Source organism: Aliivibrio sp. A6, assembly GCF_028765505.1.
GTDB classification, from domain to species: domain Bacteria; phylum Pseudomonadota; class Gammaproteobacteria; order Enterobacterales; family Vibrionaceae; genus Aliivibrio; species Aliivibrio finisterrensis_A.
Window position 1 is genome coordinate 1 of sequence record NZ_JARACR010000029.1, and the last position, 47,905, is coordinate 47,905.

Annotated in this window: 52 protein-coding genes; 40 read left to right on the forward strand and 12 right to left on the reverse strand. The window is 39.0% G+C overall.

Annotated features, from left to right (window positions below):
• Positions 1-20: 20 nt before the first annotated feature.
• Both PVK70_RS15125 and PVK70_RS15130 read left to right on the forward strand, forming a co-directional pair.
• Positions 21-485 (forward strand): GGDEF domain-containing protein, encoded by a 465-nt coding sequence (locus PVK70_RS15125; RefSeq protein WP_165367220.1) that lies wholly within the window; start codon positions 21-23, stop codon positions 483-485.
• Positions 486-666: 181 nt separating this feature from the next.
• Positions 667-2,262 (forward strand): ABC-F family ATPase, encoded by a 1,596-nt coding sequence (locus PVK70_RS15130; RefSeq protein ID WP_130048839.1) that lies wholly within the window; start codon positions 667-669, stop codon positions 2,260-2,262.
• A gap of 104 nt (positions 2,263-2,366) precedes the next feature.
• Here the strand turns inward: PVK70_RS15130 and PVK70_RS15135 are convergent, their stop codons facing one another.
• Complete coding sequence (locus PVK70_RS15135; protein WP_130066628.1) at positions 2,367-3,116, reverse strand: phosphatase; 750 nt, start codon at positions 3,114-3,116, stop codon at positions 2,367-2,369.
• 142 nt (positions 3,117-3,258) lie between these two features.
• Between PVK70_RS15135 and PVK70_RS15140 the strand changes: the two genes are divergently transcribed.
• Positions 3,259-3,438, forward strand: a complete 180-nt coding sequence (locus tag PVK70_RS15140; protein ID WP_130048841.1) for a hypothetical protein — start codon at positions 3,259-3,261, stop codon at positions 3,436-3,438.
• On the opposite strand, the gene PVK70_RS15145 is transcribed toward PVK70_RS15140, so the two are convergent.
• Both PVK70_RS15145 and PVK70_RS15150 read right to left on the reverse strand, forming a co-directional pair.
• The gene (locus PVK70_RS15145) at positions 3,435-4,055 is read right to left on the reverse strand and encodes a LysE family translocator (RefSeq protein WP_130048842.1); all 621 of its coding nucleotides are present in this window, start codon (positions 4,053-4,055) and stop codon (positions 3,435-3,437) included. The genes PVK70_RS15140 and PVK70_RS15145 overlap by 4 nt on opposite strands.
• 108 nt (positions 4,056-4,163) lie before the next feature.
• Complete coding sequence (locus PVK70_RS15150) at positions 4,164-5,036, reverse strand: LysR family transcriptional regulator (protein WP_130048843.1); 873 nt, start codon at positions 5,034-5,036, stop codon at positions 4,164-4,166.
• Between the two features lie 78 nt (positions 5,037-5,114).
• On the opposite strand from PVK70_RS15150, the gene PVK70_RS15155 reads away from it, so the two are divergent.
• The 3 genes from PVK70_RS15155 (at position 5,115) to PVK70_RS15165 (ending at position 8,416) form a co-directional block, all read left to right on the forward strand.
• The gene (locus PVK70_RS15155; RefSeq protein ID WP_130048844.1) at positions 5,115-6,326 is read left to right on the forward strand and encodes a multidrug effflux MFS transporter; all 1,212 of its coding nucleotides are present in this window, start codon (positions 5,115-5,117) and stop codon (positions 6,324-6,326) included.
• A 217-nt stretch (positions 6,327-6,543) separates the two neighbouring features.
• Positions 6,544-7,200: a 2OG-Fe dioxygenase family protein gene (locus PVK70_RS15160; protein ID WP_130048845.1), complete on the forward strand. Its 657-nt coding sequence runs from the start codon at positions 6,544-6,546 to the stop codon at positions 7,198-7,200.
• Entirely contained in the window at positions 7,184-8,416 is a 1,233-nt protein-coding gene (locus tag PVK70_RS15165; RefSeq protein WP_130048846.1) for a cysteine desulfurase-like protein, read from the forward strand. Before PVK70_RS15160 ends, PVK70_RS15165 begins: the two co-directional genes overlap by 17 nt.
• Here PVK70_RS15165 and PVK70_RS15170 read toward each other — a convergent pair.
• Positions 8,383-8,709 carry a c-type cytochrome gene (locus PVK70_RS15170; protein WP_130043676.1) on the reverse strand — a complete coding sequence of 109 codons (327 nt, stop codon included), beginning with the start codon at positions 8,707-8,709 and terminating at the stop codon, positions 8,383-8,385. The two genes, PVK70_RS15165 and PVK70_RS15170, sit on opposite strands and share 34 nt — an antisense overlap.
• A 292-nt stretch (positions 8,710-9,001) precedes the next feature.
• Here PVK70_RS15170 and PVK70_RS15175 point away from each other — a divergent pair, with 292 nt between their 5' ends.
• The 10 genes from PVK70_RS15175 (at position 9,002) to PVK70_RS15220 (ending at position 16,448) form a co-directional block, all read left to right on the forward strand.
• Complete coding sequence (locus tag PVK70_RS15175) at positions 9,002-9,613, forward strand: sigma-70 family RNA polymerase sigma factor (RefSeq protein ID WP_130048847.1); 612 nt, start codon at positions 9,002-9,004, stop codon at positions 9,611-9,613.
• On the forward strand, positions 9,606-10,280 hold the full coding sequence (locus tag PVK70_RS15180; protein ID WP_130048848.1) for a ChrR family anti-sigma-E factor: 675 nt from the start codon (positions 9,606-9,608) through the stop codon (positions 10,278-10,280). Before PVK70_RS15175 ends, PVK70_RS15180 begins: the two co-directional genes overlap by 8 nt.
• Positions 10,281-10,403: 123 nt before the next feature.
• Positions 10,404-10,847 (forward strand): nuclear transport factor 2 family protein, encoded by a 444-nt coding sequence (locus tag PVK70_RS15185; protein ID WP_242504808.1) that lies wholly within the window; start codon positions 10,404-10,406, stop codon positions 10,845-10,847.
• Complete coding sequence (locus PVK70_RS15190) at positions 10,844-11,581, forward strand: SDR family NAD(P)-dependent oxidoreductase (RefSeq protein ID WP_130048849.1); 738 nt, start codon at positions 10,844-10,846, stop codon at positions 11,579-11,581. The genes PVK70_RS15185 and PVK70_RS15190 overlap by 4 nt, the downstream gene beginning before the upstream one ends.
• Complete coding sequence (locus PVK70_RS15195; protein ID WP_130048850.1) at positions 11,581-12,840, forward strand: NAD(P)/FAD-dependent oxidoreductase; 1,260 nt, start codon at positions 11,581-11,583, stop codon at positions 12,838-12,840. The genes PVK70_RS15190 and PVK70_RS15195 overlap by 1 nt, the downstream gene beginning before the upstream one ends.
• Positions 12,837-13,565 (forward strand): DUF1365 domain-containing protein, encoded by a 729-nt coding sequence (locus PVK70_RS15200; RefSeq protein WP_130048851.1) that lies wholly within the window; start codon positions 12,837-12,839, stop codon positions 13,563-13,565. Before PVK70_RS15195 ends, PVK70_RS15200 begins: the two co-directional genes overlap by 4 nt.
• An 11-nt stretch (positions 13,566-13,576) precedes the next feature.
• On the forward strand, positions 13,577-14,830 hold the full coding sequence (locus PVK70_RS15205) for an SAM-dependent methyltransferase (RefSeq protein WP_130048852.1): 1,254 nt from the start codon (positions 13,577-13,579) through the stop codon (positions 14,828-14,830).
• Positions 14,831-14,909: 79 nt separating this feature from the next.
• Entirely contained in the window at positions 14,910-15,479 is a 570-nt protein-coding gene (locus PVK70_RS15210) for a DUF2878 domain-containing protein (protein ID WP_130048853.1), read from the forward strand.
• On the forward strand, positions 15,427-15,930 hold the full coding sequence (locus PVK70_RS15215; protein WP_130048854.1) for a chalcone isomerase family protein: 504 nt from the start codon (positions 15,427-15,429) through the stop codon (positions 15,928-15,930). The genes PVK70_RS15210 and PVK70_RS15215 overlap by 53 nt, the downstream gene beginning before the upstream one ends.
• Positions 15,930-16,448 (forward strand): DUF3833 domain-containing protein, encoded by a 519-nt coding sequence (locus tag PVK70_RS15220; protein ID WP_130048855.1) that lies wholly within the window; start codon positions 15,930-15,932, stop codon positions 16,446-16,448. Before PVK70_RS15215 ends, PVK70_RS15220 begins: the two co-directional genes overlap by 1 nt.
• Positions 16,449-16,549: 101 nt before the next feature.
• Here the strand turns inward: PVK70_RS15220 and PVK70_RS15225 are convergent, their stop codons facing one another.
• A complete protein-coding gene (locus PVK70_RS15225; RefSeq protein WP_130048856.1) occupies positions 16,550-17,497 on the reverse strand; it encodes a ChaN family lipoprotein in 948 nt (315 codons plus the stop codon).
• A 285-nt stretch (positions 17,498-17,782) separates the two neighbouring features.
• On the opposite strand from PVK70_RS15225, the gene PVK70_RS15230 reads away from it, so the two are divergent.
• Entirely contained in the window at positions 17,783-17,920 is a 138-nt protein-coding gene (locus tag PVK70_RS15230; RefSeq protein ID WP_130043687.1) for a hypothetical protein, read from the forward strand.
• A 38-nt stretch (positions 17,921-17,958) separates the two neighbouring features.
• On the opposite strand, the gene PVK70_RS15235 is transcribed toward PVK70_RS15230, so the two are convergent.
• The 3 genes from PVK70_RS15235 to PVK70_RS15245 are packed head-to-tail and all read right to left on the reverse strand — an operon-like array spanning position 17,959 to position 22,244.
• On the reverse strand, positions 17,959-19,818 hold the full coding sequence (locus PVK70_RS15235; protein ID WP_130048857.1) for an alkaline phosphatase D family protein: 1,860 nt from the start codon (positions 19,816-19,818) through the stop codon (positions 17,959-17,961).
• A gap of 52 nt (positions 19,819-19,870) precedes the next feature.
• Positions 19,871-21,310 (reverse strand): deoxyribodipyrimidine photo-lyase, encoded by a 1,440-nt coding sequence (gene phrB / locus PVK70_RS15240; RefSeq protein ID WP_130048858.1) that lies wholly within the window; start codon positions 21,308-21,310, stop codon positions 19,871-19,873.
• Positions 21,300-22,244, reverse strand: a complete 945-nt coding sequence (locus tag PVK70_RS15245) for a YbgA family protein (RefSeq protein WP_130048859.1) — start codon at positions 22,242-22,244, stop codon at positions 21,300-21,302. The genes phrB and PVK70_RS15245 overlap by 11 nt, the downstream gene beginning before the upstream one ends.
• A 151-nt stretch (positions 22,245-22,395) precedes the next feature.
• Here PVK70_RS15245 and tyrR point away from each other — a divergent pair, with 151 nt between their 5' ends.
• The 3 genes from tyrR (at position 22,396) to PVK70_RS15260 (ending at position 24,846) form a co-directional block, all read left to right on the forward strand.
• The gene (tyrR, locus tag PVK70_RS15250; RefSeq protein WP_130048860.1) at positions 22,396-23,943 is read left to right on the forward strand and encodes a transcriptional regulator TyrR; all 1,548 of its coding nucleotides are present in this window, start codon (positions 22,396-22,398) and stop codon (positions 23,941-23,943) included.
• Between the two features lie 9 nt (positions 23,944-23,952).
• Positions 23,953-24,510: a ribosomal protein S5-alanine N-acetyltransferase gene (rimJ, locus tag PVK70_RS15255; RefSeq protein ID WP_130048861.1), complete on the forward strand. Its 558-nt coding sequence runs from the start codon at positions 23,953-23,955 to the stop codon at positions 24,508-24,510.
• 126 nt (positions 24,511-24,636) lie between these two features.
• Positions 24,637-24,846 carry a hypothetical protein gene (locus PVK70_RS15260; protein WP_130043693.1) on the forward strand — a complete coding sequence of 70 codons (210 nt, stop codon included), beginning with the start codon at positions 24,637-24,639 and terminating at the stop codon, positions 24,844-24,846.
• A gap of 92 nt (positions 24,847-24,938) precedes the next feature.
• Here PVK70_RS15260 and bioA read toward each other — a convergent pair whose 3' ends face one another.
• Positions 24,939-26,219, reverse strand: coding sequence for an adenosylmethionine--8-amino-7-oxononanoate transaminase (gene bioA / locus PVK70_RS15265; protein WP_130048862.1), 1,281 nt, complete (start codon positions 26,217-26,219; stop codon positions 24,939-24,941).
• Between the two features lie 160 nt (positions 26,220-26,379).
• Between bioA and bioB the strand changes: the two genes are divergently transcribed.
• The 4 genes from bioB to bioD are packed head-to-tail and all read left to right on the forward strand — an operon-like array spanning position 26,380 to position 30,069.
• Positions 26,380-27,432: a biotin synthase BioB gene (gene bioB / locus PVK70_RS15270; protein ID WP_274441630.1), complete on the forward strand. Its 1,053-nt coding sequence runs from the start codon at positions 26,380-26,382 to the stop codon at positions 27,430-27,432.
• Positions 27,416-28,567, forward strand: a complete 1,152-nt coding sequence (gene bioF / locus PVK70_RS15275) for an 8-amino-7-oxononanoate synthase (protein ID WP_130048864.1) — start codon at positions 27,416-27,418, stop codon at positions 28,565-28,567. The genes bioB and bioF overlap by 17 nt, the downstream gene beginning before the upstream one ends.
• Positions 28,568-28,574: 7 nt before the next feature.
• Positions 28,575-29,396 carry a malonyl-ACP O-methyltransferase BioC gene (gene bioC / locus PVK70_RS15280; RefSeq protein WP_130048865.1) on the forward strand — a complete coding sequence of 274 codons (822 nt, stop codon included), beginning with the start codon at positions 28,575-28,577 and terminating at the stop codon, positions 29,394-29,396.
• Positions 29,389-30,069, forward strand: a complete 681-nt coding sequence (gene bioD / locus PVK70_RS15285; protein WP_130048866.1) for a dethiobiotin synthase — start codon at positions 29,389-29,391, stop codon at positions 30,067-30,069. The genes bioC and bioD overlap by 8 nt, the downstream gene beginning before the upstream one ends.
• Positions 30,070-30,152: 83 nt before the next feature.
• Here the strand turns inward: bioD and PVK70_RS15290 are convergent, their stop codons facing one another.
• The gene (locus tag PVK70_RS15290) at positions 30,153-31,037 is read right to left on the reverse strand and encodes a LysR family transcriptional regulator (protein WP_130048867.1); all 885 of its coding nucleotides are present in this window, start codon (positions 31,035-31,037) and stop codon (positions 30,153-30,155) included.
• Positions 31,038-31,332: 295 nt separating this feature from the next.
• On the opposite strand from PVK70_RS15290, the gene PVK70_RS15295 reads away from it, so the two are divergent.
• From PVK70_RS15295 to PVK70_RS15310, 4 genes are all read left to right on the forward strand, one after another.
• Positions 31,333-32,400 (forward strand): HlyD family secretion protein, encoded by a 1,068-nt coding sequence (locus tag PVK70_RS15295; protein ID WP_130048868.1) that lies wholly within the window; start codon positions 31,333-31,335, stop codon positions 32,398-32,400.
• A gap of 12 nt (positions 32,401-32,412) precedes the next feature.
• Entirely contained in the window at positions 32,413-33,438 is a 1,026-nt protein-coding gene (locus PVK70_RS15300) for a DUF2955 domain-containing protein (protein ID WP_130048869.1), read from the forward strand.
• A gap of 122 nt (positions 33,439-33,560) precedes the next feature.
• Positions 33,561-34,565 carry a glycosyl transferase family protein gene (locus PVK70_RS15305; protein WP_130048870.1) on the forward strand — a complete coding sequence of 335 codons (1,005 nt, stop codon included), beginning with the start codon at positions 33,561-33,563 and terminating at the stop codon, positions 34,563-34,565.
• A 181-nt stretch (positions 34,566-34,746) separates the two neighbouring features.
• A complete protein-coding gene (locus PVK70_RS15310; RefSeq protein ID WP_130048871.1) occupies positions 34,747-35,016 on the forward strand; it encodes a DksA/TraR family C4-type zinc finger protein in 270 nt (89 codons plus the stop codon).
• A gap of 75 nt (positions 35,017-35,091) precedes the next feature.
• Here the strand turns inward: PVK70_RS15310 and PVK70_RS15315 are convergent, their stop codons facing one another.
• Complete coding sequence (locus PVK70_RS15315) at positions 35,092-35,586, reverse strand: GNAT family N-acetyltransferase (protein ID WP_065622584.1); 495 nt, start codon at positions 35,584-35,586, stop codon at positions 35,092-35,094.
• 185 nt (positions 35,587-35,771) lie between these two features.
• On the opposite strand from PVK70_RS15315, the gene PVK70_RS15320 reads away from it, so the two are divergent.
• From PVK70_RS15320 to PVK70_RS15350, 7 genes are read left to right on the forward strand one after another with little or no spacing between them, the layout of a single operon-like run.
• Positions 35,772-36,413: a hypothetical protein gene (locus PVK70_RS15320; RefSeq protein ID WP_130048872.1), complete on the forward strand. Its 642-nt coding sequence runs from the start codon at positions 35,772-35,774 to the stop codon at positions 36,411-36,413.
• Positions 36,414-36,422: 9 nt separating this feature from the next.
• Complete coding sequence (locus PVK70_RS15325) at positions 36,423-37,106, forward strand: ABC transporter ATP-binding protein (RefSeq protein ID WP_130048883.1); 684 nt, start codon at positions 36,423-36,425, stop codon at positions 37,104-37,106.
• Positions 37,094-38,362 (forward strand): ABC transporter permease, encoded by a 1,269-nt coding sequence (locus PVK70_RS15330; protein WP_065603692.1) that lies wholly within the window; start codon positions 37,094-37,096, stop codon positions 38,360-38,362. The genes PVK70_RS15325 and PVK70_RS15330 overlap by 13 nt, the downstream gene beginning before the upstream one ends.
• Positions 38,355-39,170, forward strand: a complete 816-nt coding sequence (locus tag PVK70_RS15335) for an outer membrane lipoprotein-sorting protein (protein WP_130048873.1) — start codon at positions 38,355-38,357, stop codon at positions 39,168-39,170. Before PVK70_RS15330 ends, PVK70_RS15335 begins: the two co-directional genes overlap by 8 nt.
• Positions 39,171-39,172: 2 nt before the next feature.
• On the forward strand, positions 39,173-40,429 hold the full coding sequence (locus PVK70_RS15340; RefSeq protein ID WP_130048874.1) for a hypothetical protein: 1,257 nt from the start codon (positions 39,173-39,175) through the stop codon (positions 40,427-40,429).
• On the forward strand, positions 40,429-41,481 hold the full coding sequence (locus tag PVK70_RS15345; protein ID WP_130048875.1) for a sensor histidine kinase: 1,053 nt from the start codon (positions 40,429-40,431) through the stop codon (positions 41,479-41,481). Before PVK70_RS15340 ends, PVK70_RS15345 begins: the two co-directional genes overlap by 1 nt.
• Positions 41,478-42,281, forward strand: coding sequence for a LytR/AlgR family response regulator transcription factor (locus PVK70_RS15350; protein WP_130048876.1), 804 nt, complete (start codon positions 41,478-41,480; stop codon positions 42,279-42,281). The genes PVK70_RS15345 and PVK70_RS15350 overlap by 4 nt, the downstream gene beginning before the upstream one ends.
• Positions 42,282-42,349: 68 nt before the next feature.
• Here the strand turns inward: PVK70_RS15350 and PVK70_RS15355 are convergent, their stop codons facing one another.
• Entirely contained in the window at positions 42,350-43,981 is a 1,632-nt protein-coding gene (locus tag PVK70_RS15355; RefSeq protein ID WP_130048877.1) for a glycoside hydrolase family 13 protein, read from the reverse strand.
• Positions 43,982-44,124: 143 nt separating this feature from the next.
• Between PVK70_RS15355 and PVK70_RS15360 the strand changes: the two genes are divergently transcribed.
• The 5 genes from PVK70_RS15360 to PVK70_RS15380 all read left to right on the forward strand — a co-directional run.
• A complete protein-coding gene (locus PVK70_RS15360; RefSeq protein WP_130048878.1) occupies positions 44,125-45,012 on the forward strand; it encodes a LysR family transcriptional regulator in 888 nt (295 codons plus the stop codon).
• Positions 45,013-45,096: 84 nt separating this feature from the next.
• Positions 45,097-46,275 (forward strand): MFS transporter, encoded by a 1,179-nt coding sequence (locus tag PVK70_RS15365; RefSeq protein ID WP_130048879.1) that lies wholly within the window; start codon positions 45,097-45,099, stop codon positions 46,273-46,275.
• A 40-nt stretch (positions 46,276-46,315) separates the two neighbouring features.
• Positions 46,316-46,594, forward strand: a complete 279-nt coding sequence (locus PVK70_RS15370; RefSeq protein WP_130048880.1) for a GNAT family N-acetyltransferase — start codon at positions 46,316-46,318, stop codon at positions 46,592-46,594.
• 76 nt (positions 46,595-46,670) lie between these two features.
• Positions 46,671-47,018, forward strand: a complete 348-nt coding sequence (locus PVK70_RS15375) for a HopJ type III effector protein (RefSeq protein WP_130048881.1) — start codon at positions 46,671-46,673, stop codon at positions 47,016-47,018.
• A 30-nt stretch (positions 47,019-47,048) separates the two neighbouring features.
• Positions 47,049-47,905: Gfo/Idh/MocA family protein (locus PVK70_RS15380; RefSeq protein ID WP_274441638.1), on the forward strand; the 857-nt coding region annotated here is incomplete at its 3' end.

The window sequence follows — 47,905 nt, forward strand, 5'->3', positions numbered from 1 at the left end:
CCTGATGTATGATGTTGCTATTGATCAAGTTTTTTATTAAATTCAAAAATAATGAAAAAGAAAAACACAAGTTAAAGAATGAAGCACATACGGATTTTTTAACTGGCTTAGTAAATCGACGTGGATTAGAGCAACAGATAAAACAAATGCAAGCTAATTTAGCGCCGATGTATGGCTCAGTTGCTATTTTTGATATTGATTACTTTAAGAATATCAATGATAAGCATGGGCATGATATTGGTGATGAATTTATATTATTAATGCCGGAAACTGATTTAATAAAAGCAAAACGATTGTGTGAAGAGTTAAGAAAATCCGCATCAAAAGGAAAGCATCAAAGTAAAGGTATCAGCATTGGCATCACGATGAGCATAGGGCTTGTTGCGTATACTGAAATTCAGAATATAAAGAAAGCGATAAGTTGTGCTGATGAAGCGTTATATAAAGCCAAAGAGCAAGGGCGAAATTGCGTGTGCATCTTGTGATGTTTTTTTGTCAATTCTCTATTGATATCTCATTTGAATGATGCGCTATTTTACTTGAACATCAAAGTAGAATAAAAAGTGATGGAAATCACAAATGCTGCTATACTCCCCCTAAATTTGAAAAGCTGGACATATGGGCCAGTTTTTTTATGTCTATTTGAATAACTAATTGGAATGTACTGTGCTATCAACTGCTAACATCACAATGCAATTTGGCGATAAGCCACTATTTGAAAATATTTCTGTTAAGTTTGGTAACGGTAACCGTTACGGTTTAATCGGTGCTAATGGCTGTGGTAAATCTACCTTTATGAAGATTTTAGGTGGGGAATTAGAGCAGTCTGCCGGTACAGTTTCAACTGATCCTAATGAGCGTATGGCTAAATTAGGCCAAGATCAGTTCGCATTTGAAGAATTCACAGTAATTGACACTGTTATCATGGGTCATAAAGAACTGTGGAAAATCAAAGAAGAGCGTGACCGTATTTATTCTTTACCAGAAATGTCTGATGAAGATGGCATGCGCGTTGGCGATTTAGAAACTGAATTCGCAGAGATGGACGGCTACTCAGCTGAAGCTCGTGCGGGTGAACTTCTATTAGGTCTAGGTCTTCCAGAATCACAACACTTTGGCCTAATGAGCGAAGTTGCTCCAGGTCTTAAAGTTCGTGTTCTTTTAGCACAAGTTCTGTTCGCAGAACCAGATATCATGCTTCTTGATGAACCAACGAACAACTTGGACATGCACACCATTGCGTGGTTAGAAGACGTTCTTCTGGCTCGTAATTGCACAATGATCATCATCTCGCATGACCGTCATTTCTTAAACGCAGTATGTACACACATGGCTGATGTAGATTACGGTGACATTTGTCTGTTCCCTGGTAACTACGACGAATACATGACTGCAGCAACGCAAGCTCGTGAACAACTTCAAGCAGATAACGCTAAGAAGAAAGCGCAAATTGCTGACTTACAAACGTTCGTAAGCCGCTTCTCTGCAAACGCATCAAAAGCAAAACAAGCAACGTCTCGTCAGAAACGTTTGGATAAAATTGAACTAACAGAGATTAAAGCATCAAGCCGTCAATCTCCTTTCATTCGTTTTGACCAAGAAAAACCACTTTTCCGTAACGCATTAGAAGTTGAAGGTCTAAAACAAGGTTACGGCGAAAACATTTTAATCAATGGTGTAAACCTAATGGTTGAAGTGGGTGAGCGCATTGCAATCATCGGTGAAAATGGTATCGGTAAATCAACGTTCCTAAATACATTAGCGGGCGAGATGGAACCAATGTCAGGCATGGTTAAGTGGTCTGAAAATAACAACATTGGTTTTTACGCACAAGACCACGGCCATGATTTCGCTGAAGATCTAAATCTATTAGATTGGATGGGGCAGTGGAAACAAGAAGGCGATGACGAGCAAGTGGTTCGCGGTATTCTTGGTCGCATGCTTTTCTCTCAAAGTGATATTAAGAAATCAGTAAAAGTGATTTCTGGTGGTGAGCAAGGTCGTATGTTATTTGGCAAGCTAATTATGCAAAAGCCAAACATCCTATTAATGGATGAACCAACAAACCACATGGACATGGAATCAATCGAAGCATTGAACTTGGCGCTAGAGAACTACAAAGGTACATTAATGTTTGTATCTCATGACCGTCAGTTTGTATCTTCAATTGCAACACGCATCATCGAAATCACAAAAGATGGCGTGAACGATTTCCACGGTACTTACGAAGAGTACCTAGCAAAACAAGGTCTAAAAGGCTAATTCAGAAACCTAATATTCTGGATAACAAATAAAATGGAAGACTAGAGATAGTCTTCCATTTTTTATGTCTGTGGTAAGTGAATTTCAGTTACTTCAACGTAAGATTATTTAGTAAATACGTTAAACTCTGGAATAGTTGCACGTCCACGTAGTGCTAAGAACTGAAGAAACTGTTTAGGTGTATGCGTAATTATTTTCTCAACGGGAAAGTCTACAGTATCAATAAGTAATTCTACCTTTTCAAACTTACCAATATCCGCACAAAAATGCGCATCACTTCCCGTAGTGATATAAGCGCCTAGATCTTTCGCGACTTGGGCAATGTTATAACAACGGTCAATACTACCAATACGACTCCCCCCTTTAAGCGAGGTATTGTTGATCTCTATAGCGACGTTGTTATCAACCGCACATTGTATGACTTCTTCAAAATTAAAATCAAAATTTGGATTACCCAAGTGGCCTAAGGCATCAATTCGACCTGATTCTATAATCTTGATTAATGCCTGAGTGTGTACTAACTTATTTATAGGAGGAAAAACAGGTTCATGGAAACTAGCAATAACCCAATCAAGGTTTTGATCTACAGAGAGGGGGATGTCTATATCACCTTGAATATTACAAATATTAACTTCACAGCCTCTTATGATGGCAACACCGTGGAGAAAACGAGGTAACACTCTCTGATTACTAAAAAACCAGTAATGAGGAGCACCTGGCATAGAAGAGGCGTGATCAGTCGTGCAAAACATTGGTAAACCAAGCTGAGAAGCTGAAAATGCATTTTCACTGATGGTGCTATAAGCATGACCACTAGCGTAGGTATGGGTATGAGTATCTACTTGAATGCGCATTAGTTTTCTCCTTTAAACTATAATGCGATCAGTATACTAATTTTTGCAACTTTTAGCTTTGACATTTGTCTGACAAAGCGTAGGAAAAAGATAAGTAACATTCATGGTGTTGATGAAAGTGTTAAAAAGAATGAGGTTTGTAATGATGAATGCAGAAACTTTAAAAGTTGAATTAAATCAGCTAACAGTCTATCAATTACGAAACCTTCAGCATGCGGTAAATAAAAAGCTGAAGGAAAAAACATCAGTAAAAATTGAGTCAAGTAATGAACTATTAACTGATGAAGAACTAGATATGTTAGCTGAAGTTATGAAAAACTAACCCACAAATAACCAAACAGCGACACCAATCATCAAACTGCCTGAAATTCGGTTCATTATTTTCACGTTATTGGAATGACCAAGTACGCGTTTAAGACCTTTACCGCCAACGGCATAAAGTGTCATACATAAGAACTCACAGATTAAAATAATAGATACAAGTGCAATTAATTGCGGTGCAATGGCATTACTTCCGTCAATAAAGGGTGGCAGTAGAGAAACCATAAATGCCCAACCTTTCGGGTTAGCAATTGCCGTAACAAAACCTTGAACCACTAAATCCCAATCTTTTCCTTTTGGCGCTTCCGTAGCCTCTCCAGTCATAGCAAGCTTTCCTTTTGAACGCCACATTTGAACGCCGATATAAGCAAGATAACTAGCACCTACCGCTTTAAACGCAGTAAATAACCATGGATAATTAAGCATTACTGCTGCCACACCTAATACTGCTGAAACAGCAACAATAGCTACGCCAACGAGCTCTCCCATCATCATCCAAAGTGTGCGTTTATAACCGATGCTCATTCCTAGACTAAGTGCTAATGTCATGCACATGCCTGGAGTAACAGAGACGAAAAAAAAGGTAGGGACAAAAGCCCATAAAATAGTCGTATTCATTCTGATTAATAGATAAAAAGTACAGAAAAACAGAGTACGGAAATTAAAGTGAAATGCAATGTAAATGTTTACACTATAATGTTAATTTTATTAATAGTGTTATATGAATCAACGTAGTTTATTTTTTAAATAGCGAATAAAAAGCTGTGTTCGAGTGTGTTCATAATCTAAAGTTGGGTAGTAAGCATTGACCGATATGTGATCGGTTGTCATCTCAGGCAAGACCGAAACTAGATTACCCGAGTCAATGTCATCTATTAGCATTTGCTTACTGGCTAATAAGATCCCCATTCCTCGCTTTGCGGCATGAAATAAAGCTTCTGGATTTGTTGTGGCAAAATTTCCTCGTAAAGTAACCCGTTTACCATTCGCCAGTTTTATCTCTCGTACCGGTCGTTCGCCCCAAATCAACATATTATGACGTTTTAGTTCATCGACATTATTTGGTAAACCATGCTTAGCGATATATTCTTTTGAAGCAAAAAAACCAGAGTGATGTTCAAAAAGAGGCGTAGATTTATAACTAAAGGTATTGAGTTGTTCTAGCTCACGACTGATAAAAACATCGACATTATTTTCAGGCACTTGCCCTGGCAGGGTTGTGATCAACTGAACTTTAATCTTTGGGTAAGTTGCTAGAAATTCATCCAAATATTTGATGATAAATTTAGACCCGACAGCAAGCGTTGCTCCTATTTTTAATAACCCTGTTGGTGTCTGGTTGATAGCGCGAGTTTCATCAACTAAATGCTGCCATTGGTCCAATTGTAGCCGGGCACGTTGATAAAATAGAATGCCCGCTTCAGTTTGATGAACAGATCGAGTCGTTCGAGTTAATAACTGCACTCCAACCCGATCTTCAAGCCAATTGATGCGTTTACTAATAGCAGAACCTGAGGTGTTCATTTGAAAAGCAGCGGCATTAAAGCTGCCTTCCTCTACTACTTTTATGTAACTTCTAACGCACTCTATCCAATCCATGATTAATTCCTATTAGGACGCAATGTGATTCCTCTAGTTGCTATTATCAATAATATTGATTGAATGTAAACTGGCTAAATGAATAAAAATAAGACACAAACGCTGCCATCAGGTCGCTTAAATAAAACGCCATTACTTCTTGCTATGATGATCATTGCGACGGGGCAAGTCGGCGTGAGTATTTATTTGCCATCCCTTCCACTAATAAGCCAAGATCTTGGGGTTTCGTCTTCTGATGCTCAACTTCTCGTCACGCTTTTTTTAGTTGGCTTTGGTGGTTCACAGCTGTTTTATGGCCCTTTGTCTGATGCACTTGGACGACGGCCAATATTTATTTTAGGGCAGGGGATTTATTTGTTAGGGACATTTGTCTGTTTTGCTATGACAGATAATTTTACCGCGTTAGTGTTTGGTAGATTACTTCAAGGCCTTGGAGCGGGCAGTGCATCGGTACTTGGTCGAAGTGTGTTAAGGGACAGTTACAGTGGACATCACTTAACCAAGGCAATGTCTTATATTTCGATAACTGCGTCTATATTGCCGATACTTGCGCCGGTAATTGGAGGTTGGATCGCTTGGCACTTTAGTTGGCAATGGGTATTTGGTTTTGTGCTTATTTATTTAATGAGCATTTTAACTATTGGTTATTTTATCTTGCCAGAAACCTTGCCGTATAAGCCCGAGAAGTTCAGTATCCTTCAAACATTACGAGACTATGGTTCTTTATTTGGTAATGCTCAAGTGATCTCAAGTGCGAGCTTAAACTGGGTGAGCTATTTAAGTAGTTTGGTTTCGGTCTCTTTATTGCCCTTTTTGCTTCAAGATGGGTTAGGGCTTACTGCGGCTGAATATGGAGAAGTGATGATTATCCCATCTGCAGGGCTCATGATCGGTAGCTTTATTCTCAATAGCTTAAATAAACGTTGTAGTGTTATTCAATTGATGGGAATAGCGCTCGGGATAATGACAATATCAGGCTTATCATTGGTGTTTTTTGAAACCTCACTGTTTTCACTGGTTTTTGGATTCACATTACTCGCAGTAGCTCAGGGCATTTCATTCCCACTCTCTATTAATTTATTACTGGCTCCACATACTAAAAAAGTAGGGACAATCTCGGCCTTATCAGGCTCTGTTCAAATGTGCTTAGCGGGATTACTTGGCGGTTATTTGGTGAAGGACTGGGTGACTGATCAAAACAGTTTAGGTTTCTTTTATTTACTGATCACAGTGATCATGCTCGTTGTTTTATTATGGAATAAGCAAGTTCAATCTGATAATAATCAATAAAATCAATTTACTACAGGTTCTTTAGTGAAGAGTTCTGGTTTTCTTAATCTAGATAAAAGTAATCTGATGTTTAATTTTGCAAAAGTAAAAATAACCAAAGCTATATATTGAATTTTTAATTTAATGTGAAGTAAAGCACTGTATAGTTTGATTTATCAGCATTTCTGCATAAATAATAAAGATGTAAATCATTTGTTAACTTACTGCAGGGGGCATCATGTTACATTCACACGGTACAACATTGCAGCTGACACAATTAAGTCATGCTGCGGTTCATCAACTCGCACCTTCATTTTCTGGTTTGCCTAAAACGTTACACGCTGATGGTAACTTTCGCTTAAGACGTTATTCCGTTATTCGAATGGTAAACGAGAAAGTGGTAGAAACAAATAAACATAACTTTGTGCAAAGTGAAGAGATTAACCATTACCAAGGTGATGTCATTCGTGAGTTTGAAGGCATTGAAAGTGATATTTTGCACAGTGAAGGCATGGCTGAAATGTGTCAGGTCTTTATGGAGCTTAATCATTTACCAAATGGGCAAGAGATTGAAATACATCAAATGCGCATTGCCGCGATTTATGAAGAAACTCAAATTGCTCCAGAAGGCGTTCATCAAGATGGTTTCGATCATATCGCGTTGATCGGTATTGATCGTTCAAATATCGAAGGAGGAGAATTACTTGTATACAAAGACTCAAACGAAGATCCGTTTTTTAGAAAAATTTTAGAAGATGGTGAAGTCGCTATGGTTGATGATAGAAAACTATGGCACAACGGCAAGCCAATTCGATTGATAGAACAAGGTCATGAAGGGCATATGGATGTATTTGTATTAACCGCAAAGGATAACCTTGATGACTTTCACGCCTGAGCAAGCCCGTTCACAATTTCCATCTTTAGCGCAAACAACTAATGAGCTTCCGGTTGTATTTCTAGATGGCCCGGGAGGCTCTCAAGTGCCTAATTCTGTATTAGCAGCAATGACAGAATACCTTGGTTATTCTAACTCCAATCTAGGCGGGCATTTTTTTTCAAGCCAAATAACGAATAATGTAATGGATACTGCTCGCTCTTCTTGTGCTGCGTTAGTAAATGCACCAAGCAGTAGCAATATTGTTTTTGGGGCGAATATGACTTCGTTGACGTTTCAGCTAAGTCGAGCGATAAGCCGAGAATGGAAAGCGGGAGATGAGATTATCGTTACGGCATTGGATCACTATTCGAACGTATCTAGTTGGCAGCAAGCCGCAGAAGATAAAGGGGTCATTGTTCACCAAGTTCGAGTTAATACCACTGATTGCACGTTAGATATGGATCATTTTTATTCGCTGCTGTCTGATAAAACCAAGTTGGTTGCCACGACATTCGCTTCTAATACCACAGGCTCTTTAGTTGATGTGAAGTCGATGACTAACGCTGCACATGGTGTTGATGCGATGGTGTATGTTGATGCGGTTCACTACGCCCCTCATCATTTAATTGATGTGCAAGATCTTGATTGTGATTTTTTAGCCTGCTCAGCGTATAAATTTTTTGGCCCCCATGTCGGTATTGCTTATGTGTCTACCAAATGGTTACAAACGCTTTCGCCATATAAAGTTGAACCCGCCACAAATATAGGACCAGGCCGATTTGAGACGGGCACACAAAGCTTTGAAGGGCTGGCTGGCGTTACAGCAGCTATTGAGTATTTGGCTCAATGGGGAGCAAAAGAGGCGAGTTTACGAGAAAGGCTTATCTCTAGTTTTATTCAGTACGAGCAACATGAATTAGCATTGACGCACTATTTTTTAAATAAATTAGAGAGTAGGCCTTGGATTTTATTGTTTGGTATTAGTGATCCTGAAAATTGCATTAATCGGACACCAACGTTTGCTATTCGATTTCAAGACCATACACCAGAAGTAGTAGCTAAAGAATTAGGTTTGCATAATGTGTGTGTATGGAATGGGCATTTTTATGCGCTTGGCTTAGTTAAGCAGTTAAATCTAGAAGCGTATGGGGGTGTTGTTCGGATTGGATTTATGCATTACAACACCGTCGATGAAATAGACTACTTATTTTCGTTATTAGATGCACTGGCATAAAACGCAGCAATGTCTTTTAAATCTTGATCATTGAGTCGTTGCAACTGGGCCTTCATCATTTGTGCTAGGGGGCCCTTTCTTTCGTCATTTTGATACGATTTCATTGAGCTATATAAATACATTTCATTTTGCATATCTAAATTAGGGTAGCTTGAGTTCATCGCCTTTCCTGTTTCACCATGACAAAAAATACAGCTTGGCGCTTTTAATTTACCTTTAACAGGATCACCTAATGTATTTGCGTAAGTGGTGTTTGAAGCGCAAAGCAGGGCAATCAAAATCCATTTAATCATTATCGTTAGCTTTTACTCATATTAATGTTAATTTTCATATTAAGTTATTGTTGATGCATGAACAATGAAAAGTGTCAGTTTTTTAGCTATATTTACTACTAAATCACATAAGCTAACATCTTGTTTCTTTGATAGAAATGAATTTAATTGTCACCATTGTTTTTATTTGAGAGTGAGCTTTGAATTCTGTGTATTAATTCAAGATATAACAAATAAAAACGGTCTATAGTTTACAGAGTGATCCAAATAGTAATCTCTTCCGTAGTAGTCTTAAATTATTATGGAGGTAGATATGCAAACTCAGCACATAGAAGTGAGCAGTCGATTGAACTCTAGTTATAAGCCGATACAAAATGAAGAGGATGTCGCCAAGCTAGATTCTTGGTTAAATCTGGTGGGTGAAACTCAAGATAAAGTGGCATTTTCACAGTTATTTTCTTGGTTTGCGCCCAAGATCCGCGCCTACGGAATTAAAAAATTTAATGATCCAACCTTAGCTATGGATTTGGTTCAAGAAACCATGACGTTAGTGTGGCGAAAAGCGGCTTTGTTTAATCAGACCAAAGGAAATGCATCAGGGTGGATTTTTACCGTAATGCGAAATCACAGTTTTGATATGTTACGTAAAATGCAATCAAATAAGGAAGATACAATCAGTAGTGATTTATGGCCACTATTTGATAAGCAAGTAGAAACAAAAGAAACCGATTGGTTAGAGTCAAAACAGTTACATCGTTTAGTAGGTTTGCTACCACAGGCACAAAGAGTGGTTGTTGAAGGTCTGTATATTCAAGGATTAACTCAACATGAACTCTCAGAGCACCTAGGTCAGCCCATAGGGACGATAAAATCCAGACTACGCCTAGCATTGAGTAAATTAAGACAGGAGTATGAGAATGACTAATATTACTTACCATCCAAGCGATGAGCTGTTGCGTTCTCATGCCAATGGCGAATTACCGGAGTCTCTTTCTGTTGCGGTGTCTCTACATTGTGAGTTGTGCTCAGAATGTAAAAACAAGGTTGAGGCTATCAGCCAAGAGTTAGCAAAAATGACATGGCAAAGTAACAGCCAGACTATGTGCACAGAAAGTAATGAACCAACGGTTGATTATACAACAATGTTGGAAAGCATTATGCAATTAGACACAGACGATTCTTATCTTATGTCTACACCGACATATCATGTCTCTATTGCTGATAAAACATTTGAAGTACCGTATTTATTGCATCGATATGATGACTTGAAATGGAATCAATTAGGCGCAGTGAGTCGTGCTCGTCTTATTGAAGAGCAAGACACACGATCAAATCTATTGCATATCGCTGCAGGAGGAGAGATCCCAAATCATACCCATAAAGGGTTTGAGTTGACCTTACTACTTGATGGCAGTTTTCAAGACGAATCTGGTCATTATCAAAAAGGTGATTTCATCTGGTTAGACGCCTCACATGAACATAGCCCCAAAACGACTGAAGGTTGCTTGTGTTATACGGTTCAAAATGCTCCGCTTCATTTTACAAAAGGATTAAGTAAATTATTTAATCCCATTGGTGGCTTATTGTATTAATGGTCACAGGAAGTGAACCATTTTATCAGTGGTTACGTATCTATAAGTAACTAATTACTGATAAAGGTATTGGCAGTGAGCATGAATTAAATAATGGCTCACTGCACTAACACAAGGACGCACATGATGATCTATTCTCCTTTTGTTGAAAGGTTCATAAAACTATATGGAGATCTAAATAAACAGACTCTTCATTATTTAGCTGAGCTTTATTCACAAGACATCCAATTTATTGATGCAGTCCATGAAATCAATGGATTAAACGATCTCGAAAGTTACTTTGAACATTTATACAGTAATTTGAAAGAGTGCCATTTCCATGTTCACCATGTTGTTGAAAAAGAAACCCCAACAGGAGGGGAAGCCTCTCTTTTTTGGACGATGCGCTATATTCATCCTAAGATAAATAAAGGAGAGCAAATCACGGTTGAGGGAACAACGCTCATAAAATTCACCGACAAGGTGCACTACCATCGTGATTATATTGATATGGGACAGATGCTTTATGAGCACCTTCCAATTATTGGCCCAATGGTGAAATTCATCAAAAAGAGGGTGCAATCATGAAAACAGTTTTAATTACAGGGGCAACGTCAGGCATAGGTTTATCCCTTGTTCATGCTTATCTAAAACAAGGAGATAAAGTGTATGCCTGCGGTCGAAACTTCAGTGTTTATGAAGAATCAGAAACTTTATTGGAAGCAAGGCAGAAGTTGCAATTGATGGAAGTGTCTTTTGACTTAACCGATAGTCAATCAATTTTAACTTCACTCAATGATATTGAATCGCTAGATATTGCCATTTTGAATGCAGGCACTTGCGAATACATCGATAATGCAGAGCATTTTGATGGCGCTTTGTTCGAGCGAGTGATTCAAACCAATGTCATTTCAATAGGTTATTGTTTGCAGGTATTGATACCAAAGATGAAGTATGGGGCTCATCTTGCGTTAATGGGATCAAGTGCTTCTTATGTCCCATTTCAACGAGCTGAAGCCTATGGAGCAAGTAAAGCGGCGATCCATTACCTTGCAAAGTCTTTGCAATTAGACATTCCAGCAGAGCGCTTAACCATAAGTGTGATTGCTCCAGGATTTGTGAAAACCCCATTAACTAATAAAAATGATTTTCCAATGCCAATGTTGATTGAAGTAAGCCAAGCGGCATCGCACATCATTAGTGGCATCACCAAAAATAAAAAACATATTCATTTTCCATTTCCATTTACGAGTTTTCTAATTGTTATGGGCAGTTTGCCTGATCGTATTTGGCAGTGGGTCGCATTAAGGATGAAACGATAATGAAGAAAATTGCAATAGTAGGAAGTGGCATCTCAGGGCTAGTATGCGCCTACGTACTCAGTCGTAAGTATCATGTTACCTTATTTGAAGCCAATGATTATATTGGGGGTCACACCGCGACAAAGCGAGTAATTGCAGAAGGAAAAGAGTGGGACATTGATACCGGGTTTATTGTTTTTAATGACCGAACCTACCCTAATTTTATTGAATTGCTCTCACAACTTGGAATTAAAGGCCAAGAGAGTGAAATGAGTTTCAGTGTTAAAAACGTGATATCAGGCCTCGAGTATAATGGCCATAACTTAAATACATTATTTGCACAGCGCTCTAATATTTTTAATACTAAATTTTTGTCATTAATCAGTGAAATATTACGTTTTAACAAGCAGTGTAAAGAGTTGTGGGAAAGAGAGCATATTGATACTGATAGTACATTAGGCGATATGCTTTATGATGATGGTTACAGTACCTATTTTGCTGAGCATTATATTTTACCTATGGGGGCAGCAATTTGGTCATCTAGTTTGCAAGATATGAAGGCATTTCCATTGCACTTCTTTATTCGATTTTTCCATAATCATGGACTACTAGATATTGCCAATCGGCCACAATGGTACGTTATTCCTAATGGTTCATCTTCGTATATATCCCCTTTAATCGAGCGTTTTAAAGATAACATTCATCTCAATAGCCCAGTAACAGGGATTTCTCGTCATAGCGAGAGCGTATCATTAACCATAAAAAATACAGAGGTCCATGAGTTTGATGAAGTGATCTTAGCTTGTCACAGCAATCAATCCTTAGCGATGTTAACGGATGTCACCAACCGAGAAAAAGAGGTGCTATCTAAGCTTACTTATCAAGAGAATGAAGTGGTGTTACATACGGATGAAACCTTGTTACCTATGCAAAAGCGTGCGTGGGCAGCGTGGAATTACCACCTTGATGTTACAGATAAAAATAGGCCATCAAGCGTTACTTATAATATGAATATATTACAAGGGCTTAACACCGAAGATACGACATTTTGTGTTACCTTAAATAATTCCCCGCTAATCAATGAAAGTAAGATTTTAGGATCTTATAAATACGATCACCCAGTATTTAATGCAGATACTATCTCATCACAACAGCGTCGAAATGAAATTTGTGGACATAATCATACGCACTTTGCCGGTGCGTATTGGTATAACGGATTTCATGAAGATGGAGTTAGAAGTGCATTAGATGTTTGTCAGCGATTTGGATTAAGTTTATGACGCATTCTTGTCTTTATCATGGAGAGGTGAGGCACAGACGCTTTCAAACCAGAGCGCATAGCTTTAGTTATGAGATGTTTTTTCTCGCCCTCGATTTGGATGAGTTAGAGGAGTTTGAATCCATCGGTTGGCTTAAAAAAAACAAGTTTTCACCTCTCTCTTTTAATCGACGCGATTACTTAGGCGAAGAAGGGGAGCCACTAAAGAATTCGGTATGGAACAAAGTCGCTGAGCTAGGTGGAGATGCATTAAATACCCGGGTATTATTTGTCGGCCAAGTACGTTGTTTTGGTGTCTATTTCAGCCCTATCAATTTGTATTATTGTTACGATAGAAATGACCAGTTAACGTATTTGTTAGCGGAGGTGAGTAATACTCCATGGAATCAAACCCACTATTATTTGATCAAGATGAAATCAGATAAAGTGATAGATAAAACGTTTCATGTTTCTCCTTTTTTGAATCTTGATATGAAATATCATTGGATGATTAAAGAGCCTAATAAGCACCTTTCACTTCATTTAGAAAACAGAGGGTTAGAGCAACAAGAGAAGATCTTTGATGCAACAATAGCAATGACACGAAAATCACTTTCAGCAAAAAATATTCAACAGCAAGTGATCTCAATCCCGATGATGACCGTAAAGATAGTATATGGAATTTACTGGCAGGCACTGAAATTATTTTTAAAACGGATCCCATTCGTGCCTTATCCAAAAAATTAAGGAGAACAGCGATGTTGAATAATCAAGACGTATCAGCGATTCAAAAAAATGAAACCAAGCCAGTGAGCTGGATAGATAAAATGACGCGTAAAGTGTTACTCGACTATTTAGCCAAAATGACACAAGCATCACTAACGATTAATGATGAATTAGGACAAGTTATTTTAGGTAATAAAGAAGCAAGCTTAGCTGCCGTTGTTGAAATTCATAATATGGAAGCATACAGAAAAATATTGTTTGGTGGTGGGATTGGTGCAAGTGAAGCGTATGTTTCAGGCTGGTGGACTAGCCCTAATTTAACAAAAGTAATTCAAGTATTAGGCCGTGAACAAGGTGTATTGGATAGAGTAGAGAACCGATTTAGTAAGATTATTCAGTTCTTTGATTTACTTAATCACAAGCGAAATAAAAATACAGAGCAAGGCTCAAAGAAAAATATACTTGCCCATTATGATTTGGGTAATGAAATGTACAAAACGTTTCTTGATAAAGAGATGCTCTATTCAAGCGCTATTTACCCAAATGCGAATGCTAACCTTGAAGAGGCGCAATTATTTAAACTGAAGACAATCTGTGAGCGTTTAGAGCTTAAACAAGGGGAAACATTACTTGAAATTGGTACTGGTTGGGGCGCATTAGCTATTTATGCCGCACAGCATTATGGTGTAAAAGTCACGACGACCACTATATCTGATGCCCAATACGAATACGCAGAGCAAAAAGTAAAGTCTTTAGGGTTAGAAGATTCAATTACATTACTAAAGCAAGATTATCGAACCTTAGAGGGTCAATACGATAAATTAGTGTCAATTGAAATGATCGAAGCGGTTGGACATGAATATTTAAGTACCTTCTTTGATGTGTGTAGTCGTCATTTAAAACCAGAAGGTAAAATGTTGATTCAAGCGATTACTATTTCAGATCAACGTTATGATAGTTATCGTAAAAGTGTCGATTTCATTCAACGCTATATTTTCCCCGGAGGTTGCCTGCCTTCAGTTAGTGTCATGGCGAATAAAGTCGCAGAGAATACCGACATGGTGATCACCTCGTTAAATGATATCGGTCTAGATTACGCTAAAACCTTGAATCACTGGTATCAACGATTTGATAAGTCGGCAGCAGAGCTAAAACAAATGGGTTATGGCGACGACTTTATCCGATTGTGGAAATTTTATCTTTGTTACTGCGAAGGGGGATTTCTAGAACGTAAAATCAGTACGGTTCATCTTGTCGCTGCTAAACCACAACATGGAGTGTGTTAGTTAACCGCTATTTATATTATACCAATCTGGATAAACTTTGAATGATAGTGCATCTAGGTTGGTATTATAGGAGGCTTCAATGTTACGTTATTTCCCCCTCATTAATGCAGTTTGGTTTCAATTGGTTTGGTTTTCTGTGATCCTTTATCAACAGCAAGCGATCCCTTTTTTATTAGTTTCAATATTACTTCATCTTTTAGTATCACCAACACGAAAAATAGACTTTTATTTACTCATTTTAATTTCGCTGTTAGGTATTTTTGGTGATGTGTTATTGTCATTTACTGGCGTGTATCAATTTCCAAATAATGCACTTATTCCTGTTTGGCTTATTTTATTATGGTGTCATTTTGGTTTTGCTATTAATCACAGTTTAGGTTGGTTATCACGCTTTCATCTTGGTTTAATTGCTTTACTTGGTGCGATTGCTGGGCCATTAAACTATTTAGCAGGTCATCGATTAGGGGCTGTAGATTTCTCATATTCATATCAAATCACTTTATTTTCAATTGGAGTGATCTGGGCAGTCAACTTACCCGTATTTATTATTATTCAAAGACGCTTAAGAGCAAGAATAAATAATGAGGGAAAGAGTTATGAAACAATTGATAAATATACTCACAATAGTAAGCCTGTTAACAATAAATAGTGTCGTAGCCGCGCCGTTACAAGGTTTGCAAAGTAGTGGTAAATCAGAACTGTCATGGTTTTTAATCTCAGTGTATGAGGCACAACTTTTTACCAGTTCGGGAAAATTTCAGTATGGTCAATATCCACAGGCGCTCGAGATTGAATATTATCGTAACATCACTAAAGAAAACTTAATTAAAGCGACTAAAGAGCAGTGGGAAGAGCAATCAATTAAACACCCTGATTTAGATTCGTGGCTGCTTGAATTAGAGCAAGTATTTCCAGATGTAAAACCTGAAGATAAATTGGTTTTTAGCATTGATGAGATAGGGAATAATCAGTTTTTTCTAAATGATAAACCGATTGGAAAAATCGCAAGTAAAGATTTTTCTCAACTGTTCCTTGATATTTGGGTGTCTGAAAAAACCACTTACCCTGAATTGCGACTTGAATTAATAGGAGAAAAATAATGAAAATAATTCTCGTATTTATCGTTAGCGTTATTTTATTAGGCTGTTCTTCGCAGGACATCAATGATTATGCGGATAATAAGCCAGTGTTTTCGATGACTTCTTTTTTTCAAGGTGATTTAAAAGCAGAGGGGATAGTAAAAGGTTTTAATGGAAGAGTAATAAGAACATTTACTGCTGATCTTCAAGCCAGTTGGAATGACAAAACACTGACCTTAGATGAACAATTCTTATTCAGTGATGGTGAAAAGCAAAATCGAACTTGGGTTATACAAGAAATAGGAGAGAACCGCTACACAGGAACGGCTAATGATATCCCAGAAGAAGCCAGTGGTATAAGCGCAGGAAATGCACTTAATTGGCAATATGCGATGGTATTGAATGTTGATGATTCAGAATATAACGTTGAATTTGATGATTGGATTTATCAAATATCAGATAATGTGGTGATAAACCAAACTGTTATTTATAAATGGGGTGTACAAGTCGGTGAAGTCGTACTTGTTATCCGAAAATAAAAGTAATTAGTAACTACCTTGAAATCAAAAATGACACTAAGCCAAAACCACTCACTTTAATTCCCTCGTCGAAGTGAGTGGTTTTATTTCTTATTCGCTAATCATTTACAAACAAGGTCATTGTTACGATTTTTAATCGTTTTATATGCTTTCATCATATTTTCTTGTTTTACAAAACGTTTTGGTGGCGCTAATACTTTTAATTGATAGTCAGAGCCTTCATTAGTCACTTTTTCAATTGGAGTAATAACAACAACATTAAGGTTTGGGTTTAATTTGGTGATTTGTGCCGCAGTACCTAGACCATTTTCAATATGAAATTTTCCTGCAATATGCATTACTTGAGCTTTAGGGTGTAAAGCTAAGTAATTAACGATACTTTCAGCCATGGTTGCATCCCACGTCATTTGGGCTGCAAATTGCTTCTGAGTTTGTTCTTCATTACCATGATGCATCGAAGATAAGAACTTTGATTTATAAGCAGAATCAGAAAGGTCGATGTTTGTAGCTAACCATGACTTTTCATCAATATCGAGTTTATCTAAATAGCGAATACCCTGTTGTCCAATGCATTTTACGATTGGTTTTGGGGCATTTGCAGCGATTACATCACGGCCTTCAGTTTTTGCAATTTCAATCAATGGACGATAATCACTTTCATAATTAGGCCATGCATTAGCATCAGAGATTAGCGTTTGTTCGCCAATTCCCCCTGTTAAGTACTCATCTACAACCGTCTGTTTATCACGACTGAACTGCTCCATAGATAGCGCTAATGTTGAGTTTGTTGTAGATAGTTCTTTGAATAAATCAGTTTGAAAGCGATGGATGCCAGCATGAGTGTGCCATTCACCAATAAGAATCACATCAGCCTCAACGATTTCTTGAGGTAAAGCGGTAAGAGATAGCGAAGAGCCTGTTGGTGATAGCAATTGATAATCATAAAAACTAGCGATCGCTTGAGAGGGTGCCGATGCTGGTTGAATTTGTTGACTGCAGCCTGACAATAAAAAAACAGCAGTAAGAGAAAATAAAATGGTGGATTTCATAATAAAAATTCATTAAGTAACAGACCTATAGATTAGGTTAAATAGTCAAGATTATCAATCTAAATAATAATCATTCCCAGTTATGTGATGAGTGTGCGATTGTTAGAATAACGACATACAGTCAATACGGCTTAAGAAATTGTGCACTATTGTCACAGTATTGTAATTCGATATCTGTATAATCAAAGCCTTATATCAATGTAATTCCTGGAATTGGTTTTATTTAGATTGATGTAAGATTTATCTAACGGAGAGTTAGAAGTAAACTCAAATAAGGAAATAACGATGAGTAATAACAATCTGGAAAAAACAAAATATCGTGAAGAAGTGGAATTAGAATGGCTAGATGCATTTGAAGCGGGCCTGTATTTCCATATTTCAATGGATGTTGAGAGTAACCTAGACAATACCCTCAACGATTAATCACTAACCTCCTGCGTAATCTACGCATTTTAATGAGGTTACTTAGGCAAGAACGAGATAGATTTTCCTTCTGCAGTCAGAATAGATATCTGTGTTGGCTTGCCTTTTTCATCTAACCTTAACTCCCCAATTGAACTTTGATTTATTAATTTATCTTGGTTGTTTACTGATGGATCTCGTTTAGTGACTAATAAATTCTTACGCTTTGTAAACCAGTTTAATGGTGAATGCGGGCTATAAAGCACTCTGTCCATAAAATCACATACGCGTAATAGCTTATTGGGAAACTCATTTTTAAAGCCACTGCAGGTGATCTGGTAAATATCTGGGCTAGACTTGCTGTGACGTAGCTTAATATCATAAGCAAATGAGTAATGAACATCACCTGATAAGATCACAAAATTTTGTGGCGTTTTGGGGTGAGTTAAAATACTCAGCAGGGTATTGGCAGAGCCTGGATGAGTCATCCAATTTTCGGCATCAACCATTAATGGTTTTCCAAGTATCGTCATGGTTTTTTGTAGGGCCTCAATAAACTTAACCCCAAATATTGGTGTTGCCGAGACAATAATGATCGATTCTTGATTAATTAGCTCATGTTGTAGATCGAGCAAAGCCTCCCAGTCCATCAAACCAGAGGGCTTATTGGTGTTGGATTCTGAGCGCCAGCGGCGAGTTCGAGTGTCTAACACCACCATTTTTGGCGTGGTATGAATGGAATAATGCCACTGTTCAAAGCGCGTAAGTTGCCAAATTAATTTATGATGTTGTGCGTTGTCGTAATTGGCAAATAACGCTCTGAATGATGTTAGGAACGCTTCATCAAACTGCTCTGGGTTATTTCCCCAGCCTTGGCACAGAAAATAGCTGATTAAGCCATTGCCAATGACTTGAGAGGCAAGAGGATCACCATTCACGGCGTTTTCCCAGCCAATCGTTAAATTCCAATCATCGGTAATATCGTGATCATCAAAAACCATGTAAGTCGGCATATGCGCAAACAGTTGCTGTGCATCGTTTAAGCCTGCAACAAAAAGATCGATCTGTTGTTTTTCTTCTTGCCACATTTTTTGCCATTTTGGTTCTAGGTTAGGCAATGAGTTTGGCAGAGTAATACGCTTCCACAAAGTCGGAGACCATACGAGCAAGTACATGACAAAAAATTCAGCAATACTCATTAAATGGTTTTCATGCTTTGTTGAGCTGAAAATAGGGCGAGTTTGATACAGACTGCAGCGAGATAAAAAATTCTTCCTCTCGACATAGTGCGGCAAGATCTTATCTCTGCGGTATAAATTATATGGGTGGGCATATAACTCAGCATCTTTACTGAACTCTGAGTGAGCTAGCGTTTCTTCAAATAATCCTAATTGAGGGATAATCTGTTGAATGGCATGCAACATAGGCCCAGCCACATCATCGGCGTAGATCTGATCGCCACTCATCATCAACAAAGCAGCTCTTTCTTCAAGGGCTTGTGTTTTTAGCTGTTGGTTTGCGATAACCAAGCTGTCTTTACTGGCATAATGAGGGTTACGACAAGAACCATGTAAGACATAATCAGCCTTGTCTTTTATGAATAAGGTAAAAGAAGATTCATTTTCATATAATGCGTCGGGAACCAACTGTGACAATAAGCCATCTTGAGTGTCGATATCATATTCGATACGTTGATTAATCGGGAAATCAGCTTGGCAGCGTAGAAGATAAACCCAAGCGTATTGGCCTAATTGAATGCCTTGTTCTTGCGTGACCTCAAACTCGTACTCATCATTGTTGGTACTGATCTTCGTTCGACCATGTAATGGTTTAGAGGTAGATAACCATAGGTTAATCTCATGAGCAGTCGTTTTTCGAACCATAGGTCCAGCAAGAATAAAAGGCAGTGAATTAGACATCAATTAATACAACTCTTAATAACAGATGAGACCATCATAATACTTGCTATGGTTAACTTGCAACATCCTGAGCTTTGGCGTGTTTATAGATATCTAATGTCTTTAACCGTTGTATGGCATGCTCAATAATAGGCTCTACGTAATTATCTGGTTTTAATAGTGGTTTGCTATTAGGGTGATGCAATAGTTTTCCGGTTAGCGTTGTTAATTCTGGTAGCCAGTGCTTGATAAAAATCCCTTTATTATCAAATCGTTCACTTTGTGTTGTGGGATTAAATATACGAAAATAAGGTGTACTATCACAACCTACTGATGCACACCACTGCCAACCGCCATTATTCGAGGCAAAGTCACCATCAATTAATTTAGACATAAAATAACGCTCGCCCCAGCGCCAATTAATGTGTAAATCTTTAACTAAAAAACTGGCGGTGATCATCCGTAACCGGTTATGCATCCAACCCGTATTGTTGAGTTGTTTCATTGCGGCATCCACAATAGGAAATCCAGTCTCGCCTTTACACCACAGCTCAAATTTTTCGTGGTCGTTGTTCCATTGAATGTATTTGTCAAAACTCAAGAATGCGTGGTTTTTAGATAACAACGGATAAAAGTGAAGTAGGTGAGTGTAGAACTCTCGCCAAATTAACTCATCAAGCCAGATCTCTTGTCCTTGGGTTAATTGATTATTCGCTTCCAAATGCACACGTAAAATGCACTGTTTTGCTGAAATTGCGCCAATAGCCAAATAAGGAGAGAGTTGACTTGTTCCCTCTATGGCTGGGTAATCTCGTTGGTCATTATATTGTTGTGATTTTTCACGGCAAAATTGACGCATGGCATTAAGTATCGTTTTATTTGAAACAGACCACGCCTTGCTCTCATTTGTTATAGAGCGAGTAAATGTATGGTCATGGTACTCTTTAAGTGACCTTAACTGTGTCGCCGATAATTCAACTGAAGCGGTCACTTTTTCAATGGTTGGAAAGTGTTGATAAAAGTATTCTCTCCACGCCTTTTTAAATGGCGTAAAAACTTTATAAGGTTGATGAGTTTTATTCAGTACTTTGCCAACTTGTACCGCACATTTGGCGTCATAAAAAGCACATTGAACATCAGAGAGTTGTGTTACAACATCTGCATCTCGGCATAATTCGTCAGCCTCATATTCTTTATTGGCAAATAAATGTGATATGCCAAGATCTTTACATAATGCGTGCAGTTGTGGTGGAACATCCTTGAACCAAGGGCACGACAATACCAGCAAAGGAATATGTAATGAGTGAAGCTCTTTTTCAAGCTCAAGTAAGCGTCTCTTTATCAAATCAATTTGAATTGAGGCTTTATTGTGTCGTTGCCATTGCAATTCACTGGCTATAAAAATAGCGACAGTAGGGGCTTGATTTGCAAGAGCAGCAGATAACGCCGGGTTATCCGCCACTCTTAAATCATTACGAAACCAAACGCATTGCATGGTTGGTTTATAATCCATAGCGTAACCTCAGTTCTTGAGGATATGGATTAAGGAAAGATTGCTTTGCTAAGTACTCATTGGAATGAATACCTAAATGATGCTTAATTAAGGTAATTGGTGAAAGCAAAGGCAATAACCCTTGATTATAGTCTTGGATTATTTGAGCCAATTCTACTTTTTGTGGTGACTCTAATTCTTTCTTAAAATAGCCTTGTAGATGCATTAATACATTCGTATTGTTTTTACGAGAAGCTCGGATCGCCATCGTCTGCATTAGTTGTGTTCGATAAATAGCAAAAAACTCATTAATGTCATATTCCGCCACTTTAGCAACTAATTTACCTAAGGTTTTGTACCCAACGGTAGAGTGCGACATCAGGGTGTATTTATAACGAGAATGGAAGGCAATTATCTTCCCCGCGGTTGGTTCACCATCCATAGATTTATACAGGTCATTTAAACAAAAAACACGAGTAATAAAGTTTTCTTTAAGTACAGGGTCACTCAATCGGCCGTCTTCTTCTACTGGCAGCCAAGGCATTTCTTTCATTAAGATTTGAGTGTAAAGACCAACCCCATTTTTTGTCGCACTGTTTTTACTGTATACCTTAACTCGTTCCATGCCACAGCTTGGTGAATTCGCACAAACTATATAACCGCACATTTCTGTTTCTTTCAGTCTATCAACCGTTTTTTGAGAAAATTCGACCATTGAATCAGTGTAGTCTAAAGATGCATCTTTTGAATCAACAAGGGCAATTCTCTCTTCGTTTGTGATTAAACGTATTGTCGGCCTTGGTACTGACATACCACTACCTACTTCTGGGCAAATAGGAACATAAGTAAAGTACGGGGCAAGGACTTTAGAGGCAAATTTATTGCTTTTATGGCCACCGTCAAAACGAACACTTTCACCGTTAACACAGGAACTTATACCAACTTTAATATCCATGATTGATTCTCCATTGCTTATTTTTATTATCTAATGAGTAATTAAACGAATTAACTCTCTATTTGGATCACTTCAGCTTGACTCTTTTTTTGTAGTCGAGCAAACTAACTGTAAACATATTGTGACACCTATCTTAGTTAAGGAAGCTTTTGTGCGTCTTGAAGTGCAATGTAAAGATCGATTAGGTCTAACCCGTGAATTATTAGATATTCTCGCGTCTCAGAATATTGATTTACGAGATATTGAGATTAATAAAGCCGGGTTAATCTATCTTAATTTTCCAGAAGTCGCTTTTGATGAGTTTAGTCAATTAATGGCAAAAATTCGAAGAATAGAGGGTGTTATTGATGTTCGTAAAATTCCATTTTTACCAAGTGAACGTCGTAATATGGAATTACTCGCTGTATTAAGCACCTTACCTGATCCGGTATTTGCGATTAACCTTAAAGGGAAAATCGATAATGCGAATCAGGCTGTCGCGTCTTTATTTAATAGAGATAAAGAGGCACTCATTGGTGAGCCTGCGAATGTATTATTACCAAATTTTAATGTGATGTATTGGCTAGAAGAGTCGCGCGTTCGTCAGCGAGAGTCTATGGATATTGAAGGCATGAATTACGTGATGGAAATCATGCCTGTATACATTACTGATGATGATAACACCTCGATCTTAGCTAGCGCAGTGGTGATAATTAAACCAGCTATGGATTCAACACTGGCTCGTCCATTCATTCCAGAATCATCGAATCTTGGCTTTGAGCATTTTGTTGGATCATCAACGAAATATAAAACGTTAATCTCGCAGGCAAAAAAATTGTCCGATATTGATCAATCATTATTGATCCAAGGTGAAACAGGCACAGGTAAAGAGATGTTAGCGCGTGCTTGTCACAATGCGTCTATTCGTTCAGGAAAAGCCTTCATGGTGGTTAACTGTGCAGCCATGCCTGATGATGTCGCTGAAACCGAATTGTTTGGTTACGCTCCAGGTGCATTCCCCAATATGCCAGAAGGCAAAAAAGGGATCATTGAACAAGCGGATGGCGGCACGGTCTTCTTTGATGAGATCAGTGAAATGAGCCCGCTCTTGCAAATCAAGCTGTTACGCTTTATTCAAGATGGGAATTTCCGTCGAGTGGGTGAAGAAAAAGAGATCCACGTGGATGTTGGGATCATTGGCGCAAGTAAGAAAGAGCTACTAGACTTAGTAGAACAAGGCGTATTCCGAGAGGATCTTTATTACCGTTTAAACGTATTATTTTTAGAAATTCCGCCACTGCGTGAGCGCCCTTCAGACATTGCGACCTTATTTGAATTTTTTGTTGCTCAGTTATGTAAAGAGTTAAGCATTGTGAAACCCTCTATTTCAGAAGATGTGTATGAGTACTTACGCAGTTATTCATGGCCGGGGAATGTTCGTCAGCTGAAAAGCTCGACACTAAAAGCGTTAACTCAAATGGATAGAAACCAGTTAGAGACCTCTCACTTTATGCTGCCAATATCTGAAGCGAAAACAGCAAGTATGATGGATATCAATGTAGATGGAACATTGGATGAGATAATGAAATCGTATGAATCAATGATCCTAACTGGATTATACGGTGATTTTCCTTCAAGTCGTAAGTTAGCTAAGCGATTAGGCGTTTCGCATACCGCGATAGCGAATAAATTGCGAGATTATGGAATAGGGAAAAAATAGGGGAACGACATGGATGTGCATTTTGAGTTTGATCATTACCAAGTTCGTCTAATTAAAAGCAGTGATTCTGTGATGATTGCTAATTACTTTATGCGTAATCGTCACCATTTAGCGCCGTGGGAGCCTAAGCGTGCGAATTCTTTTTTTACTGCGGAAGGTTGGAAGCAACGTTTATTGCAATTGGTTGAGTTACATAAGCATAATTTGGCGTTTTATTTTGTGATCCTCGATACTCAGGAGAAGAAAATTATTGGTTCAGTGAGTTTTAGTAATATTACTCGTTTTCCATTCCACGCCGGTCATGTGGGCTATTCTCTCGATGAACATTATCAAGGCAATGGGATTATGCAGCGAGCACTTAAGCATACGGTGGATTGGATGTTCACGGTTCAACACCTTCATCGGATCATGGCCGCGTATATTCCCCATAATAAAAAAAGCGGCAATGTGTTATCGGCGCTTGGTTTTGTTAAAGAAGGGGAAGCAAAAGATTACCTCTACATTAATGGTGCATGGGAAGACCATATTCTGACTTCTAAGATAAACCCCGATTGGGTGCCAGAATAATTCTATTTTTGTGGCATAAATATAAGAAAGAACGGTTTAAATTGAAAGTTAGCATAGAGAAGTCGTTTAATTGGTGTACTCTATAACGATGGTTTTTAAGACAATGATAATAAAGAAGGAATTTACATGCTGAAGTTCATTAAGTTTTTACAATTGTTGATTTTAGGTATTGTTGGTGCATTTGTTATTCAATCAACCGTGCTACATGGTATTGGTATTTTCAGTGAGCGCTACGTGATCATGAGCTTGGTGCTGACCGCATTATTAGAACTGGCTATTTTCATTATCTACAAGCTTGTAGAAGATGATTTTACCAATGAACCGAAAGTAAAATAACGACGAACTTGACGTTAAAAGTAAATAAAACCGATACACTTTTATTCAAAGGTATCGGTTTTTTTTATGTCGGTTTAACCTGCTCTTTTGAATTAAAACAGATCGCTTAATGCGCTATCAATGGCATTAACCAACTTAGTAATGTGTTCAGGTTGAGAAATAAACGGCGGCATCATATAAATCAACTTACCAAATGGTCGTATCCAAACCCCTTGCTCGACAAAGTGCGCTTGTATTTTTTCCATCTCAACAGGCGTGGTTAATTCCACAACGCCTATTGCACCAAGCCATCGAACATCGGCAACCACATCGTGTTTTTTAAGTTGAGGCAGTAATTCTGAAAAGCAGGTTTCAATCTGTTTAGTTTGAGTCTGCCAATGATTTTGTTGGATCAGTTCTAAACTGGCATTCGCAACAGCGCAGGCCAATGGATTTCCCATAAAGGTTGGTCCGTGCATAAAGCATCCGGCGTCTCCACTGCATACAGTATCAGCAACCACTTTACTGGTGAGTGTTGCAGATAATGTCATGTAGCCGCCTGTAAGTGCCTTACCAATACACATAATGTCGGGTTCAATGCCTGCGTGTTCACAAGCAAATAACTTTCCTGTGCGTCCAAAGCCAGTAGCTATCTCATCTAGAATCAGAAGTAAGCCATATTCATCACACAAACGGCGGACTTCTTTTAAATATTGAGGGTGGTATAAACGCATTCCGCCTGCGCCCTGAACAATAGGCTCAAGGATCATGGCGGCGATCTCTTCATGACGTTCAGCCAGCATTTTTTCTAAAGGAAGAATATCTTCAGGGTTCCATTCACCACCAAATTTACTGGTCGGAGATTCAACAAACAGGTGCTCAGGTAAAAAACCTTTATATAGACCGTGCATTGAATTATCGGGATCAGTTACCGACATTGCGGCAAAAGTATCACCATGGTATCCATGACGAACCGTTACGAATTTCGAGCGAGGTTGTCCTTTGGCGTGCCAATATTGCAGAGCCATTTTTAAACTGACTTCAACCGCGACTGAGCCAGAATCGGCTAAAAAGACCTGTTCTAATCTAGAAGGGCTTAATTCAACTAATTTTTTACATAGATCAACCGCAGGTTGATGCGTAATACCACCAAACATCACGTGTGCCATTTTATCGGTTTGATCTTTAAGCGCTTGGTTAAGGTGAGGATGACAGTAACCGTGAATGGTAGACCACCAAGAAGACATTCCATCAACCAATGCTGTCCCATCTTCTAAATAGAGGTTAACCCCTTTAGCGTGAGTAACAGGGTAGCAAGAAAGCGGGTTAATTGTAGATGTGTAGGGATGCCAAATGTGCTGACGGTCAAAATCCAAGTCGACGCTATTGTTCATTTATTCACCAGTTGTAAACTTTATCTATCCATTAAGGTTGACAGTGTATCGTTTAACCGTAGACTAGCCAAGTATAAATAGAGACCAAAAAGCACAATCAAAAGTGGTCGGATCTTAGCAATAGCAATGGTTATAGCATGTTAACGAAAGGAATTTACACGTGGAAGTGAGACATAACTGGACAGTAGCAGAAGTACAGGCGTTGATGGATAAGCCGTTTATGGACTTAATCTTTGATGCTCAATTAGTACATCGTAAATATCAACAAACAAACCATGTACAAGTAAGTACACTGCTATCAATTAAAACGGGCGCTTGTCCTGAAGATTGTAAATATTGCCCTCAAAGTGCTCATTACCGCACTGACGTTGACCGTGAACGTTTGATGGAAGTAGAAAGCGTTTTGGATGCTGCGAAAAAAGCGAAGAACTCAGGTTCAACCCGTTTCTGTATGGGTGCTGCTTGGAAAAATCCAAAAGAACGTGATATGCCTTATCTGTTAGATATGATCAAAGGCGTCAAAGAGATGGGTCTTGAGACGTGTATGACGTTAGGGATGATCACCTCAGAGCAAGCGGGTGAATTATCACAAGCGGGTCTCGATTACTACAACCACAATTTAGACACCTCACCAGAGTTTTACGGCAGTATTATTACGACACGAACGTACCAAGATCGTCTAGATACATTATCTCATGTTCGTGATGCCGGAATGAAGATCTGTTCTGGTGGCATTATCGGTATGGGCGAAAGTGACAGTGATCGTGCGGGTCTGTTTGTTGAATTAGCGAATCTTCCTCAGCACCCAGAGTCTGTTCCTGTCAATATGCTGGTAAAAGTAAAAGGCACGCCATTAGAGGATGCTGAAGACGTTGACCCATTTGATTTTATCCGTTTGATTGCGGTTGCTCGTATCATGATGCCTGAATCGGCTGTGCGTTTGTCTGCAGGTCGTGAAAGCATGAATGAGCAGATGCAAGCCTTAGGCTTTATGGCCGGTGCTAACTCGGTATTTTATGGGTGTAAACTACTGACAACGCCAAACCCGGATGAAGACAGTGATATGCAACTGTTTAAAAAATTAGGTGTAAACAGCCAACAAGTTGCGCAAAAACCAGATGTGGTTCAAGAGCATGAATTATTAGACCGCGTTGCTGAACGTGTTGCTTCTCGTCCTGAAAAAGACGATCTATTCTATGAAGCGAGCGTTTAATCAACGTATTAGCTCCGCACTTACTCAACGTAAGCAAGCGGGGCTGAATCGTTCTAGAACGGTAATAGAGCAAGGTAATCAATCTCGATTAGTGGTGGATGGCCAATCTTACATTAACTTTTCAGGTAATGATTATCTTGGTCTTGCTGGCAGTAAAGAGTTAACTCAAGCGTGGCAACAAGGCTTATCTTTATATGGCTGTGGCAGTGGTGCTTCGCCATTAGTGACTGGCTACTCAAAACCTCATGCCGATTTGGAATCTCAACTGGCTGAATGGCTTGGGTTTGATTGCGCATTACTGTTTAATTCAGGCTTTAGTGCTAATCAAACGGTGCTTTTTTCATTATTAGAAAAAGGCGATACCTTACTGCAAGATAAACTCAATCATGCCTCGTTAATGGAAGCGGGTATATTGTCACCTGCGACGATGAAACGCTTTAAACATAATGATATATCTCACTTAACTAAATTATTAACTGCGTCTGATAATTCACCTTCTTTGGTCGTCACCGAAGGGGTTTTTAGTATGGATGGGGATTTATCGCCACTTTCAGATATTGCTAAAGTAACCAAAGAAAATAATGCGTGGTTAATGGTAGATGATGCTCATGGATGTGGCGTGTTAGGTAACAATGGCCGAGGATGTTGTGATTTTTATCAAGTGACGCCAGACATTTTAGTCGTCACGTTTGGTAAAGGGTTTGGTTTATCGGGTGCTGCGGTGTTATGTAATCAAGAATGTGGTGATTACTTAGCGCAATTTGCTCGTCATCATGTCTATTCAACGGCAATGCCTCCTGCTCAAGCTCATGCGTTATCTCATGCCTTATTGATGATCCAGCAACAAGAGTGGCGACGTGAAAAGCTCAAAGAATTAAATCAACAATTTGAATCAGAATTAACTGGTTTTTCAGGATCGGTGAAAACAGACACACCGATAAAACCGATTATTATTGGCGAAACGGGGGCGGCAATGACACTCTCTGCTGCACTTAAAAATCAAGGATTGTGGACAACTGCCATTCGTCCGCCGACCGTGCCAACAGGAACTGCGCGGTTAAGAATTACGTTAAGCGCTAATCACTCGCAACAAGACATTACACAGCTTACCCAAGCAATAACAGAATTAGGATGATGGAGTTATGGTTAATCAAGCTGTCGCCATAGAAACCTCACATTGGACACCAAGCCAAGAGAAACAAGCCATTCAAGCCGCGTTTAGTAAGGCGGCAAATACGTATGATCGCTCGGCTGAATTTCAACGTCAGGTGGCGGATACCTTATTATCTTATTTACCTCAAGATCTGTCAGGGCAGCGTATATTAGATGTCGGCTGCGGAACGGGCTATTGCAGTGAACAGTTGTTGAAGCGTGGTGCAAAGGTTGTGGCGTTTGATCTGTCTCAATCGATGTTAGATAAAGCTAAAGAACGTTGTGGTGAACTTAATATTTGTTATGTTCAAGGGGATGCTGAGCATTTACCGTTTATTAATAGTGAATTTGACGCGGTTATTTCAAGTTTAGCGTTGCAATGGTGCCAGGATTTATCCGTTCCTCTGGCTGAAATGAATCGAGTTACTCATACTAAAAGAAAGGTTGTATTTTCAACTTTGTTAGATGGCTCACTGTTTGAGTTGAAAAATGCGTGGTCAAAGGTTGATTCATATCAACATGTTAACGATTTTATTACTCAATCTATGGTAAAACTTGCGTTAGCGCAATCTGATTGCAACAAGTTTACACTAGACTGCACGCCAGTCGAGATGACGTATTCTTCCGCTCTTGCTTTAATGAAAGATTTAAAAGGAATTGGAGCAACGCATTTACCTAATGGTCGCCACTCAGGTTTATTGAGTAAAGAAAAGCTATTAGCAGTAGAAGAAGCGTATCAAATTTTTAAGAATGAATTGAATAAGTTACCTGCTACTTATCAGGTAGGCTTTGGAGTTATAAGTAATGATTGATGCATTTTTTGTTGCAGGTACAGACACAGATGTAGGTAAAACGGTTTCTTCTAAAGCGATTTTAGATGCATTAAATATAAAAGGGCTAAATACAGCCGCATACAAACCTGTAGCTGCGGGCTCTGAAGACAAAGGCGAAGGCGTTCAAAACTCTGATGCAATCCATTTACGCTCTGCTGCTAATGTTGAATTAAGCTACGAAGAAGTAAACCCATACGCATTGTTATTGCCTGCATCGCCACACATTGCGGCAGAAGCAGAGAATGTTGTGATTGACTATTCTGTTCTTTCACAAGGTTTGGCTGCATTAAAAGCTAAATCTGATGTGGTGCTAGTAGAAGGCGCAGGTGGTTGGCGTGTTCCTGTTTCTAAAGATGATTGCTTGTCTACTTGGGTTAAGCAAGAGAAATTGCCAGTCGTATTAGTGGTAGGCATTAAATTGGGCTGTTTAAGTCATGCAATGCTAACGGCTGAAGCGATTCAACATGATGGCTTAGAGATCATTGGTTGGGTAGCAAACCGAATCAACCCAGGTACTGAAAATTACGCTGAGATTATCGCTATGTTAGAAGATAAAATGCCAGCACCAAAATTAGGTGAAATCCCATACATGCCAAGTGTTAAGCGTAAAAACATGGGTAAATACATTAATTTAGATGTGTTAGAAAGTTAATTTCTATTGCTATAAACGCATTTAAGTACAAGATACAGAAGCCAATATCTTTCATGATGTTGGTTTTTTTTTGGACATTAATTTCATTGATATGAAAACGTTTCTCTAAATAGCGTCACCATCGCCCGTGTTTTCTCAGGTAAATAACTTGGGGTGGGGTAAACCAAAGTAATAGTTAAATCTGTAAAAGAAGTTCTGGGTAAGACCTCAATGAGTTGGCCATTTTCGATTTTATCTTCAATTAATATAGATGGTAGAAGAGCAATGCCTTTACTTGAAATAGCTAATCTTTGAAGTAAATTTAGATCATCACTAAATAATTGATAATCAAGCCCTTGAGGGAGCAAGCTTTTGTTATAACGACTAGCAAGCAGATGAAAGTCATTTAATTGAGCCACATTATCAGGATATCCGTTAAGCGCTAAATATTCAGAAGAAGCAACCATGCTATAAGGAATTTGAATTAAGCGTTGCTGAATATAATCATCATGTAATGGCTCAATGTAGCTAGGTAGAATTTGCAGATCAATATTTTCACGGCGAAGATCCAACGATTGAACATGATGCTCAATCTCTAGCTTAACCTCAGTATACTCTTTCATATACTGTTCAATTAATTGGGAGAAAATTTCCGTCATTCCAAGGGCTGGAGGGATAGCAACTTTTAAACGACCTTTTGGCGTTAAATGGTGCTCTTTCATTAATCGGCTTGCATCCACTAAGGTATTAATTGGATTAGAGGTTTGCTCATATAGCCATTTCCCTTGCTGGGTTAATTCAATCGCTCTTGTCGTTCTGATGAGTAATTGATGGCCAAGAGCTTTTTCTAACTCTTGTAGGCGACGACTAACCTTTGAGCGCTGTAATCCTGCAAATTGTGCAGCAGAGCTAATGCCCTTATGCCTAACAATAAGAACAAATAGGTAAATATCATCAAAGGAAACGGAGCTATCTGGATGGTTACTCATCTCTATTGTCCTGTTAATAGGCCATATGCGGACTATTTTGCCATCTATTCGAAATAAAATCACGCACTATAATAATACCAATCTACATAAGTATTTGATCATTCTTGCTTGTTAAAATCGATTATATCTGCGTTATACCTTTCTATTGCAAAAATTAGGTGTAATTAGACCCACTAGTTACTGTAATTTATGCCTTGCTCTAATCGATTTTTCCTGCGCAATTATCTGAACAACCACTTATCCAGAATGGTATGAGAACCAGATCACAGCAACTTTGACTTTATTGAGAACTTCTATGCAAGCTGCAGAGCAAAAATTCAAACAATGGATGCGTATCCTAATCGTATTATTTCTTATCGTTACGGCTTATTTAGTGATGGCAGATAGATTAACGCCATTAACAACCCAAAGTAAGGTGCAAGGCTTTGTGGTTCAAATATCACCAGAAGTGTCTGGTCGAGTAGTTGAAGTTAATCACACAAATAATCAATTAGTAAAGCAGGGCGAGTTACTGTTTAAGATTGATGATGAAAAATATCAATTGGCCGTTCAAAAAGCTGAAATTGGATTAGCTCAAGCAAGAGAGCAAGAAGCGTCATTAGTGGCGGATATCGAAGCGGCACGTTCGAATGTTAAAACAACAAAAGTTACGGCGGATAATGCAAACCGTGAATATCATCGTATTAAGCGTTTAGCTAAATCAGGTGCTGTTTCCGCATCAGGTTTAGATTCAGCGCTTACTAAGCGTGACCAAGCTTCAGCAAACTTTATGGCATCTAAGCAGAAATTACACGCATTAGAAGTGAAATTGGGCAACGGTAATGGACAAAGCAGTGCTGTGTTATCAGCAAAGAATGCGTTAAAACAAGCAGAACTAAATTTAGAAAACACACAAGTGATTGCGCAAAGCGAAGGCATTATTACAAATATGCAATTGCATGTCGGTTTATTTGCTAATGCGAATCAACCATTACTGACATTTATTCCGACGGATTCACTGTGGGTTTCTGCCGATTATCGTGAGAAAGCGACCTCAGAAATGGTTAAAGGAATGCGTGCAGAAGTTGCTTACGATGCAATGCCTGGTGAAGTCTTTCCATTAATTGTAGAGAGCCGTGATTATGGTGTTGCTTCCGCACAACAAAAAGCGAATGGTCAATTAAGTAGTGTTGAAGTCAGTAATCGTTGGGTGCGTGATGCACAGCGTGTACGTGTTAATTTAACGAGTGATACAGCATTGTCTCCGAGATTGTTTGTTGGTTCGCGTGCAACCGTAATTATTTACACTTCAGGAAACAGTGTGATTGATTACATTGGCCATAGTTTAATTACCATGATCAGCTACTTACATTACATTTATTAGTGTGAGGCTTACATGAAAGCATTACGAATTTGGTTTGGTTGTGTTGTTGGATTTGCCATGTGCACGGTATTTGGCTGGTCGAATGGTATGTTTGGTACCTTGTTCCCATTGTTCATTTTATCTAATCTGAACCGCTGGAATGCCCAGATGTTCATACAGCTGTTAATCAGTATTTTTTGGGTAGGGATTCAAGTGTCATTGATCGTTGGTTTTTTACAGCCATACCCATTCTTGATGACGGTTGCCGTTGGTATTATGCTGCTTTTTAAATGCCATGCTATGCACTATAAAGCCAGTTATTTATTCGGATATACGGGATTATTGGTTGGTTCAATTTTGTTGAATTTTGGTTCATATCCTACCTTTGATTTAGAGAACTTTATTATTGGTGTATGGGTTGCCGCCATTATGATGGTGCCAATTTGTGCCATGGCTTTCTATTTGTTTCCTGATCCAATTGAAGAGCATACACCAATCTTAAAAGTAGAAGGACAAAGTAAAGATCCAAGAGACATGCTAGAGCAAACCGCTTTGGGGTGGATGGTCGCCATGATTGTGTTTTTGATTTTCGAAATCGCAAATTTAAATGATTCACTATCCGCTCAAGCGTCGATGCTAATTATGCTTTCGCCAATGACATTAGTGGGTTCATTGATGATGGCTCGTATCCGAATAGTAGGAACGTTAGCTGGTTGTGCGGCAGCCATGGCTATTCAGTTAGTCTTATATGATTTATACGATAATCCAATCTTATATATATTAAGTTTTGCGATTGCATCAGGTTATTTTTGTAAATGGTTAGCCAGTGAAAATCCAATAATGAAGGGAGTTGGGTTCTCAGCAATAGCGGCCTTAACCATTCCAATTACAGGCGTGATCCCCGGTCAAAAAGATGCGTTTTTTGCTATTTTATATCGAGTCTCATCTATTGTGGTGGCGGTAATAATAACCAGTATATTAATTTGGATCTCTTATCGGTTAATTAAACAGTTTCCTTTGTTTTTCCGAGGGGTTGAGCGAGAAGAAAAACCTCACTAACAATTTGAATTATTAGATAATAAGCCAAGAGGTTTGTAGATTATTATGAATTTCTTGGCTTTTTTTGTTTATGTGATAACGTCTGTGTAGTTGAAAATTATAAAGAAAATACAAGGACAGTCATGAGCTCAATTATAGAATGCATTAGAACCGTAGGGCGTGGTGAACGCAGCCGCAAACCATTGACGTTTGATCAAGCTTACCAAGTAATGAAAGAATATCTTGCCGGTGAAGTCTCTAGTGACAAAATGGCAATGCTGATGATGCTTATCCGAGTTCAGAATGAAACGGTTGAGGAGATCAGCGGATTTACCACGGCTATCCGTGAATTTATTCGTAACGAACAAACGCCAGAGCTAAAAGAGCTTAACGTTGATATTGATTGGGCGTGTTTTGCCGGTAAGCGTCAGGTTCAAGGTCCATCATGGCAGTTATACGCAGCACAAATTCTTGCGAACAAAGGCTTTAGAGTGTTAATCCATGGTCACTTACAGCTAGGCAGCACGCGAGAGCACGTATCTCAAGTGATTGATAAGCTAAATATTCCAAGTTGCACAAGTATTGCAGAGACGCAAAAAGCACTAGATGATGGCAATATCGCTTATTTACCTCTATCGGTTTATGCGCCGCAAGTAGAAACCATGCTGTTATGGCAACATGAATACGGTTTACGTACCCCTGCGAATACCTGTGCACGCATGTTAAACCCAGCATCTGCGCCTATTTCATTACGTGGCAGCTTCCACCCAGGCTTACCACAACTGCATGGTGAAGCGGAATCTCGCTTACAACAAGCAACTGATGACTGCTCTGAATTAGCACTGTGCTTTAAAGGCATGGGGGGAGAATCTGAATTTAACCCTAAAGTTAGCCAGTCTCTATGGTGTGCATCAAAAGGGGTATGTGAAGAGCTGTATTGGGAAGAAGCATTAATTGAAGATTTACCAGTCCCTCAATCTTGTTTATTAGGTACTAAATCAGAACAATTACAGCTAATGGCGAACACCATTGTTTTTAATGTCGCTAATGTTTTATGGGCAAATAAACGAGCAGAAAACTACCCAAGAGCAGAGGCGATCAAGGTTGCTACTCAATATTGGGAAGAGTACTTAAACACACTTGATTGATTCTTTATGAAAGAAACGCATTTATTAAGCCGTAACTTCTATCGTTGCGGCTTTTTTCTTATCATCACAATGTAAATTATTACATATTTGTAATAGGAATTATCATATAGCGCCATTATCAAACCTCAGTTAATAATAGATAATGCTCTCCTAGTCGTTATTTCATTAACTGGAGACCATTATGGCTAATGGATTTACAAGAGATGGTGGCGTCCAAGAACAAATAGATGCCACCGTAATTGATGCAATTAACCGTGCTCGCTCGCATCTTCATCATGAGTACAATGATACGAACTATTGTTTGGAGTGTGGGGAATTAATTCCAGAAGCACGACGAAACATAATACTGGGTGTAGAGTTGTGTGTTGAGTGTCAGGCAAAAGAAGATGCGCGTGAAAAAGCATTCAGTGCTTATAACCGCAGGGCAAGTAAAGACAGTCAATTACGTTAAGTATGGCGGTTGCTTCTAATGTTCAGAAACAGTCCGCCACGTTTAATTAAGTTTAGCTACTAAAGAAAGGAGAGGTTAGTTACGATTAATGCGAGCCAAATAATAGGTGTTAATGAATTCACCATTTCTAAACGCAGAATCAATCGCTTCTCCTTCAATAACAAACCCGAATTTTTTATATAACCTTAGGGCTGCGTGATTATCGACAAACGCATCAATTTCAATGCGTCTCACATTGAGCCAATTGTCAGCAAGATCTAACACAGTTTCTAATAATTTACTTCCAACACCACGACCGTGATAGGCATCGTGAACCCCCATACCAAAGTGCGCAACATGTTGGGTTCTTGGGCGTGTTACTTGTTCAACGCCAATATTACCGACAATTTTCCCATCAATAAGAGCGACATAGCTGTAAACATTATCAGGTATTGCTGAGAGTCGTTTTTCCCAGAGTGCACGTGATGGAATAGGGAGCTGGAGAGTTTGCGCCTGAGCTTGAGGTTGGCTGTATAATTCACACAACCCATCAATGTCTTTTACTTCTGTTCGGCGAATCACTATTTCCATTACACGCATCCTTGTTTAATTAGTAAGCATTAAACTTAACCAGAATAGGTATCGATGACAAGTATTTAAACTCATTATTACCATTCATCCTCTCTATTTACCGTTCGTCGCATTCAACGTTTTTTTGTTTTTGTCTTAGTTAATCTGTGAACATCAAACAGGATCATGTAATTAAGGACAGACAGATGAAACGAATAATAGCAACGGTAAGTTTATTAATAAGTGTAATGACGTTTTCTACTCAAGCTGCGTTAACGGATGAAGACATTTCAACATATAACCAAGCGGCGGCTGGAAATGAAGATCTTGTCGAGCCGGCTTATGATCGTTTTGAGGAATTGATTCAAACAGATGGAGCAACACCACTGACACTTGTCTATTTAGGAAGTGCAGAAACCCTAAAAGGTCGAGATGCCATGATGCCATGGACCGCAATGAAATACGTTGAGCAAGGACTAGCGAAAATAGGGAAAGGGTTAAATTTACTCGCGACAGAAAATGCACCAATTGAAGAACAGCCGATAGTTTCAGGTTTGCCTGAGTCTTATCTCACTCGTGCGCTAGCGGCGGCAACCTATTCACAACTTCCTGATATGTTTAATCACTTTGAGCGTGGTTATGATCTCTATTTAGCTCTACTTTCAGAGCCAACTTTCCAACAGCTGCCTTATGAAGCGACGGCTTGGGTATACGGATACGCAGTACAAGCGGCACTTAGAGCAGAAGATCCAGCACAAGCCAATCAATGGCTCGCCGTGATGCTAAAACAAGATAACACTCACCCAGAATCCCTTAACGCTCAATCACTTATTACCGCAAGTAATTAGGAGATAATGATGATCAGTTTTAAAGGAATAGAAAAAACCTATCAGCTCGGTTCACAGCGTGTGGAGGCTCTGAAAAAAGTCGATGGTTTTATCATAAAAGGCAGCATGGTGGCGTTATGCGGGCCGTCCGGATCAGGTAAAAGTACCTTATTAAATATCTTAGGTTTACTTGATATGGATTATCAGGGAGAAATAAAAATGGATGGTGAGTTCTATCCTAAAGACCCTATTGAAGCCGCTAAGTTACGACGTCACCAACTGGGCTTTGTGTTTCAGCGTTTTAATTTAGTCCCCGTGATGACCGCATTAGAGAACGTAGCATACCCACTAGTGTTAAATGGATACAGCAGTAAAGAGCAAACGCTCCTAGCCACCGAGATGCTAGAAAAAGTGGGGCTAGACGATGTTATTCACCACCGACCTGATAACCTTTCTGGTGGACAACAGCAACGTGTCGCCATTGCTCGTGCCTTAGTTCATAAACCAAGTTTGGTTATTGCGGATGAGCCAACAGCCAGTTTAGATAGCCAAACCGCAGAGACTGTGATTGATATTATGAAAGCGCTCGGGAAGGAAATTGGCACCACCTTTATTGTTGCAACGCATGATTATCGAATGGCGCAACATTGCGATACGTGCATCAACTTACTGGATGGAACCATCAGCAAGGAGGCCGTGTCATGGGCAAGTTAATTTCACTATTACCTTATTCTCTGCGTTTAGCGTGGTTGAATTTATTGCGAAACGGCCGTCGTAGCGCACTTTCTATCTTAATTATTACGATTGCCGTATTTGCATTAACCAGTGCGGGTGGGTTTGGTTTATATACTTATGACTCATTGAAAGAATCGACAGCAAGAGATACGGGCCATCTTACATTAAGCCAACCGGGTTACTTTGAAAGCGATGAAGAGATGCCATTAAGTAATGGATTATCTGATACATCAGAATTAATTCGCACGATTATGAAATACGATGAAGTAAGAGGCGTACAACCTCGAATTGATTTTACTGGGCTAATTTCTAATGGCGTAAAATCGACGATTTTCATGGGAACTGGGGTGAACGATCGAGAGTTCGATATGAAAGGCCCATTTTTAGACATGAGATCAGGAAAAACGTTAACCGACATTACCTCAAGTCGATACGATGTCATGGAGCCTGAAATCATGCTTGGGGTCGATTTAGCGAGAAACCTCAACGTCAGTGTGGGTGATTGGGTAACTTTACTGGCAACCACCAGCGAAGGGGCACTTAATGCGTTTGATTTTAAAGTGCATGGCACCTATTCAACGGGGGTTCCCGAGTTAGATAAACGTCAGCTTTATATTCATATCGATTCTGCACAAGAGTTACTGTTATCAGAGAAAGTAAGCACCTTATCGGTCTTTTTATTTGATACTGAAAAAACTGCCGAGTTACATCAACGATTAGCTCAAGAGTTAGAAACAATGCCACTTGATTACGACGTTGAAATCACTCCATGGCAAGAGCGCGCATTTTTCTACAACAAAGTGAAAGATTTATATGATCTTATCTTTGGTGTGATGGGCTTTGTGATGGGGCTAGTGGTATTTGTGGCGTTATTTAATACCATGACGATGTCCGTAACAGAAAGAACACGTGAAATCGGCACTTTATCCGCATTAGGCAGCTATCCTAACGAGATCATTCACTCATTCTTACGAGAAGCGGGCTTACTTGCAGTGATAGGTGTGGTTCTTGGTGCAGTAATAACAGCCTTAACGACAATACTGCTGTTGGTGGTTGATGTGCAGATGCCACCACCTCCGGGAAGAACGGATGGGTACCCACTGAATATTTATTTCTCATTTGAATTAGTGGCTTATGCAGGCGTTGGTGTTGTGTGTATTTGTTTATTAGCCGCGTACTTATCGGCCAAAAAAGGCGTGAAAAAACCCATTACGGAGGCGCTTATTTATGTCTAAATTATCTCACATCTTTATTCTGTTTGTGCTTGTTGGCTTTCAATCGACCGCAACCGCAACCGCAACCGCAACCGCAACAACGCAAAATATGGATAATACGAACAGCCTGACTGGGGCCCAAGTTAAACTACTGGTGAAAAAGGCCGATGATTTTCGCTTAGGTGAAAGTTCAGCAAAAGTGGTTTCTAAGGTTAAGCTATACAAAAATGACGAGCTAGATAAAACTCGCCAATACACGGTATACACACGAGAAGATCGAGAATCTTTGGTGTTGTTTAATTCTCAAGTGGAAGCCGGACAAAAGATGCTGATGCTAGGGGATAACTATTGGTTACTCATGCCGAAAAGTCGCCGCCCAATCCGCATTACACCGATGCAAAAGTTACTCGGTGAAGCCTCAGTGGGTGATATTTCAACGTTAACGTGGAGTGAAGATTATCAAGGTGAGTGGGTCGAATCGACAACGTTCGAACTAACTGATGGTCAAGCAATTCAAAGTGAGAAGATTAAACTAAAAGCGACAACAAAAGGCGCGAGTTATTTCACTATCGATTTATGGCTAGAGCAAGGAACGGGTTTTCCGATTAAAGCCGATTTGTATTTGCGGTCAGGAAAAATGGCCAAAGAAGCGTGGTTTATTAAAGGGATAAGAGAAGGCGAAACCAAAGTGATTTCAATGGTGTTAAATGATCAAATTCAAACCAATCAAAAAACGGTGATTGAATATAAAGAAATTACACCAACAGAGATTGCCGATAAATATTATAACCCTGCTTATCTGTCACGCACCAAACAGTTGGATTTGTGATCATGAAACCTTGGCTAGAACGACTAGGGTATTGTAGTGCTTGGGTGGCTTCTTTAAGCGCTCAAGCCTCTGAGATGACTTTCGAGTGGGATTGGATGCTGAGTGCCGAAACGGTTCAACAGCGAGAGACGGTCTTTTCTCCAATGACAGACAATAAACACCAAGAGTCGTTTAATGGATTATTGGATGTTCAAATCGGTTATCAGAATTGGAATGCGGTGGTGGCTCTTAAAGGCAATGATCTTTATTCCCAATCTAGCATTCAATCAGAAGATAAAAGTGCAGAAGCTGAGTTAATTGTCAGTGAATTATTTTGGCAAAGCAGCATTGATATTACCGATATTCCATTGGATTTACAGTTGGGTAAAGTAAGAGTCGATTGGGGTGTTGGTTATGGTTATCGCCCGCTGGATATTTTTACGCCTTATCGTCGAAACCCTGTTGGTATACAGGTAGAGGAAGGGGCCGGTGTCGCTTCGGTCTCTTATTTTGATGATCAAGGTGAATGGTCGTTAATTTATACCGACTCATCATGGACGCAGCAAAAAGGAAGTGAGTTAGAAGAGCAAAGTGAACAGCAAGGGATTGGTATAAGACGCTATGCGTTAGTGGGAGATACAGAATACCAATGGGTCGCTTATTATGATGATGTTCGACAAGGGTTATTGGGCGCAAGTGTTGTTACAGTGCTAGATACCGCGTGGGAGTTTCATGGATCGGCAGTGTATCAATCCAAGTATCTTTCTTATCAGCAGCCAAGTATCACACGTTATTCTGTCACGTTAGAAAAAGAAGAAAATGCCTATCAAGCGCTAGTAGGGTTAACTTGGGCAAATGAAATCGGAAGCAGTATCGTTGTAGAGTATTGGTATGACAGTCGAGCATGGAGTAAAAACGAGTGGAATAATGCGCTTACTGTAGCAACACCTTCATATCAACAAGGCTTTAATCATGTCAATATGGTTCAACATAACATGATGTTTCATTGGAGTTTGGATTCTAACGCATGGACAGCGTGGCAGTGGAGTAAAGACATCTCATGGTTAAGCCAGTTTACCCCAACATTTGATGTCTTGTATTCACCAGAAGATAACGGAGTGATAGCAACGCAATGGCTAAATTATTTGCTTCATGATTCAGGTGATTCAAGTGTGGAAATGGAACTTGCCGCGCGTTTTTTGACAGGAAAAAGCGACTCAGCGTATGCAAATTTATCCGATAAGCATATGCTGTTACTGAATATAAAAGGACGATTCTAATGAGTGAGCGAAAAGAAACGATACTGCAGTTAGTAAAAAGTTTACTTATCACAACGGTATTCTGTGTGGTTATCGCCATGATGACGAGCAATATTTGGCCATCACCATTTTATGAGCACATCATTATTAGTTTGGGTTATGGCTATAGTGCCGTTTTATGCTCATTTGTCTTAGAGAATAACTTTCCCACTTTAAAAAAAGCCTATTCCACCGTATTAGCTATGGTGCTTTCTATCACACTAGGTACGTTTCACGCATCATTATGGCTAAATAAATATGACGATTTCGCCACCTTAGAAGCACTTCAGCCCATTGTATTATTAGGGTTAATCTTTACTGCTATTTGTTTCTATTACTTTCACGCAACTGAGAAAACCATGTTAGCAGAGCAAGCGTTAGCACTCTCTAAGCGTAAACAGTTAGAGCAAGAGAAAGCACTAGTATTAAGCCAGTTAAGTCAGCTTCAAAGTCAAATTGAGCCACATTTTTTATTTAATACATTGGCGAATATCAGCGCGTTAATTGAGTTAGACAGCAACAAAGCAAAATTGATGCTAGAGAAGCTGACGGATTTACTTCGAGGATCGTTAAAAACAAACCGGAATCCATTAATTACCGTTGAGCAAGAAATTGAGCTATTAAATGCTTATTTATCGATTCAACAGATCCGCTTAGGGGATCGTTTAACGTATAACATCGATAATCAAATCATTGAGCCTATTTCTCTGCCACCTCTGTTAATTCAACCTCTGGTTGAAAATGCCATTACTCACGGTATAGAGCCGAGTGCGCAGGGAGGACAGCTTATGGTTCAGTTTAAGCAAGAGAATAATCAGTTTATTGTTGTTATCTCTGATAATGGTATTGGATTGGAGTCAGTGTCACCAAGTAAAGGGCATGGGATGAGCTTAAATAATATCAAACAGCGGTTGCATGACTTGTTCGATGGCAGTGCTTCCGTTCGTATCACTGAAAATAAAGACGGTGGTGTAAATGCAGAGCTGATTATTCCATCTGATAAACTGCTTCAACTAAATAAGGAATATTCATGAGTCAATCCATTGCCGCCGTTATTGCCGATGATGAGCCATTATTGCGCTTTCATTTAGAAAAAATGTTATCCGATCTTTGGCTTGATTTAGATATTGTAGCGGTATGTGCTAACGGTAAAGAAGCGCTTGAGGCAATAGAGCAACACCAACCGGATATCGCCTTTTTGGATATAAAAATGCCAGAATTAGATGGCATGGCATTGGCGACAAAATTACAAAAAAGTACCGTAGCGCCGTTAATTGTGTTCATTACCGCTTACGACGAATTTGCGGTAAAAGCGTTTGAAACTAATGCGATTGATTACGTATTGAAACCCATATCTGAAACCAGACTTGAAGCTACCTGTGAAAAACTGAAACAAAGGTTAACTCAGCAAAATAAACACTCAGATCCTAAACAAAATCAAGATGTATTGAGTGATCTTTTTGCTCAGATACAGCAACTGTCTGCACAGCAACAGCCAGAATATTTACGTTGGATTAAAGCGTACAAAGGTGAAGATCTGCATTTAATTTCTGTTTCAGATATCTTGTATTTTAAAGCAGAAGATAAATACGTTTCGGTTTATGCCAAGCAAAATGATATCAATATAACGGAATACCTTATTCGCAGTTCGCTAAAAGAGTTACAGCAAAAGATCAATCCTGATCATTTTTGGCAAATTCACCGTTCAAGTCTCGTTAATGTTGCTCAAATAGAAAAAGTGAAAAAGGATTTACTGGGGCATTTGTGTGTTCACATTGGTGGTGTGAAATTACCCGTAAGCAGAAGTGCTCAAAGTTTGTTTAAAGGGATGTGATAAAGCAAAAATAACGCCCTATACCAATGAAAGTATTAGGGCGCTACTAGGCAGTTCAAAACGCAGATTTAAAGCGCTAAAACCAAGCTTTGATAAGGTGCTAATATCAACTCAGGGCCTAGTTGTGTTGTTGGTTCAAGGTTACTGATCAAGCATTCTACAGAGCGGTTAGCAATATGCTCAGGCAATGCTAATGTTTGTGGCTCTGCACTAAAGTTATTTAACACGATTAAGTGTTGCTCGTTATCTTTACGCTCATAAGCAAACACGGCAGAGTGCGTTTCAAACAAAGGAATAAAATCACCGTAGACAATCACGGGGTTCTGTTTTCTCAGTGCGATCAGTTTTTGATAGTGATAGAAAATCGAGTTTTTATCTTCTAGCGCTGCGGCAACGTTGATCTCAGGGTAATTCGGGTTCAGTTTGATCCAAGGTGTACCTTGAGTAAATCCTGCATTATCAGAGTTATCCCAGTGCATTGGTGTGCGCGCATTGTCACGGCTATTGGCATGAATTCCTTTCATCATACTCTCATGGCTAACCCCAGATTCGGTTTTTACTCGATAGAAGTTCAACGTTTCAATATCTTTGTACTCTTCTAACGTATCGAATGCGACGTTCGTCATGCCGATCTCTTCACCTTGGAAAATATAAGGCGTGCCTTTCATCATATGCAGAGTCGTTGCCAGCATTTTTGCCGACTCAACACGATATTGGCCATCACAACCGTATTTAGAGACAACACGAGGTAAATCGTGGTTATTCCAAAATAGCGAGTTCCAACCATTGTTGCTTAACTCAAGTTGCCATTTGATCATCACTTGCTTAAAGGCATTAAGATCTAATGGTTTTGGTTTCCACTTATCACCATCTTCCCATAGCAGAGTAATGTGCTCAAACTGAAATACCATTGATAGTTCATTACGAGCAGGGTTGCTATAAAGTTGTGCCGTTTCTGGCGTGGCATCCCAGGTTTCACCAACGGTTAATAGATCTTTATCACCAAACGTCGCTTGGTTCATTTTTTGAAGAAGTGGGTGTAGACGATCACCGTTACCGGTAATTTTCTTATCAATTTCTTTACCAATTAAATCGATAACATCTAAACGGAAGCCACCAATACCTTGGTCAATCCACCAGTTCATCATATCAAATACTTTTTGATGAACCGCAGGGTTCTCCCAGTTTAAATCCGGTTGGCGTTTAGAGAATAAATGGAAATAATATTGTTGATTCTCTTCATCCCACTCCCATGCTGTATCACCGAAGATAGACCCTAAATCATTTGGCGCTTCGCCGTTTTCACCAGCATCACGCCAGATATAAAAATCACGGTATTGACTATTTTTATCGCTTTTTGCTTCAACAAACCAAGCGTGTTCATCTGATGTGTGGTTAACCACTAAATCCATTACCACTTTAATGCCGCGATCTTTTGCTTGCTGCATTAAACGCTTCATGTCTTCCATGGTGCCAAATTCAGCCGCAATCGCTTGATAATCAGAGATATCGTAACCGTTATCATCCATTGGAGATTGATAAACAGGAGAAAGCCAAATGACATCAATACCAAGACTTTGCAAGTAATCCAGTTTACTAATAATACCTTGTAGATCACCAATACCATCATTATTTGAGTCACAGAAGCTACGAGGGTAAATTTGATATACAACACTGTTATGCCACCAACGCTTTTCCATATTTATTATTCCACTAACTAAAAGAAATTAAACGCAATATAGCGAAAAAAAACGGTGATGAATAATTGATAATTTGAACTCTGATATAGAAAAAATTTATATCATGGGTATTGTGAAGTCAGAATAATTACTGAGTGTTTATTATGGATAAATCATCACGCTATTTTTATGAAGTGGCTCGCCAAGGCAGCATTAAAGGCGCTTCTGAAAAACTGTTTATTAGTCAACCGACGTTAACGACAGCAATTAAGAAACTAGAAGAAAGCTTGGATGTGATTTTGTTTCATCGAAAATCCAAAGGGGTTGAACTGACAAGCTCTGGCTGGCTCTATTATCGTTATGTACAAGATTTGTTTGAAAAACACAGTCAAATGATGCATCAACTGACCGACATGAAAGCCAGAAGTCAGGGCAAGATAAAGTTAGGGATTGGTGAGGCGTGGTGGGAGTGCTTTGCTTCTGAAGTGATTAAACAATTTGTGGAGCAGCATCCAAATAACTCAATGTATATCGAGTTTGGTAATGGCCTCTCTATGTTAAATCAATTACTCAATGGTGATATTGATCTTTTTATCGGTCATGAAATCGAACATATCGATCCAAGACATCGTGTATTGTTTATGCCTTTATTTATCGAACAAGAAGCGTGGTTTGTAAGGGAAGGGCATCCATTGTTATCAAATGATCTAACATCAAATGAGTTGGATAATTACCCTTTAATAAAAGTCACCCCTGATCACATCAGACACACGAAGATTTTGAATGATGAAGGTATGGAAGCGTTCAACCTTAAACAGCAAAAAACAGGGGTTGTGTATGAACTTAACTCCTTAAAAGCCAGTATTGATATGCTAAAAACCAGTGATGCGATCATGCCTTATACCGATCAAGTTAAGGATAAAATGGCGGAGTTGGGGATTGTGAACCTTCCACAAGAGTCAGAAAAAAAAGGCAATGTTGGGATTTATACTAAAACAGAACAAGTGTCAGAAAGTATTCAGTACTTAGTCTCATTATTAAAAGGTAAATAAAGTAAAGATAGCCATGGGCTAAGACGATGTTTCAACGAAATATGTTACAGTGTGTAAATCTAAATATTAATAAGAGTCACTATCATGCCGAGCCTAGCTCATTGGAAAAATCCAAAAACCTTTTTGATCTTAATTTCTATTGTTGTGCCTATTGCCTTCTCTACATGGAATGCACTGTTGAATAACTTTGTAATAGAAAAAGCGGCTTTTACTGGTGCAGATATTGGGCTATTGCAAAGTGTGCGTGAGATCCCAGGTTTTCTAGCCTTTACTGCTGTTTTCGTCCTTCTTTTTATTCGTGAGCAGAAGTTCATGATCCTCTCTTTGGTGATGTTAGCGGTAGGTGTTGCGATTACTGGGTTCTTCCCAAGCGTATATGGCTTATTGTGCACAACGTTATTGATGTCGGTAGGTTTCCACTATTTTGAAACCTTAAAACAGTCTTTATCGCTGCAATGGTTAACCAAAGAAGAAGCTCCAGAGATGCTCGGTAAGCTTATCTCTATCGGTGCGCTTGCTTCTTTGTGTACTTATGGCGTGTTATGGGTATTGCTTGAATTAGTGCAATTAGAGTTTAAATGGATTTACTTCATTGCAGGTTCAATTGCATTAATCGTGACGATCTTTATGTGGTTATCGTTTCCAAATTTTGAAACCGAAACACAACAAACCAAGAAATTGGTACTACGTAAGCGTTATTGGTTGTATTACGCATTAACCTTCATGAGTGGTGCTCGTCGTCAGATCTTTATGGTGTTTGCTGGCTTCTTAATGGTTGAGAAGTTTGGTTATTCAGCTGCTGATATTACATTATTATTTTTAGCAAACTATGCATTTAACTGGTTATTTGCTAAGAAGATAGGGCGCTGGATTGGTGTCGTTGGTGAGCGCAAAGCATTAATGTTTGAATACATTGGTTTGATTTTTGTTTTTGTTGGTTATGCATTGGTACAAACCTCAGAAATGGCGGCAGCACTGTACATTATCGATCATCTGTTTTTTGCTTTAGCATTAGCGATTAAAACCTATTTCCAAAAAATTGCCGATCCTGCTGATATGGCATCAACGGCTGGTGTGGCCTTTACCATTAACCATATTGCTGCTGTGGTTATCCCTGTGAGCTTCGGTGTGATATGGCTTGTGTCACCAGCAGCGGTGTTTTACGTAGGTGCAACAATGGCATTTATATCATTTTTATTGTCACTCAATATTCCAGAAGCGCCACAAGAAGGAAATGAAACTCGCATTTTTAAGTGGAACTGATTAAAGTAGTTGTACTTAAGAAGGAAGAGGGAATGTAGGTATGAATATGATAACTCATGATCCTGATAACAAGTGTTATCACATAGCACTTGAGGGAAAAGCGGTTGCTAAAGTGTATTACGAAAAGAAAGGCAATATTCTCGATGTAATAAGCACGCGGATCCCTGATGAGCTACAAGGAAAAGGTTACGGCAAAGTAATGATGGAGTCGTTCTTACATGAGATGAGAACATCCAATTTATTGATCGTGCCTGTCTGCTCTTATGTGGTTCATTACATGAATAAAAACCCACAGTGGCAAGATGTATTAGCGAAATAATTGAAACCTAGGTAGAACGTCTATCTAGGTTTTTTTGTATTGGATTCAGATAGAAACAAGTTGATAAAAGGAAGTCATGATGACGTTAAACGCATTTATTGAAAAACTAAGCACACAGCCTGAATTGATTGAATTTACCGAAACCATGGCCGTTATTGAGTCTCACTATGACTTTACACCAACAGAATTTGCGAATGGTAATACGGTTAATTTGGCTGATCAAAATAATGGCTCATGTAAGATTTTTGCTTTCGCTTTATTAAATCAACTCAGTGTAGATCAAACATTAGCGTGTTTTGGACAATATTATCGTGAAGATGTGCTACAAAATCCAACGAATAATGACCACCAAAACATTCGTAATTTTATGGTAACCGGTTGGGCAGGGATTCAGTTTAACGCTCAAGCACTTCAAGCGAAATAATCACAAGAAAACCAATATAGAGAGACCATTATGATCAAACTTGCTGTTATTGGAACCAACTGGATTACTGAGCGATTTTTAGCGGCTGCACTAGAAGGTGGTAAATACCAACTATCTGCAGTGTATTCACGCTCACTTGAACAAGCTAAAGCATTTGCAGATAAATTTAGCGTCAATTTAACCTTTGATTGTTTAGATAAATTAGCGACGTGTGATGAAGTGGATGCGGTGTACATCGCAAGCCCTAATTCATTTCATGCTCCACAATCTATTAAGATGATGAAGCAAGGTAAACACGTCATTTGTGAAAAACCAGTCGCCTCAAATTACCAAGAGGCACAATTTGCTTATCAAACCGCACAAGAAAATAACGTGGTGTTGTTTGAAGCTTTTATGTCGCCATATTTACCTAACTTTCAGCAGATTAAGTCACACTTACCAAGTTTAGGGGCGATTCGAAAAGTACACATCACTTATTGTCAGTACTCTTCTCGTTACCCTAAATACCTTAATGGTGAAAACCCAAATACTTTTAATCCTGAGTTTTCAAATGGCTCGATTATGGACATCGGTTTTTATTGTGTAGGCTCTATGGTTGAGTTATTTGGTGAGCCAACATCAATTCAAGCACAGGCGCACCTGCTAGATTCCGGTGTTGATGGTAACGGCAGTATTATTTGTGGTTACGATGGCTTTGATGTTGTTGTCATGCACTCTAAGACCAGTGATTCTTATGTACCCAGTGAGATCCAAGGTGAAGAGGGGGCGATCTTAGCTGAGATGATCTCTATTGGCCAAAAAGTAACGAAAGTAAACCGTGGTGGAGAAACAGAAGATTTGACCCTTGAACAAAATGCCAATCCAATGTTTTATGAAGCGTTTAAATT

What these genes read in the sequence shown, in the direction of transcription:
- PVK70_RS15210 (WP_130048853.1), top strand. Translation starts at nt 14,910, where the DNA reads ATGTTACGTTATTTCCCCCTCATTAATGCAGTTTGGTTTCAATTGGTT.
- PVK70_RS15135 (WP_130066628.1), bottom strand. Translation starts at nt 3,116, where the DNA reads ATGCGCATTCAAGTAGATACTCATACCCATACCTACGCTAGTGGTCAT.
- PVK70_RS15295 (WP_130048868.1), top strand. Translation starts at nt 31,333, where the DNA reads ATGCAAGCTGCAGAGCAAAAATTCAAACAATGGATGCGTATCCTAATC.
- PVK70_RS15235 (WP_130048857.1), bottom strand. Translation starts at nt 19,818, where the DNA reads ATGTCTAATTCACTGCCTTTTATTCTTGCTGGACCTATGGTTCGAAAA.
- PVK70_RS15345 (WP_130048875.1), top strand. Translation starts at nt 40,429, where the DNA reads ATGAGTGAGCGAAAAGAAACGATACTGCAGTTAGTAAAAAGTTTACTT.
- bioC (WP_130048865.1), top strand. Translation starts at nt 28,575, where the DNA reads ATGGTTAATCAAGCTGTCGCCATAGAAACCTCACATTGGACACCAAGC.
- rimJ (WP_130048861.1), top strand. Translation starts at nt 23,953, where the DNA reads ATGGATGTGCATTTTGAGTTTGATCATTACCAAGTTCGTCTAATTAAA.
- PVK70_RS15145 (WP_130048842.1), bottom strand. Translation starts at nt 4,055, where the DNA reads ATGAATACGACTATTTTATGGGCTTTTGTCCCTACCTTTTTTTTCGTC.
- phrB (WP_130048858.1), bottom strand. Translation starts at nt 21,310, where the DNA reads ATGGATTATAAACCAACCATGCAATGCGTTTGGTTTCGTAATGATTTA.
- bioA (WP_130048862.1), bottom strand. Translation starts at nt 26,219, where the DNA reads ATGAACAATAGCGTCGACTTGGATTTTGACCGTCAGCACATTTGGCAT.
- PVK70_RS15205 (WP_130048852.1), top strand. Translation starts at nt 13,577, where the DNA reads ATGTTGAATAATCAAGACGTATCAGCGATTCAAAAAAATGAAACCAAG.
- bioF (WP_130048864.1), top strand. Translation starts at nt 27,416, where the DNA reads ATGAAGCGAGCGTTTAATCAACGTATTAGCTCCGCACTTACTCAACGT.
- PVK70_RS15325 (WP_130048883.1), top strand. Translation starts at nt 36,423, where the DNA reads ATGATCAGTTTTAAAGGAATAGAAAAAACCTATCAGCTCGGTTCACAG.
- PVK70_RS15190 (WP_130048849.1), top strand. Translation starts at nt 10,844, where the DNA reads ATGAAAACAGTTTTAATTACAGGGGCAACGTCAGGCATAGGTTTATCC.
- PVK70_RS15195 (WP_130048850.1), top strand. Translation starts at nt 11,581, where the DNA reads ATGAAGAAAATTGCAATAGTAGGAAGTGGCATCTCAGGGCTAGTATGC.
- PVK70_RS15260 (WP_130043693.1), top strand. Translation starts at nt 24,637, where the DNA reads ATGCTGAAGTTCATTAAGTTTTTACAATTGTTGATTTTAGGTATTGTT.
- PVK70_RS15365 (WP_130048879.1), top strand. Translation starts at nt 45,097, where the DNA reads ATGCCGAGCCTAGCTCATTGGAAAAATCCAAAAACCTTTTTGATCTTA.
- PVK70_RS15360 (WP_130048878.1), top strand. Translation starts at nt 44,125, where the DNA reads ATGGATAAATCATCACGCTATTTTTATGAAGTGGCTCGCCAAGGCAGC.
- PVK70_RS15335 (WP_130048873.1), top strand. Translation starts at nt 38,355, where the DNA reads ATGTCTAAATTATCTCACATCTTTATTCTGTTTGTGCTTGTTGGCTTT.
- PVK70_RS15180 (WP_130048848.1), top strand. Translation starts at nt 9,606, where the DNA reads ATGACTAATATTACTTACCATCCAAGCGATGAGCTGTTGCGTTCTCAT.
- PVK70_RS15305 (WP_130048870.1), top strand. Translation starts at nt 33,561, where the DNA reads ATGAGCTCAATTATAGAATGCATTAGAACCGTAGGGCGTGGTGAACGC.
- PVK70_RS15245 (WP_130048859.1), bottom strand. Translation starts at nt 22,244, where the DNA reads ATGGATATTAAAGTTGGTATAAGTTCCTGTGTTAACGGTGAAAGTGTT.
- PVK70_RS15310 (WP_130048871.1), top strand. Translation starts at nt 34,747, where the DNA reads ATGGCTAATGGATTTACAAGAGATGGTGGCGTCCAAGAACAAATAGAT.
- PVK70_RS15150 (WP_130048843.1), bottom strand. Translation starts at nt 5,036, where the DNA reads ATGGATTGGATAGAGTGCGTTAGAAGTTACATAAAAGTAGTAGAGGAA.
- PVK70_RS15155 (WP_130048844.1), top strand. Translation starts at nt 5,115, where the DNA reads ATGAATAAAAATAAGACACAAACGCTGCCATCAGGTCGCTTAAATAAA.
- PVK70_RS15215 (WP_130048854.1), top strand. Translation starts at nt 15,427, where the DNA reads ATGAAACAATTGATAAATATACTCACAATAGTAAGCCTGTTAACAATA.
- PVK70_RS15290 (WP_130048867.1), bottom strand. Translation starts at nt 31,037, where the DNA reads ATGAGTAACCATCCAGATAGCTCCGTTTCCTTTGATGATATTTACCTA.
- PVK70_RS15230 (WP_130043687.1), top strand. Translation starts at nt 17,783, where the DNA reads ATGAGTAATAACAATCTGGAAAAAACAAAATATCGTGAAGAAGTGGAA.
- PVK70_RS15220 (WP_130048855.1), top strand. Translation starts at nt 15,930, where the DNA reads ATGAAAATAATTCTCGTATTTATCGTTAGCGTTATTTTATTAGGCTGT.
- PVK70_RS15370 (WP_130048880.1), top strand. Translation starts at nt 46,316, where the DNA reads ATGAATATGATAACTCATGATCCTGATAACAAGTGTTATCACATAGCA.
- bioD (WP_130048866.1), top strand. Translation starts at nt 29,389, where the DNA reads ATGATTGATGCATTTTTTGTTGCAGGTACAGACACAGATGTAGGTAAA.
- PVK70_RS15330 (WP_065603692.1), top strand. Translation starts at nt 37,094, where the DNA reads ATGGGCAAGTTAATTTCACTATTACCTTATTCTCTGCGTTTAGCGTGG.
- PVK70_RS15355 (WP_130048877.1), bottom strand. Translation starts at nt 43,981, where the DNA reads ATGGAAAAGCGTTGGTGGCATAACAGTGTTGTATATCAAATTTACCCT.
- PVK70_RS15140 (WP_130048841.1), top strand. Translation starts at nt 3,259, where the DNA reads ATGATGAATGCAGAAACTTTAAAAGTTGAATTAAATCAGCTAACAGTC.
- PVK70_RS15185 (WP_242504808.1), top strand. Translation starts at nt 10,404, where the DNA reads ATGATGATCTATTCTCCTTTTGTTGAAAGGTTCATAAAACTATATGGA.
- PVK70_RS15160 (WP_130048845.1), top strand. Translation starts at nt 6,544, where the DNA reads ATGTTACATTCACACGGTACAACATTGCAGCTGACACAATTAAGTCAT.
- PVK70_RS15165 (WP_130048846.1), top strand. Translation starts at nt 7,184, where the DNA reads ATGACTTTCACGCCTGAGCAAGCCCGTTCACAATTTCCATCTTTAGCG.
- PVK70_RS15320 (WP_130048872.1), top strand. Translation starts at nt 35,772, where the DNA reads ATGAAACGAATAATAGCAACGGTAAGTTTATTAATAAGTGTAATGACG.
- PVK70_RS15170 (WP_130043676.1), bottom strand. Translation starts at nt 8,709, where the DNA reads ATGATTAAATGGATTTTGATTGCCCTGCTTTGCGCTTCAAACACCACT.
- PVK70_RS15300 (WP_130048869.1), top strand. Translation starts at nt 32,413, where the DNA reads ATGAAAGCATTACGAATTTGGTTTGGTTGTGTTGTTGGATTTGCCATG.
- PVK70_RS15350 (WP_130048876.1), top strand. Translation starts at nt 41,478, where the DNA reads ATGAGTCAATCCATTGCCGCCGTTATTGCCGATGATGAGCCATTATTG.
- PVK70_RS15175 (WP_130048847.1), top strand. Translation starts at nt 9,002, where the DNA reads ATGCAAACTCAGCACATAGAAGTGAGCAGTCGATTGAACTCTAGTTAT.
- PVK70_RS15200 (WP_130048851.1), top strand. Translation starts at nt 12,837, where the DNA reads ATGACGCATTCTTGTCTTTATCATGGAGAGGTGAGGCACAGACGCTTT.
- PVK70_RS15315 (WP_065622584.1), bottom strand. Translation starts at nt 35,586, where the DNA reads ATGGAAATAGTGATTCGCCGAACAGAAGTAAAAGACATTGATGGGTTG.
- PVK70_RS15225 (WP_130048856.1), bottom strand. Translation starts at nt 17,497, where the DNA reads ATGAAATCCACCATTTTATTTTCTCTTACTGCTGTTTTTTTATTGTCA.
- PVK70_RS15375 (WP_130048881.1), top strand. Translation starts at nt 46,671, where the DNA reads ATGATGACGTTAAACGCATTTATTGAAAAACTAAGCACACAGCCTGAA.
- PVK70_RS15340 (WP_130048874.1), top strand. Translation starts at nt 39,173, where the DNA reads ATGAAACCTTGGCTAGAACGACTAGGGTATTGTAGTGCTTGGGTGGCT.